Annotated in this window: 54 protein-coding genes and 1 pseudogene (1 of these 55 cut by a window edge); 22 read left to right on the top strand and 33 right to left on the bottom strand. The window is 62.4% G+C overall.

Annotation, left to right across the window (positions count from 1 at the left end):
* Positions 1–199 carry the 5' portion of an MFS transporter gene (locus AC07OV_RS02005; protein ID WP_176995847.1) on the bottom strand. The gene continues 1,013 nt to the left of window position 1, outside the view, so the window shows 199 of its 1,212 coding nt (coding positions 1–199); it begins with the start codon at positions 197–199; its stop codon lies off the left edge, out of view.
* 98 nt (positions 200–297) lie between these two features.
* Here AC07OV_RS02005 and AC07OV_RS02000 point away from each other — a divergent pair, with 98 nt between their 5' ends.
* Positions 298–1,119: an AraC family transcriptional regulator gene (locus AC07OV_RS02000; protein ID WP_176995848.1), complete on the top strand. Its 822-nt coding sequence runs from the start codon at positions 298–300 to the stop codon at positions 1,117–1,119.
* A gap of 3 nt (positions 1,120–1,122) precedes the next feature.
* Here AC07OV_RS02000 and AC07OV_RS01995 read toward each other — a convergent pair whose 3' ends face one another.
* Positions 1,123–1,626 (bottom strand): GAF domain-containing protein, encoded by a 504-nt coding sequence (locus AC07OV_RS01995; RefSeq protein WP_494995996.1) that lies wholly within the window; start codon positions 1,624–1,626, stop codon positions 1,123–1,125.
* Positions 1,627–1,764: 138 nt separating this feature from the next.
* Positions 1,765–3,267 carry a glycine betaine/L-proline transporter ProP gene (proP, locus tag AC07OV_RS01990; RefSeq protein ID WP_495091389.1) on the bottom strand — a complete coding sequence of 501 codons (1,503 nt, stop codon included), beginning with the start codon at positions 3,265–3,267 and terminating at the stop codon, positions 1,765–1,767.
* A 277-nt stretch (positions 3,268–3,544) separates the two neighbouring features.
* Here proP and AC07OV_RS01985 point away from each other — a divergent pair, with 277 nt between their 5' ends.
* Together AC07OV_RS01985 and AC07OV_RS01980 are read left to right on the top strand one after the other, a co-directional pair.
* Positions 3,545–4,075 (top strand): GNAT family N-acetyltransferase, encoded by a 531-nt coding sequence (locus AC07OV_RS01985; RefSeq protein ID WP_495091388.1) that lies wholly within the window; start codon positions 3,545–3,547, stop codon positions 4,073–4,075.
* Between the two features lie 143 nt (positions 4,076–4,218).
* Positions 4,219–5,622, top strand: coding sequence for an MFS transporter (locus AC07OV_RS01980; RefSeq protein WP_495091387.1), 1,404 nt, complete (start codon positions 4,219–4,221; stop codon positions 5,620–5,622).
* Between the two features lie 37 nt (positions 5,623–5,659).
* On the opposite strand, the gene AC07OV_RS01975 is transcribed toward AC07OV_RS01980, so the two are convergent.
* The 3 genes from AC07OV_RS01975 to AC07OV_RS01965 all read right to left on the bottom strand — a co-directional run bounded on the left by AC07OV_RS01975 (position 5,660) and on the right by AC07OV_RS01965 (position 8,359).
* Positions 5,660–6,580, bottom strand: a complete 921-nt coding sequence (locus AC07OV_RS01975; protein ID WP_495091386.1) for a bifunctional helix-turn-helix transcriptional regulator/GNAT family N-acetyltransferase — start codon at positions 6,578–6,580, stop codon at positions 5,660–5,662.
* 70 nt (positions 6,581–6,650) lie between these two features.
* Positions 6,651–7,943 carry a PQQ-dependent sugar dehydrogenase gene (locus AC07OV_RS01970; RefSeq protein WP_495091385.1) on the bottom strand — a complete coding sequence of 431 codons (1,293 nt, stop codon included), beginning with the start codon at positions 7,941–7,943 and terminating at the stop codon, positions 6,651–6,653.
* Positions 7,940–8,359: a DUF2231 domain-containing protein gene (locus AC07OV_RS01965; RefSeq protein WP_494996019.1), complete on the bottom strand. Its 420-nt coding sequence runs from the start codon at positions 8,357–8,359 to the stop codon at positions 7,940–7,942. The genes AC07OV_RS01970 and AC07OV_RS01965 overlap by 4 nt, the downstream gene beginning before the upstream one ends.
* Positions 8,360–8,526: 167 nt before the next feature.
* Here AC07OV_RS01965 and AC07OV_RS01960 point away from each other — a divergent pair, with 167 nt between their 5' ends.
* The gene (locus AC07OV_RS01960) at positions 8,527–9,555 is read left to right on the top strand and encodes a UV damage endonuclease UvsE (protein ID WP_495091384.1); all 1,029 of its coding nucleotides are present in this window, start codon (positions 8,527–8,529) and stop codon (positions 9,553–9,555) included.
* 6 nt (positions 9,556–9,561) lie between these two features.
* Here AC07OV_RS01960 and AC07OV_RS01955 read toward each other — a convergent pair whose 3' ends face one another.
* Entirely contained in the window at positions 9,562–10,512 is a 951-nt protein-coding gene (locus tag AC07OV_RS01955) for a SphA family protein (RefSeq protein ID WP_495091383.1), read from the bottom strand.
* Positions 10,513–10,658: 146 nt separating this feature from the next.
* Here AC07OV_RS01955 and AC07OV_RS01950 point away from each other — a divergent pair, with 146 nt between their 5' ends.
* The 5 genes from AC07OV_RS01950 (at position 10,659) to AC07OV_RS01930 (ending at position 15,007) form a co-directional block, all read left to right on the top strand.
* Positions 10,659–11,138: a P-loop nucleotide/nucleoside kinase family protein gene (locus AC07OV_RS01950; RefSeq protein WP_495091382.1), complete on the top strand. Its 480-nt coding sequence runs from the start codon at positions 10,659–10,661 to the stop codon at positions 11,136–11,138.
* On the top strand, positions 11,135–11,911 hold the full coding sequence (locus AC07OV_RS01945; protein ID WP_495091381.1) for a nucleotidyltransferase domain-containing protein: 777 nt from the start codon (positions 11,135–11,137) through the stop codon (positions 11,909–11,911). The genes AC07OV_RS01950 and AC07OV_RS01945 overlap by 4 nt, the downstream gene beginning before the upstream one ends.
* Before the next feature lie 55 nt (positions 11,912–11,966).
* Positions 11,967–12,869 carry a LysR family transcriptional regulator gene (locus AC07OV_RS01940; RefSeq protein ID WP_495091380.1) on the top strand — a complete coding sequence of 301 codons (903 nt, stop codon included), beginning with the start codon at positions 11,967–11,969 and terminating at the stop codon, positions 12,867–12,869.
* Between the two features lie 79 nt (positions 12,870–12,948).
* Entirely contained in the window at positions 12,949–13,791 is an 843-nt protein-coding gene (locus AC07OV_RS01935) for an alpha/beta fold hydrolase (RefSeq protein WP_495091379.1), read from the top strand.
* A 28-nt stretch (positions 13,792–13,819) separates the two neighbouring features.
* Complete coding sequence (locus tag AC07OV_RS01930; protein WP_495091378.1) at positions 13,820–15,007, top strand: sensor histidine kinase; 1,188 nt, start codon at positions 13,820–13,822, stop codon at positions 15,005–15,007.
* Between the two features lie 3 nt (positions 15,008–15,010).
* Here AC07OV_RS01930 and AC07OV_RS01925 read toward each other — a convergent pair whose 3' ends face one another.
* Positions 15,011–15,778 (bottom strand): methyl-accepting chemotaxis protein, encoded by a 768-nt coding sequence (locus tag AC07OV_RS01925; protein ID WP_495091490.1) that lies wholly within the window; start codon positions 15,776–15,778, stop codon positions 15,011–15,013.
* Between the two features lie 87 nt (positions 15,779–15,865).
* A pseudogene (locus tag AC07OV_RS01920) lies at positions 15,866–16,870 on the bottom strand (cache domain-containing protein); the annotation flags it as partial.
* Between AC07OV_RS01920 and AC07OV_RS01915 the strand changes: the two are divergent.
* Positions 16,869–17,093: a hypothetical protein gene (locus AC07OV_RS01915; protein WP_495091377.1), complete on the top strand. Its 225-nt coding sequence runs from the start codon at positions 16,869–16,871 to the stop codon at positions 17,091–17,093. The pseudogene AC07OV_RS01920 and the gene AC07OV_RS01915 overlap by 2 nt on opposite strands.
* Positions 17,094–17,100: 7 nt before the next feature.
* Here the strand turns inward: AC07OV_RS01915 and AC07OV_RS01910 are convergent, their stop codons facing one another.
* Both AC07OV_RS01910 and AC07OV_RS01905 read right to left on the bottom strand, forming a co-directional pair.
* Positions 17,101–18,033, bottom strand: a complete 933-nt coding sequence (locus AC07OV_RS01910; RefSeq protein ID WP_495091376.1) for a DMT family transporter — start codon at positions 18,031–18,033, stop codon at positions 17,101–17,103.
* Between the two features lie 136 nt (positions 18,034–18,169).
* Positions 18,170–18,583, bottom strand: a complete 414-nt coding sequence (locus AC07OV_RS01905) for a MarR family winged helix-turn-helix transcriptional regulator (RefSeq protein ID WP_218172602.1) — start codon at positions 18,581–18,583, stop codon at positions 18,170–18,172.
* 133 nt (positions 18,584–18,716) lie between these two features.
* Here AC07OV_RS01905 and AC07OV_RS01900 point away from each other — a divergent pair, with 133 nt between their 5' ends.
* Positions 18,717–20,222 (top strand): FAD-dependent oxidoreductase, encoded by a 1,506-nt coding sequence (locus AC07OV_RS01900; protein ID WP_495091375.1) that lies wholly within the window; start codon positions 18,717–18,719, stop codon positions 20,220–20,222.
* Here AC07OV_RS01900 and AC07OV_RS01895 read toward each other — a convergent pair.
* From AC07OV_RS01895 to AC07OV_RS01840, 12 genes are all read right to left on the bottom strand, one after another.
* Entirely contained in the window at positions 20,200–20,688 is a 489-nt protein-coding gene (locus AC07OV_RS01895) for an Lrp/AsnC family transcriptional regulator (protein WP_495091374.1), read from the bottom strand. The genes AC07OV_RS01900 and AC07OV_RS01895 overlap by 23 nt on opposite strands.
* 160 nt (positions 20,689–20,848) lie before the next feature.
* Complete coding sequence (locus AC07OV_RS01890; protein WP_495091373.1) at positions 20,849–22,234, bottom strand: aspartate aminotransferase family protein; 1,386 nt, start codon at positions 22,232–22,234, stop codon at positions 20,849–20,851.
* Entirely contained in the window at positions 22,231–23,718 is a 1,488-nt protein-coding gene (locus AC07OV_RS01885; RefSeq protein WP_495091372.1) for an NAD-dependent succinate-semialdehyde dehydrogenase, read from the bottom strand. Before AC07OV_RS01885 ends, AC07OV_RS01890 begins: the two co-directional genes overlap by 4 nt.
* Positions 23,719–23,952: 234 nt before the next feature.
* Complete coding sequence (proX, locus tag AC07OV_RS01880) at positions 23,953–24,978, bottom strand: glycine betaine/L-proline ABC transporter substrate-binding protein ProX (RefSeq protein WP_495091371.1); 1,026 nt, start codon at positions 24,976–24,978, stop codon at positions 23,953–23,955.
* Between the two features lie 69 nt (positions 24,979–25,047).
* Positions 25,048–25,944: an ABC transporter permease gene (locus AC07OV_RS01875; protein ID WP_176995868.1), complete on the bottom strand. Its 897-nt coding sequence runs from the start codon at positions 25,942–25,944 to the stop codon at positions 25,048–25,050.
* Positions 25,937–27,133 (bottom strand): quaternary amine ABC transporter ATP-binding protein, encoded by a 1,197-nt coding sequence (locus AC07OV_RS01870; RefSeq protein WP_495091370.1) that lies wholly within the window; start codon positions 27,131–27,133, stop codon positions 25,937–25,939. The genes AC07OV_RS01875 and AC07OV_RS01870 overlap by 8 nt, the downstream gene beginning before the upstream one ends.
* A 175-nt stretch (positions 27,134–27,308) precedes the next feature.
* Entirely contained in the window at positions 27,309–27,704 is a 396-nt protein-coding gene (locus tag AC07OV_RS01865) for a carboxymuconolactone decarboxylase family protein (protein ID WP_495091369.1), read from the bottom strand.
* Positions 27,697–28,509: an alpha/beta fold hydrolase gene (locus tag AC07OV_RS01860; RefSeq protein WP_495091368.1), complete on the bottom strand. Its 813-nt coding sequence runs from the start codon at positions 28,507–28,509 to the stop codon at positions 27,697–27,699. The genes AC07OV_RS01865 and AC07OV_RS01860 overlap by 8 nt, the downstream gene beginning before the upstream one ends.
* 3 nt (positions 28,510–28,512) lie before the next feature.
* A complete protein-coding gene (locus AC07OV_RS01855; RefSeq protein ID WP_494995975.1) occupies positions 28,513–29,589 on the bottom strand; it encodes an LLM class flavin-dependent oxidoreductase in 1,077 nt (358 codons plus the stop codon).
* A gap of 18 nt (positions 29,590–29,607) precedes the next feature.
* On the bottom strand, positions 29,608–31,119 hold the full coding sequence (locus AC07OV_RS01850) for an aldehyde dehydrogenase (RefSeq protein WP_495091367.1): 1,512 nt from the start codon (positions 31,117–31,119) through the stop codon (positions 29,608–29,610).
* A 22-nt stretch (positions 31,120–31,141) separates the two neighbouring features.
* Entirely contained in the window at positions 31,142–32,080 is a 939-nt protein-coding gene (locus AC07OV_RS01845) for a flavin reductase family protein (protein WP_495091366.1), read from the bottom strand.
* A gap of 113 nt (positions 32,081–32,193) precedes the next feature.
* Complete coding sequence (locus AC07OV_RS01840; RefSeq protein WP_259171571.1) at positions 32,194–32,793, bottom strand: amino acid synthesis family protein; 600 nt, start codon at positions 32,791–32,793, stop codon at positions 32,194–32,196.
* Between the two features lie 188 nt (positions 32,794–32,981).
* On the opposite strand from AC07OV_RS01840, the gene AC07OV_RS01835 reads away from it, so the two are divergent.
* Positions 32,982–34,742 (top strand): helix-turn-helix domain-containing protein, encoded by a 1,761-nt coding sequence (locus AC07OV_RS01835; RefSeq protein ID WP_495091365.1) that lies wholly within the window; start codon positions 32,982–32,984, stop codon positions 34,740–34,742.
* Here AC07OV_RS01835 and ggt read toward each other — a convergent pair.
* Positions 34,739–36,400, bottom strand: a complete 1,662-nt coding sequence (gene ggt, locus AC07OV_RS01830; RefSeq protein WP_495091364.1) for a gamma-glutamyltransferase — start codon at positions 36,398–36,400, stop codon at positions 34,739–34,741. The two genes, AC07OV_RS01835 and ggt, sit on opposite strands and share 4 nt — an antisense overlap.
* Positions 36,401–36,460: 60 nt before the next feature.
* Entirely contained in the window at positions 36,461–37,363 is a 903-nt protein-coding gene (locus AC07OV_RS01825) for an NmrA family NAD(P)-binding protein (RefSeq protein WP_494995970.1), read from the bottom strand.
* Positions 37,364–37,471: 108 nt separating this feature from the next.
* On the opposite strand from AC07OV_RS01825, the gene AC07OV_RS01820 reads away from it, so the two are divergent.
* Both AC07OV_RS01820 and AC07OV_RS01815 read left to right on the top strand, forming a co-directional pair.
* A complete protein-coding gene (locus tag AC07OV_RS01820; RefSeq protein WP_495091363.1) occupies positions 37,472–38,422 on the top strand; it encodes a LysR family transcriptional regulator in 951 nt (316 codons plus the stop codon).
* On the top strand, positions 38,419–39,210 hold the full coding sequence (locus AC07OV_RS01815; RefSeq protein ID WP_494995968.1) for an AraC family ligand binding domain-containing protein: 792 nt from the start codon (positions 38,419–38,421) through the stop codon (positions 39,208–39,210). The genes AC07OV_RS01820 and AC07OV_RS01815 overlap by 4 nt, the downstream gene beginning before the upstream one ends.
* A gap of 4 nt (positions 39,211–39,214) precedes the next feature.
* Here AC07OV_RS01815 and AC07OV_RS01810 read toward each other — a convergent pair whose 3' ends face one another.
* Both AC07OV_RS01810 and AC07OV_RS01805 read right to left on the bottom strand, forming a co-directional pair.
* Positions 39,215–39,844, bottom strand: a complete 630-nt coding sequence (locus tag AC07OV_RS01810; RefSeq protein ID WP_494995967.1) for an aspartate/glutamate racemase family protein — start codon at positions 39,842–39,844, stop codon at positions 39,215–39,217.
* A gap of 29 nt (positions 39,845–39,873) precedes the next feature.
* Positions 39,874–41,226, bottom strand: coding sequence for a PBS lyase (locus AC07OV_RS01805; RefSeq protein WP_494995966.1), 1,353 nt, complete (start codon positions 41,224–41,226; stop codon positions 39,874–39,876).
* A gap of 122 nt (positions 41,227–41,348) precedes the next feature.
* On the opposite strand from AC07OV_RS01805, the gene AC07OV_RS01800 reads away from it, so the two are divergent.
* The gene (locus AC07OV_RS01800) at positions 41,349–41,804 is read left to right on the top strand and encodes an HIT family protein (RefSeq protein WP_494995965.1); all 456 of its coding nucleotides are present in this window, start codon (positions 41,349–41,351) and stop codon (positions 41,802–41,804) included.
* Positions 41,801–42,232: a bleomycin resistance protein gene (locus tag AC07OV_RS01795; protein ID WP_495091362.1), complete on the top strand. Its 432-nt coding sequence runs from the start codon at positions 41,801–41,803 to the stop codon at positions 42,230–42,232. Before AC07OV_RS01800 ends, AC07OV_RS01795 begins: the two co-directional genes overlap by 4 nt.
* Positions 42,233–42,253: 21 nt before the next feature.
* On the opposite strand, the gene AC07OV_RS01790 is transcribed toward AC07OV_RS01795, so the two are convergent.
* On the bottom strand, positions 42,254–42,808 hold the full coding sequence (locus AC07OV_RS01790; protein WP_495091361.1) for a cysteine hydrolase family protein: 555 nt from the start codon (positions 42,806–42,808) through the stop codon (positions 42,254–42,256).
* Positions 42,809–42,936: 128 nt separating this feature from the next.
* Between AC07OV_RS01790 and AC07OV_RS01785 the strand changes: the two genes are divergently transcribed.
* Together AC07OV_RS01785 and AC07OV_RS01780 are read left to right on the top strand one after the other, a co-directional pair.
* Positions 42,937–44,331 carry an XAC2610-related protein gene (locus tag AC07OV_RS01785; protein WP_495091360.1) on the top strand — a complete coding sequence of 465 codons (1,395 nt, stop codon included), beginning with the start codon at positions 42,937–42,939 and terminating at the stop codon, positions 44,329–44,331.
* 11 nt (positions 44,332–44,342) lie between these two features.
* Entirely contained in the window at positions 44,343–44,879 is a 537-nt protein-coding gene (locus AC07OV_RS01780; protein WP_494995960.1) for a GNAT family N-acetyltransferase, read from the top strand.
* Positions 44,880–44,902: 23 nt separating this feature from the next.
* Here AC07OV_RS01780 and AC07OV_RS01775 read toward each other — a convergent pair whose 3' ends face one another.
* The 4 genes from AC07OV_RS01775 to AC07OV_RS01760 form a co-directional block, all read right to left on the bottom strand.
* Positions 44,903–45,775 (bottom strand): S1 family serine peptidase, encoded by an 873-nt coding sequence (locus AC07OV_RS01775; RefSeq protein ID WP_495091359.1) that lies wholly within the window; start codon positions 45,773–45,775, stop codon positions 44,903–44,905.
* A complete protein-coding gene (locus tag AC07OV_RS01770; RefSeq protein ID WP_495091358.1) occupies positions 45,775–47,220 on the bottom strand; it encodes a hypothetical protein in 1,446 nt (481 codons plus the stop codon). Before AC07OV_RS01770 ends, AC07OV_RS01775 begins: the two co-directional genes overlap by 1 nt.
* Positions 47,221–47,349: 129 nt before the next feature.
* Positions 47,350–48,651 carry an NAD(P)/FAD-dependent oxidoreductase gene (locus tag AC07OV_RS01765; protein ID WP_495091357.1) on the bottom strand — a complete coding sequence of 434 codons (1,302 nt, stop codon included), beginning with the start codon at positions 48,649–48,651 and terminating at the stop codon, positions 47,350–47,352.
* 343 nt (positions 48,652–48,994) lie between these two features.
* Positions 48,995–49,627 carry a TetR/AcrR family transcriptional regulator gene (locus AC07OV_RS01760; protein ID WP_494995956.1) on the bottom strand — a complete coding sequence of 211 codons (633 nt, stop codon included), beginning with the start codon at positions 49,625–49,627 and terminating at the stop codon, positions 48,995–48,997.
* 111 nt (positions 49,628–49,738) lie between these two features.
* On the opposite strand from AC07OV_RS01760, the gene AC07OV_RS01755 reads away from it, so the two are divergent.
* Genes AC07OV_RS01755 through AC07OV_RS01745 form a run of 3 tightly spaced genes read left to right on the top strand, consistent with a single transcriptional unit; the run spans position 49,739 to position 52,475 of the window.
* Entirely contained in the window at positions 49,739–50,395 is a 657-nt protein-coding gene (locus tag AC07OV_RS01755; protein ID WP_495091356.1) for an O-methyltransferase, read from the top strand.
* 15 nt (positions 50,396–50,410) lie between these two features.
* Positions 50,411–51,277, top strand: a complete 867-nt coding sequence (locus AC07OV_RS01750; RefSeq protein ID WP_495091355.1) for an SDR family oxidoreductase — start codon at positions 50,411–50,413, stop codon at positions 51,275–51,277.
* Positions 51,278–51,290: 13 nt separating this feature from the next.
* Positions 51,291–52,475: an arabinose transporter gene (locus tag AC07OV_RS01745; RefSeq protein ID WP_495091354.1), complete on the top strand. Its 1,185-nt coding sequence runs from the start codon at positions 51,291–51,293 to the stop codon at positions 52,473–52,475.
* Here AC07OV_RS01745 and AC07OV_RS01740 read toward each other — a convergent pair.
* On the bottom strand, positions 52,462–53,082 hold the full coding sequence (locus tag AC07OV_RS01740; protein ID WP_494995952.1) for a LysE family translocator: 621 nt from the start codon (positions 53,080–53,082) through the stop codon (positions 52,462–52,464). The genes AC07OV_RS01745 and AC07OV_RS01740 overlap by 14 nt on opposite strands.
* 133 nt (positions 53,083–53,215) lie before the next feature.
* Between AC07OV_RS01740 and AC07OV_RS01735 the strand changes: the two genes are divergently transcribed.
* Positions 53,216–55,414 (top strand): OsmC domain/YcaO domain-containing protein, encoded by a 2,199-nt coding sequence (locus tag AC07OV_RS01735; protein WP_495091353.1) that lies wholly within the window; start codon positions 53,216–53,218, stop codon positions 55,412–55,414.
* Positions 55,415–55,831: the final 417 nt, after the last annotated feature.

Genomic DNA, 55,831 nt, shown 5'->3' with positions numbered 1-55,831 from the left:
AGGTCAGGGTGATCAGGCCCACCTGGGTGAATGTCAGGCCGTAGTTGGCCTTGAGCATCGGGTAGATCGACGGCAGCACCGCCTGGATCAGGTCATTGATCAAGTGCGCCAGGGCGCAGGCGCCGAGGATGCGCATGACCAAGGGGCTGGCTTGGGGTGTCGTGGTTGCGGCGGCGGGTGACGCAGTGAGGGTCGACATGCGGGCATTCCATACAAGGCAGCTAATCAAAGGCGGCGACTGCTTACGGTCGCCATCCGTTACAAAATGATTCGGCGTTCATGCTAGATTCGTCAGGAATGCCTGTCTCGCGTAATTCGGGCGACAACCATCGCAAAAAGGGCGAAATGATCAAACCACTCAACGAATTCCTCCAGGAAATCAACGAAGGCGATTGGGCTGTCATCAGTTCCGCCACGGACTACCCGGAAAACTGGGTGATCCCCGACCACAGCCATGAGAAGCACCAACTGCTCTACGCCATCGAAGGCGTGATGGTGGTGTACTCGGCGTTGAACCAGTGGACGGTGCCGCCCAACCGTGGCATCTGGATGCCGGCCGGGCAAGTGCATTCCCTGCGTTGCGTAGGCACGTTGAAGATGCGCAGCGTGTTTGTGCGCCCGGATCGCTTCCCGAACATGCCGGGCGAGCCGAAGACGGTAAGCATCTCGCCGCTGCTGAGCGAGCTGATCAAGGCCTCGGTGAGCTTGAAGCCGCCGTACGCCGAGGACTCGCGGGACGCACGGATCATGCACCTGATCCTCGATGAACTCGCGATGTTGCCAGCCTTGCCGCTGTCCTTGCCGCAACCTGCGGACCCGCGTCTGCAGCGTATCTGCGTGGCGTTGCAGGAAGAGCCGGGCGACGCCTCCACGGTGGCGCACTGGAGCGAGCGCCTGAACCTGGACCAGAAAACCATCCAGCGCCTGTTCCGCAAGGAAACCGGCATGACCTTTGGCCAATGGCGCCAACAGGCCAGGTTGCTGCTGGCACTGGAGCGCATTGCGGTGGGGGAAAAGGTGATCGATATCGCCCTGGAGCTGGGCTACGAAAGCCCCAGCGCGTTTACCAGCATGTTCAAGAAACAGTTTGGCAAGACGCCGAGCCATTTCTTCCGCTAGCGCCTAGCGGCCGTCCGCCAGGTTGGCGAAGAAAATGCAGCCCACCAGCCGTGCGAACAGGCTCAGGGTTTCCGGCAGGTTGGGGTCGTCAAACAGCATCGCCCGCGAGTCCAGGGCGCACAGTGCGCCGTACAACCGGCCATCGGGCAGGAAGATCGGCGCCCCGGCGTAGCTTTCGATTTCAAATTGCTTGACCACCGGGCGCGTGGCAAAGCGTCCGTTCTTGCTGATCTCGGGGATAAACAGGGCTTGGGGATTGATGCAGAACTCACTGCACAGGGTGGTTTCCAGGTCGAGTACGTCGTGCACGTTGATGCCCATTTGCATCGGGTCGTAGACCGAGCACACCACCCATTCCAGGTCGGTGAACTTGGCGATCCCGGCAAAGCGCATCCCGGTCAGGCGGGTGACCAGGTGAAGAATATTGGTGGTGGCTTCGATTTCGGCGATGGCGGCGCGTTCGTCGGCGCTGAGTAACGCGTGTGCTGCGGTGACGCTTGGAACCATGCGGAATACTCCAGGGAGAACGGTCGGGCAACCTTCGTAATGAACGGGCTTGGCCCGCGCCGGCGTCAACGAGACCGTTAACTGCGGTGGCCGGGTTGACGCGGGCGCGGGGCAAGCCCGCTCACTACAAGTTATGGGTCAGTTGATGCGGGGGTGCTGTTGCACCAGGTTCTGGCGCTTGGCTTCCAGCGCGGCAATTTCGGCATCGATGTCTTCGATCTTCTGCTCGATGTTGTCGTGGTGCTCTTGCAGCAACTCCTTGGCTTCTTCCATGTCCGAGGCGGCCGGTGCGGCGCCGCGCAGGGGGCGGTTGGCGGTTTCCTTCATGGTCAGGCCGGTGATCAGGCCGACCACCGCAAACACCATCAGGTAGTAGGCCGGCATGTACAGGTCATTGGTGCTTTCCACCAGCCAGGCCACGGCCGTGGGCGTCAGGCCGGCGATCAGCACCGAGACGTTGAACGCACTGGCCAGCGCGCTGTAGCGGATGTGGGTAGGGAACATCGCCGGCAGCGTCGAGGCCATCACGCCGATGAAGAAGTTCAACACCACGGCCAGGATCAGCAAACCTGCGAAGATCAGGCCGATCTTGCCACTGGTGATCAGCATGAACGCCGGAATGGACAGCACCAACAGGCCAATGCTGCCGCCGATGATGAAAGGTTTGCGACCGATTTTGTCGCTGACAAACCCAATGAACGGCTGCACGAACAGCATGCCCACCATGATCGCGATGATGATCAGCACGCCGCTGTTTTCTTTGTAGTGCAGGTTGTGCGACAGGTAGCTCGGCATGTAGGTGAGCAGCATGTAGTACGTCACGTTGGTGGCCGCGACGATCCCGATGCAGGTCAGCAGGCTGCGCCAGTGCTTGGTGGCGACTTCCTTGAAGGACACTTTGGGGCCGTGAGTCAGGCCTTGGCGGTCGCCTGTTTCGAGCTTGTCCATGTGTTGCTGGAACGCCGGGGTTTCTTCCAGCGCGTGACGCAGGTACAGGCCGATGATGCCCAGGGGCAGGGCGAGGAAGAACGGCAGGCGCCAGCCCCAGGCTTCGAACTGCTCGTCGCCCAGCACGCTGGAGATCAACACCACCACGCCTGCGCCAAGCACGAAACCGGCGATGGAACCGAAGTCCAGCCAGCTGCCGAGGAACCCGCGCTTGCGGTCCGGGGCGTATTCGGCGACGAAGATCGACGCGCCGGTGTATTCGCCGCCCACCGAGAAACCCTGGGCCATTTTGCACAGCAGCAACAGGATCGGTGCCCAGATGCCGATGCTGTCATAGCCGGGGATCAGGCCGATGGCAAAGGTGCTCAGGGACATGATCACAATGGTGGCGGCGAGTACCTTTTGCCGCCCGTATTTATCGCCCAGGGCGCCGAAGAACAGGCCCCCCAGCGGGCGGATCAGGAAGGGCACGGAGAAGGTCGCCAGTGCGGCGATCATCTGTACGCTGGGCGACGCGTCCGGGAAGAACACCTTGCCCAGTACGTAGGCGACGAACCCGTAGACGCCGAAGTCGAACCATTCCATGGCGTTACCCAGCGCGGCGGCGGTGATCGCCTTGCGCACTTTGGTATCGTCGACAATCGTGATGTCTTTCAATCCGATGGGTTTGACGCTTTTCTTACGTAATTTCATGCGGGACACTCTAAAACAGAACAGGGGAGGTGCCATCGTGGCGATGGCACCGCTCTGTCAGTTCAGATACAAGCCGACACGAAAAAATTCACCGCTAATTTGTTTTTTTGCTTTCGGGCGCAAGGTTTGCCGTGTCTGGGGTGGATGGCCTACGAAGGTTTGTAGTGAGCGGGCTTGCCCCGCGCCAGCGTCAACCCGGCCACCGCAGTTAAGCGGGCAAATCGCGATTTCAGCGCCGCCGGCGCGGGGCAAGCCCGCTCACTACAGGAATATTCGTATGGCTACAGCTGTTGCACGACTGATCTACCGCCAGCCACAACCGAGTGAAGTGCAGCGATTGTTCGCGATCTTCGGTGATCCGCGCACCAACCAGTTCAACCCCGCCGGACCGATGGCCAGCCTGGAAGTTGCACAACGCCTGCTCGATCACTGGCTCCAGCAGTGGGCCACCGACGGCTATGGCTGGTGGGCGATTGCGCGCAGAGAAGCGCCGGATCACCTCATCGGCTTTGGGGGTGTCGCGCCACTCGATTACCTGACCGACCGACGTATCAACCTCGGGTACCGCTTTGCAGTGGAAGCCTGGGGGCAGGGCTACGCCACCGAGTTGGGCCGAGATGGGCTGGCGCTGGCATTTGAAACACTCGGCCTGCCTGAAGTCTTCGGCCTGGTGCGGCCAGACCACGCCGCGTCAATCCGCGTGCTGGAAAAGATCGGCATGCAGCCCTATGGCCTGCTCGACGACGTACCCGGCAAGGCGCCCAGCCGGGTTTTTCATATTTGTCGTCCTACAACTGATTTTGCCTGACATTTCACATCGCCGCGTAATACCTGAATAACAGCGATCTTTCAGATTGACAGCCTGTAGGAGGCCCGATATAAAAGTCACAGTTGTACGACGACATATGACGTTATGTATGTCTTACCTAACAAAAATAAAAAAGTGATGCCATGAACTTGAACGAGCCCATCAACGCCCAGCGCGTTGGCCAAGCTGTAGGCAACTATCGCTGGACCATCTGCGCGATGTTGTTCTTCGCGACCACCGTCAACTACCTCGACCGGCAGGTGCTCAGCCTGCTGGCGCCGCAGTTGTCGACGCAATTTGGCTGGAGCAACACCGACTACGCCAACATCGCGGCGGTGTTCCAGTTTGTCTATGCCATCTCCATGCTGTTTGCCGGGCGCTTTGTCGACAAGATCGGCACCAAGGCGGCCTATATCGTGGCCATTGGTATCTGGTCCACGGGCGCCATCATGCATGCGTTCGCGGTGCCGATGGGCGAGGGCGTCGCGGCGATCAGCGGGGCCATCGGGCTGGCGGTGATTCCGGTGTCGATTGCCGGCTTCATGCTCTCCCGCGCGGTGCTGGCGATTGGCGAGGCGGGTAACTTCCCGATTGCGATCAAGGCCACCGCCGAATACTTCCCCAAGAAAGAACGCTCCCTGGCCACCGGCATTTTCAACTCCGGTGCCAACGTGGGCGCGATTCTGGCGCCCATCTGTGTGCCATTGATCGCCGGCCTGTGGGGCTGGGAAGCGGCGTTTATCGTGATCGGCGCCCTGGGCTTTGTGTGGGTGGCGGTGTGGATCGGCCTCTACCAGAAGCCCGAAGAGCAAAAGCGCCTGTCGGCCGCTGAACTGGCCTACATCCGCAGTGACCAGACCGTACAGCCGTTTACCCCGGCACCGGCGGGCACGGTCGAGAAGAAAGTCTCGTGGTTCAAGCTGCTGACCTACCGCCAGACCTGGGCGTTTGCCTTTGGCAAGTTCATGACCGACGGCGTGTGGTGGTTCTTCCTGTTCTGGCTGCCCACCTACCTGTCGGCGCAGTACGGCATGAAAGGCGCCGACATCGTGATGCCCCTGGCCGTGCTGTACAGCATGACCATGGTCGGCAGTATCGGCGGCGGCTGGTTCCCCAGCTACTTCATGGCACGTGGCGATGCCCCGTATGACGGCCGCATGAAAGCCATGCTGGTGATCGCGCTGTTCCCGCTGGTGGTGTTGCTGGCGCAGCCGTTCGGTTACCTCAGCTTCTGGGTGCCGGTATTGCTGATCGGCGTGGGCGCTTCAGCGCACCAGGCGTGGTCGTGCAACATCTTCACCACCGTGTCCGACATGTTCCCGCAAAAAACCGTGGCCTCGGTGGTGGGTATCGGCGGCATGGCCGGTGGGCTGGGCGGTGTGGTGATGACCAAGATCGGCGGTTGGGTTTTCGATTACTACAAGTCCATCAACGACATCCACACCGGCTACATGATCATGTTCGCGATCTGCGCACTGGCGTACCTGGTAGCCTGGAGCGTGATGAAAGCGCTGGTGCCACGCCACAAGGAAATCACCGACCTGTAAGGCGAGACGTCCCGCGCCGCAACGGCGCGGGACGGCTTCACAGGTCGCGGGCCCAGGTCTGGCTGACCAGGGATTTGCCGAAGGTGTCCAGCGTTTCTTCCTCGACCAACGCGAACCCGGCGTTCTGATAGAGCTTGCGGGCAGTGGCGAGGATGTCCACGGTCCACAACTGCATGCGCTGGTAACCCACCTGCTGGGCAAAACGCACACACTCATCCACCAGCCGTTGGCCGATCCCCATGCCTCGCGCACTGGCGTCCACGTAGAGCATGCGCAGCTGGGCGGTGTTGTCGTCGTGGCGAATCACAAACACCGACCCCACCACTTCACCGTCCTTTTCCGCGATCCAGCAACGCTCGCACGTCGGATCAAACGCCCTCAAGTACTTGGCGACAGTCTCCGCCACCAGCGCTTCGAACTCCCAATTCCAGCCATATTCACGGGCATACAGCGCGGTCTGTTGCTGCACCACTGTACCCATGTCGCCAGATTGTGGATCGCGCAGCAGGTAGCCTGGCGCCGTACCTTGCAGCAGGGCCTGGATGCGTTTCATGGCCTCGGTGAGTTGCCGCTGTTGTGTCTCGGGCAGGCTGTCGAGCAGGGCGATGACTTCGCTCTGGGTTTGCTGTTCCAGGGGCGCGAGCACCGCATGGCCGTGGTCGCTGAGGTGCAGTTGCAGTGCGCGGGCGTCGGTGGTGGAGCGGACTTTTTCGATCAGGCCTTTCTTTTCCAGGCCGCTGGTCAACCGGCTCAGGTAACCCGCGTCGAGGCTGAGCATCTGGCACAGGTCTGCACTGGTCAGGTCGCCCCGGGTCGACAGCTCGTACATCACGCGGATTTCAGTCAGGGAAAAGTCGCTTTGCAGCAGGTGTTCCTGCAGCACACCGATCTGGTGGGTATAGAAGCGGTTGAAGCCGCGCACGATGCCGGCGCGTTCGACAAGCAGGGGGGTAGACATAGCGGAATGCTCGAATGGTTGCCTGAAGCAATTATATTGTTGCTTCAGGCAACCATGTCAAACACTTTGCTTATTGGATGCGGGTTACCCGCCAAAGGGTATTGGCCAGGTCATCGGCGATGATCAGCGCACCTTTCGGGTCCACCGTCACGCCAACCGGCCGCCCACGGGTCTTGCCGTCTTCACCGCGAAAACCGGTGGCAAAGTCGATCGGCTCACCGGATGGCTTGCCATTGCTGAAGGGCACGAAAATCACTTTGTAGCCCACCGGGTTGTCGCGGTTCCAACTGCCGTGCTCTCCGACGAACACGCCGTCGGCGAATTTCTCGCCCATTTGCGGGATGGAAAAGTCCACGCCCAGCGCTGCCACGTGGGAACCCAGGCTGTAATCCGGCTTGATCGCGGCGGCGACCTTGGCCGGGTTTTGTGGCTGGGCGCGCGGGTCGACGTTCTGGCCCCAGTAACTGTAGGGCCAGCCGTAGAACGCGCCTTCACGCACCGAGGTCAGGTAGTCCGGCACCAGGTCCGGGCCCAGCTCGTCGCGTTCGTTGACCACCGTCCACAGTTGTCCGGTGTCCGGTTGAATGGTCAGCGCCGTCGGGTTGCGCAGGCCGGTGGCGTAAGGCTTGTGCGCGCCGGTGGCGGCGTCGATCTGCCAGACCATTGCGCGGTCGATCTCCACCTCCATGCCACGCTCGGTGACGTTGCTGTTGGAGCCGATCCCCACATAAAGCTGGCTGCCGTCCGCGCTCACCGCCAGGGACTTGGTCCAGTGGTGGTTGATCTGCGCCGGCAGGTCGGTGACGGTGGTGGGAGGGCCTGCGGCCTTGGTCTGACCGTCGGCGTAATCGAAACTGACCAGGGCATCCTGGTTGGCCACGTAGAGTTTGCCGTTGGCATACGCCAGGCCATACGGGGCGTTGAGGTTGTCGGCGAAGACGGTCCTGAGTTCGTACGTACCATCACCGTCGGCATCGCGCAGCAGGGTCAGGCGGTTACCGCCCTTGACCTTGGTGTTGCCCTCGGCCTTGATCACGCTGGCGATCACATCCTTGGGCTTGAGCTTGGCCGCACTGCCGCCACGGCCTTCGGCGACGAGTATATCGCCATTGGGCAGCACCAGGGTCTGGCGCGGGATGGCGAGGTCGGTGGCGATGGCGGTGACGCGGTAGCCTTCGGGCACGGTGGGTTTCTGCTCGCCCCAGGGCGTGGGTTGGGCAATCTTCATGCTGGGCAACAGGCTGCTTTGCTGTTCCGGCAACTTCGGGTCGGGGCCGCGGGCCTGGGTCTTGTCGCCTTCGCCGCCGCAGGCGCTCAACAACAGGGCGGCGCTCAACAGCGTCAGGGTGCTGGACGTCTTCATTTGACACCTCCCGAACGCAAGCCGGTCCAGGTCGCTGCCAAGGCCAGCAACAAAACGATGGCCGACAGTATCAAGCCGCCCGGCATCGAGCCGTAGGCGTCCTTGGCGTGCTGGAAGGCATTGACCAGCCCCAGTACCCAGGTGGCCAACAGCAGCAGGACGTAACGCGTGGGTTGCCCGGCCTTGGGCCTGGCACGAAGCAGGTTGACCAGCGCGAATAAAAACGCGAAGCCTGCGAACACCAACGCGCCGGCGATCAGCCAGGACGCGAAGTTGGCCCATTGAATCTGGTAGGTCTGGGTGTAGGCAATGTCGCTGAGCAAGGCGCCCAGAAACAGCGGCACGGTGCCGGCGAGTAAGGTCGCATGCAGCGGCCCGGGTGCGTATCGGTAGATGGGGAGGGTAGTCATGGTGATGGCGGCTCCTTGTTGTACAACGCCCCTGGACGGGGCAGCGCATAGGAAGTGAGCGCACCACGCGTGAGAAAGTTCAGCGCGAAACGTTTCGAAATAGTGTGAACCCTCTACGGTGGCCTGGGCCTAAGGCCGTATCATTGCGAACTTTTCTTCTGCCAGGCGCCTCCATGACCCATCCTCGCATCGGCTTTCCCTGCCAATACAAGCACCCCGAACGCCTGCTGTCGGCCAGTGCCTTGAAGTTGATTGAAGGGCCGTTCAACCCTCGCAGCACGACCTTGCGCTGGATGGACAGCGTCACGCCGCAAGTGGCCCGCGAAAAACTGGTCGAGGTGGTCACGCACAACCTGCAAGCCCAATTGCACCTGCTGGCTTACGTGGCCGGGTTGCCGCCGATGTTGCGCATGCTGCGCCTGAGCAGCGACCTGCTGCCGTTCTACAGCCACCCGAAAGTGGCGGATGTGTATAAAGACCCGGCGATCGAGCGGCAACTGGTCGAAGGGTTCGCCGCCATCGGCGACCTGGTGCGCGCTTCGGATATCCGCTTGTCATTCCACCCCGGCCAATATTGCGTGCTGGGCTCGGAAAACCCCGGCGTGGTGGAAAACAGCCTGGCCGAATTCGAATACCACGCCGACATGATCCGCATGATGGGTTACGGCCGCCAGTTCCAGGACCTCAAGTGCAACGTGCACATTGCCGGCCGCCTGGGTGTGGAGGGCACCCGGGCGGTGTGGCCGCGTTTGTCCGAGGTGGCGCGCAACTGCATCACCTTCGAGAACGACGAGAAGACCTACGGCCTCGACCACTGCCTGCAAGTCGCCGACCTGGCGCCGGTGGTGCTGGACATCCACCATTGCTGGATCAATGAAAACGAGTACATCGACCCCCATTCGCCCCGGGTGGCCCAAGTGATCGACAGCTGGCGCGGCGTGCGCCCAACGATGCATTACTCCCAGCCCCAGGAGAGCCTGCAGGCACTGGGCTTTGATGCCGAGCACAAGCTGGAAATGGAGGCGCTGCTGAAGGTGGTCTCCAAGCGCGACCTGTACGGCCACAGCGACCAGATGTGGAACCGCTGGACCAACGATTACGCACTGCAGTTTCTCGACCGCTTCGACATCATGCTGGAGGCCAAGGACAAGAACGTGGCGGCGCTGGCGTTCTACGAACACTGGCAGCGCCGCACCGCGTAGAACCGGTTACTGTTTGCCATTCAAGGGAATCACCAGCGACACCCACATGTTCCAGCCCTCGGGGCGGTTCTTGGCGTCGAACTCGTAATAGCCCTTGATGTTGGCGTACCACAGTCCTTCGCCCACCTTGAAGAAGTGCCCGGCCTGGGGGCCGATCCCGGCGACCCGCGACTTGAAGTCCCCCAGCACCGCGCCGCTGCCGCTGTCCCCGGTGACTTGTTCGAAGTAGTAGCCCACCAGCCCGACCAGGGTTTGCGAGGTGAGGAAGTGCGAGGCGCTCAGGTCGATATGGGCGTCAATGCCGTTCTGGTAGTCGGTGTCGTTGTTCTTCCAGTTGTAGGTCATGCCGGCGACCGCAGAAAATTCGTTGGTCTTGTCGAAGTAGGTGTAGCCACCCCCGGCATCCAGGGCCGCGTGACCCAGGCCGATGTTCACCAGGCGGTTGGGGTCGTAGGCGCCAATGGGGATGTTGCCCATGGAGTAGGCCATGAAGTTGTGCACGCCGTGGTTCCACTTCAGGGTGCCGAGCAGGTAGAGGTCGCTGCCGCCCTTGAGGCTGTCATTCGTGCCACCGGAGAAGGAGCGGCCACGCGGGCCGGTGATGGTCGCATCCACGCTGGCTTCGGAGCGTGCCATCGCCGCTATCGCAGAAATGGCGGCCTGGGCGCCGCCGAGCACCGGCGTGGCGAAGGTGTAGGTGGGGCTGGCGAACAGCAGATCGGCCTTGGCATCCAGCCCCACCACCGTGCGCCCGCCACGCGGCACCACGGCATTTTTGTTGTCACTGGCGTTCACGTGGTAGTAGATCAGCGGCAGGCTCCAGCCCGGGGTGACGGGGGCGGCAGCCAGTGCGCCGAACTGCCCTGGTACCCAGAAACTCAGGCCGCCATCGTCGGCCTGTGTCAGGGCGATGGGTAGCAGGGCGAGTACGCCCAATACGCTCGTCTTTGTGGTCATAGGACTTCCTATCCAAAAGGCCATGTTGTGCGTGCGGTTGGGGCTGTGCTCCCCACGGCTGCTTGAGCATAGTCCAAGGATTGAAGGGCGTTGCGCCCGTGCGCGTTGGCGGGCATGCTCCCTGGCCAGATAGAAGGAGCCTCTCCATGCCCACCCTGCACCTGCTCTGCGGCAAGATCGCCTCGGGCAAATCCACCCTGGCCAAACACCTTGCCGCCGAGCATGCGGCGGTTGTACTCAGCGAAGACCATTGGCTCGCCAAACTCTACCCAGGCGAAATCCTGTCGATTGCCGACTATCTCAACCGCGCCCAACGCATTCGCGGGGTGTTGGGGCCGCTGGTGATCAACCTGTTGCAATCGGGCGTCAACGTGGTGCTGGATTTTCCCGCCAACACCCTGGCCAATCGCGAATGGCTGCTGGGCCTGGCGCAAGCGGCCCAGGCGCCGCACTGCCTGCACTACCTTGAACTGGACGACGCCACCTGCCGCGCCCGGCTGCATGCGCGCAATGCCGGCGGTGAGCACGACTTTGCCGCCACCGACGCCGAGTTTGACCTGATTACCCGTCACTTCTGCGTGCCCACTGAGGCAGAAGGGTTGGTGATCGAGGTGCATCACCCATGAGTGCCATGCACCCTGCAGGTGTCGACGCGGACGGTTTTATCCTCACCGTGGGCGATGGCCCGGTCCAGCCTGAATTCGAACCGTTGATGGCGGACGTCTGCCACAGCCTTTCCCAGCCCGAAGTAGGGCTGCACAGCCTCTATCTTTACGGCAGCGTCGCACGGGGCGAGGCCAGCCCTGGGGTGTCCGACCTGGACCTGACTCTGGTATTGAACGAGCCACCCGACGCCCACGCGTTGGAGCTACTGGAACGCATTCGAGAGACGCTGGAACAACGGCACCCGGAAGTCATCAAGATCGACTTCGATATTGGCCACCGCACCGAGGTGCTGGCACCCGAGCAGAACAACCGCTGGGGCTACTGGCTCAAGCACGGTTGCCGCTGTGTCTGGGGCGATGACCTTGCGCCGCACTTTGAACTGTTCCGACCGTCGCGGGACATTGCGCAGGCGCTCAACGGGGACTTCCAACAGATCTTGGCGGCGTATCGCGAGCGCATTGATCTGGCCAGTGACGCACCGGAGCGTCTGCGCCTGCAGCGTGAGGCGTCGCGCAAGCTGATCCGCTCGACGCAAACACTGCGCGAGCATGACGCGCCAGGCTGGCCGCGCACGCTGGAAGAGCACGTCGGTGGGTTCGTCCAGCAGTACCCCACGATGCGCGTTCAGGTGGCGTACTTTTTGTTCGAAGCCAGAAACCCCAGCGCCGAGCGCGACGCGTTCTTGAGTCGTCTGGATACCTTTGTGGCCTGGATGGTTTCACAACAGGGATAGATAGGTATATTGGCGTTCAACTTAACGTTGCATACGCCAAGCCTATGGACCTTTGATGATCAACTTCCGCCTGATTCGCCACCTCTGGCTATTCCTCGCCGTTGCCGAAGAACAGAACTTCGGCCGCGCCGCCAAGCGCCTGGGCATGTCCCAGCCACCGTTGAGCGAGCAGATCCAGGTGCTGGAGCAGGCGCTCAAGGTCACCCTGTTCGAGCGTTCGCGGCGTGGCGCCAAGCTCACACCGGTGGGCGCGGCGATCCTGCCCGCCGTGCGCAAATTCGCCGAGCAACTGGAGCGCCTGGAGCTGGCGGTGGAGGAGGCGGTGGCGGGGCAGTCGGGCATGTTGACCATCGGCGCGATCTCCACGGCGATGTTTGATGTGCTGCCGGGCCTGATCGATCGGCTCAAGCAGCAATATCCGCACCTCACCGTCTCTGTGCGCGAGATCGACAGCGTCGAGGCGGTGCCGGCCCTGGAAGCGGGGGACATCGACCTGGCGTTCGCCCGCCTGGACGGTGACCTGGGCCCGGCCGTGCAGTCGTTGCCCTTGCTGGAAGACCGCCTGATGGTGGCGCTGCCCAGCGATCATCCGTTGGCCGCCCGCACGCGCATCAGCCTGTCGAGCCTGGCCTCCGAGCCACTGGTGATGTTCTCGCGCAAGGTCAGCCCGGTGTACTTCGATAACCTGATCGCCACCTGCCGCGCCAGTGGGTTTTCGCCACGGGTGTTGCATGAAGTGCGTTCGGTGGCGTCGCAAATCGCGTTTGTCAGTTGCGGTCAGGGCATTGCGTTGGTGCCGGCGTCGTTGAAGAAGCTCGCACCGGACAACGTGGTGCTGCGGGCGTTGACGCAAAAACTCCATGTGGTGACCACCGCTGTGGCCTGGAACAGCGAGCGGCCCAACCCGTTGGTGACGGAAGTGGTTGCGCAGTTCCAGGCTCATACGATTGGCGTATGAATACGTTCCGGAATCCGTTATTTACACGCCGCTCAAATCCCCTGACAGTGGCGGCTTTTCTGTTCCGGGAGCCCCTGTCATGTCGTTCGTCCACACCCACCTGCCGCTGACGGTAGACGGCGTCTCGCTGAACATTGCCGCGCTGCATCGCACCGGCGAACGTGCGCCCATCCTGTTTTTGCACGGCTTCGGGTCCACCAAGGAAGACTACGCCGATATCGTCCTGCACCCGGCCTTCGACGGGCATCCCTTCATCGCTTACGACGCGCCCGGCTGTGGCGAAAGCGAATGTGCCGACCTGTCGAAGATCTGCATTCCTTTCTTGCTGGAAACGGCGGTGCAGGTGCTGGAGCACTTCGCGATCGAGCGCTTCCACCTGGTGGGCCACTCCATGGGCGGCTTGACCGCGTTGATGTTGGCGCACCGCTTCCACGGCCGGGTGCTGAGCTTTACCGATATCGAAGGCAACATCGCCCCCGAAGACTGCTTTCTCAGCCGCCAGATTGTCGACTTTCCCGCAGACGATCCCGAGGTGTTTTTCAATGCGTTTATCGAACGCACCCGCCAGGCGCCGGCCTATGCCAGCGCCCTCTATTCGGCGAGCCTGCGCCACAAGGTGCGGGCGGGGGCGGTGCGCGGGATCTTCCAGTCGATGGTCGAGCTGTCTGACCATGGCGACCTGATGGGCAAGTTCCTCGGGCTGCCTTGCCCGACGATGTTCATGTACGGCGAGCAAAACGCCTCGCTGTCCTACCTGCCGCACATCCAGGCCCACGGCGTGCGCTTGGCGCCGATTGCGCAGTGCGGGCATTTCCCGATGTATTCCAACCCGATTGCCATGTGGCAGCAGATCGCGCAATTCCAGGGGCACGCGGATGCTGTTCATCAGGCCGCAGCCCGCGCTGAAGGGATCTCTGTATGATTCTGTGATCATTGAATGAGGACAGCCCATGGACACCACTTCGACACGCCAGGGGCAATCTCCTCAGTGGTCACGCCTGCTGTCAGCCCAGCGCCAGGCGCTGGAAATGGCCATCGCGCGCAAAGGCCTGGATGAGTTGCTGGGGTTCCTGGCACGCGCCGGCAGCGAACACCTGGGTGGGCGCTCTGCGGTATTTCTGGTCGACGACTCCCGTGAAACCCTGCTGTACAGCACGTCTTCCGGACTGGACGCCGGCTACATCAACGCCATCCATGGCTTCGAGATTGGCCCTCACTCGCCGTCCTGCGGCACGGCGGCGTACAGCGGCGAGATGGTGGTGGTCGGTGATGTTGCGGCAGACCCGCTGTGGGCACCGTTTCTCGACCTGGCCCACGCGCATGGCATTGCCGCCTGCTGGTCCAAACCGCTCAAGGACGCCCAGGGTGTGGTGCTTGGCACCTATGCCATCTATCACACCCAACCGCGCCTGCCTGATGCAGAAGACCTGGAGGCCATCGACCTGCTGGCCCACACCGCCGCGCTAATGGTCGAGCGCTCGGTGGCGGACGCCACGCTGCAAAATACCCTCAAGGCGTTGCAGCGCAGCGAACTGGCGACTCGTGAGCTGAGCCATCGCGTCATGAACACTTTCCATGTGTTCGAAGGCCTGCTCTCGGCCAAAGTGCGCTCCATGCTCCACCCCGAAGCCAAGGCCGCAACCGCCGAAGCGCTGGAGCGAATTCGCGCCATGTCGCTGGTGCATCAGAAACTGTTTTCCCTGACCCAGAACAGCGAGGTCGACCTGGACGCGTCCAGCTTCATGGACAGCCTGGTCAACGACTTGGGCCAGGCGTTCGCCAGTGACAAGAACCTGCGGTTGATCATGTCCAAGGAGGTCGGCATCACGTTGTCGGCCGAGCGTTGCGCCGCCCTGGGCTTGTTGGCGGTGGAGTTGGTACTCAATGCCATCAAGCATGCGTTTGAGGACGGGCAGGCCGGTACCATCACCGTGACCCTGCACCGTGACGAGGAGTCGGTGGTGTTTTCGGTACGTGACAACGGCAAAGGGTTGCCCGAGGCCGCCCTGGTGCCCAAGCAAAAACGCCTGGGCACGCGGTTGATCCATTCTTTTGTGGCCGACCTCAAGGCCGATTTCCACGTCCAGAACCTGGCGAAGGGCGCCGAATTTTCGGTGCGCTTCCCCTGTTCTGCGTAACCTTTAGGACTTGAAGCGACCCACCAACCCATTCAGCTCCGCCGACAGGTCAGCCAGCCGCCCCGAATCGTCCTGGGCCGAGTTGGCCAGGCTTTCCACCAAGCGCGCTTCGTCGTAGATCTGCTGGATATGCCGATTGATCTCTTCGGCCACGCTGTGCTGTTCCTCGGCGGCGGCAGAAATCTGCAGGTTCTGGTCGCGGATCTCATTGACCGACAGCTGGATGCCTTCAAAGCTGTCCCGTGCGTTTTCGATGGACGACACACTGGCGCGGGACAGGTCCAGGCAACTGCTCATCTTCTGGGTGACTTCCTCGGTTTTGCTGCCCAGGGTGCCGAGCAACTGCTCGATCTCGCCGGTGGAGTCGGAGGTGCGCTTGGCTAACGCACGCACCTCGTCGGCCACCACCGCAAATCCCCGGCCCTGGTCGCCGGCACGGGCGGCTTCGATGGCCGCGTTGAGCGCCAACAGGTTGGTCTGTTCGGCGATGGAGCGGATGGTGCCGAGGATCTGGTTGATGCTGCGGCTGCCGGCTTCCAGCTCGACCATGGCCTGGGACGATTCGGTCAGGCGCCGGCCCAGGCGGTTGACGTTGTCGGTGGTCACTTCAATCTGCTGCTTGCCTTCGGCCACTCGGCGATGGCCGTTCTCGGCCGACTCCGCCGCGCCGCTGCACGAGCGCGCCACTTCGTTGGCAGTGGCCACCATCTCGTTGAACGCGGTGGACACCAGTTCCACCGCCTCACGCTGGCGCCCGGCCGCTTCGTTCATGTTGTGCGCCACTTCGCTGTTGACCTTGGACGCGTCCTGCAAGTTGGTCGACGCCGCGCCGATGTGCTGGATCAACTGGCGGATCGCCGCGAGGAACTTGTTGAACCAGCCCGCCAGCTCGGCGGTTTCGTCCTTGCCCTGCACGTGCAGCTCGTGGCGCAAGTCACCTTCGCCCTGGGCGATCGATTGCAAGCCGGTGCTCACCTGGCCGATGGGCTTGACGATCACCTTGGAAAACGCCGCCGCAATCAGCCCGAAGATCAGCACCAGCACCGCGACGATGACCGTGGTGATATAGGTCATGCGCGTGGCGGCGGCCATCACTTCGTTGTATTCGATCAGGCCCACATACCGCCAGCCCAGGCCCGGCGACGTCCAGACGTTGGCCATGTAGCGCACCCCGTCGATCACCACTTCGGTAGAGCCCTGGGGCGTTTCGGCCAGGTGCGCATACGGCGCGCCGAGGTCTTTGAGCGGCTTGAAGTTGTGCGCGGCATTGCGCGGGTCCACCAGCACCACGCCGTCTTCGATCAGCATCACGTAACCGCTTTCGCCCAGCTTGATGCTCTTGAGCAACTCGGTGAGGTTTTTCAGCGACACGCTCACCACGAACACGCCCTTGGGTTTGCCGGCGTTATCCAGCAAGGCGCGGGCGGTACCCACCAGGGCCACGTCGTCTTTGTCGTAGTAGTAAGCAGGGGTGCGCACGGTCTTGCCGGGGCTGGCCATGGCGGCCTTGTACCAGGGGCGGGTGCGCGGGTCGTACTTGGCCAGTTGTGGGTCATCCGGCCACTTGGCGTAGGTGCCGTCCTCCAGGCCGATGGACAAAATGGCGGCTGACGGGTGGGTGGCACCAAACCGTGCGAACTGGTCGATGACCTGCTGTGCCTGGGCGGGCATTGGCTGGCTGGCCGCGTTGGCCGGCTGGTAATCCTTTAACGTGTTCACGGAAGTGTATACAGGATCGGCGGACATTTGATCGACGTTCTGCAGTGTGCCATCAAAGAACTGCCGGATGTTGCCATCGATCTGGCGTATTTCACGGGTGCTGCCATCAATGAATTGTTCGACCGCCTGGGTCCGTGTGTTCATGACGGAGATCACCGCCACCAGGCTGACCGGGATAAAAGCGACAGATACGAAAGCAAGTACCAGCTTATTTTTTATTTTCATCGAGACGACCATCAACGGGGAGGGCGGCCAAATCGTCGACTCCGGGCGAGGGGCGGCGATTTGCTATCACTGTCTGTTTCGGCTCGATGCAGGGAAATCTTTAGCGATATTTTGTGTACAACAACAATACGTTTTGTCCTGAATATTTTTCAGGTTGATAACCGCACGACAGGTTTGTCCGCGCGCAACACATCATGCCCGCTGACCACCACAATGCCGACCAATACCAGGAGCGAGCCGAGCACGAACGTCGACTCCAGCGGCTCACTCAACAGCCATACACCGAACGCCACACCAAACAACGGGGTGAGGAACGACAGCACGCCCAATCGCGACCCCAAGTAGCGGCCCAGCAGCCAGAACCACACGAGCAGGCTCAGGAACGAGAACACCACGGTCTGGAATGCCAGGCTGGCAAACGCGATGCCGGAGAGGTGGAAGCGGGTTTGCCCGGTGACCAGCGCCACCAGCCCGAGGATGATGCAAGCGCCGGCCAGTTGGTAGAACAGCGTCAGGGGGGCCGGCGCATCGGTCAGCCTGGAGCAGCGAATACTCAAGGTGGTCGCGCCCCAGGCGATGGCGCCGAGCACGCCCAGTGCATCACCCATCCGCTGCGGTGTGACCCAGCCATCGCCCGGCTTTCCCGGCGTATAAAAGGCAATGGCGATACCGACAAAGGCGATCAGAATGCCCATCCATTGCAGACGGCTCAGGCGCTCACTGGCAAATCGAAAGTGCAGGCCGATGGCGGCGAATATAGGCGCGGTGTAGAGGAAAATCACCATGTGCGCAGCCGAGGTGTAGCCCAGTCCCACCGACACCGCGATGTATTCGATGGCGAACAAAACCCCGACCATCACGCCGCCTCGCCAGGTCTGCCAGTGGCACTGCTCGCGGTAGCGGCGCAAGGTCAACATGAGGCCCACCATCACGGCGGCAACACCGGAACGCAGGGCGATTTGCAGCATCGGCGAGACATCCTCGGCGGCCACTTTGATCGCCACTTGCTGAAGCCCCCAGATGGCACACACGCCGATCATCATCACGGCGGCTTTTTTATCCAGCGTCTGGCGAATGTCCACGGTACGACTCCTCTGACTCAATGGCGTCAGTCTGGGGGTGTCGTAGTAGTGGGATATAGCGCAAATCCGACAAGCGATAGCGAGGAATCGTCATTCGTTTCGTGGCCCGAATCACGGCGTTGTCACTTACATCGGATCAGCGCAGGTCCTGGGTGGCACGTACAGAATCGTCCTTGATGTCCTCGGCGAACTTGCGCATCAAGCGCACCAGGTTGTCAAAGTCGCCTTCGTCCCAAGTGGAAAAGATCGACACGCCAATGCGTTCGCGCGCGGCGTCAACGCGGTCGGTCATGACTTTGCCTTTTTCGGTTATCACCGACTCGCGCAGGCGGCGGTCGAGCGCGCTTGCCTGGCGCTGGATCAAGTCGAGGCTCTCCAGCTTGGTCACTTGCCGGCTGACCGTGGTGTAGTCGCGACCGACGCGGTCGGCCAGTTCGACCACGCCGATAGGGCCCAGCCGTTCCACCAGCACCAGCAGTGGAAACAGCGCGCGGTCCAGGGAAATTCCGGCCTCGCGCACCATCGCCTCATCGCGCTGGGGACGGTTCATCACCCCCACGATCTCAACCAACGACCCATGCAAATCACGCAGCTGAGCGCTTATATGTGCGTTTTGCACGCTTTTTCTTGACACTGGTTTTCTCCATCTTAATATGTGCATATTGCACATATAGGTGATCATTATGAACGAGCAATGCGCGGTCGATGTTCTGATTTGTGGTGCCGGTGCGGCCGGCTTGACCTTGGCGATAGACCTGGCCAGGCGCGGCATCCGCTTTCGCCTCATCGAGAAAAACCACCAGCCTTTCCACGGTTCCCGTGGCAAAGGCATTCAGCCCCGGTCGCAGGAAATCTTCGAAGACCTCGGCGTACTCGACCGCCTGTTCGCCATGGGTGGAGTCTATCCGACTGAGCGTCGCTACCGCGACGACGGCAGCCACATCGACGCCCATTCCATCGAACACAGCGCCGCGACCGCGGCTGAGCCTTATCAGCAACCGCTGATGGTGCCGCAATTCCTGACCGAACAGGTGCTGCGCGAGCGGTTGCTCGAACTGGGCCACTGCCCAGAGTTTGGTTGTGAGCTAACGGGGTTTGAGCAAGACGCGGACGGCGTGACACTGCAGCTCAAGGGGCGCGCAGGCCCGCAAACGCTGCGTGCACGCTGGCTGGTGGGGGCCGACGGAGGGCGCAGCTTTGTGCGCCAGGCCTTGAATATCGGCTTCCCGGGCAAGACCCTCGGCGTGCGTGCGCTGGTGGCGGATGTGCAGTTGTCCGGCCTGTCGTCGGCGTATTGGCACCGTTTCGGCGAGGGAGATCTGCAACGTCAGGTTGCCATTTGCCCGCTGGCCGGTACGCAGCTGTTCCAGATTCAAGGGCCGATTGCGCTGGACGCCGAGGTGGACCTCAGTGCTGAAGGCTTGACGGCGCTGGTGGCCCAGCGCACCGGGCGCGATGATATTCAGGTGCACGCGGTGTCCTGGGCATCGGCCTACAGCATGAATGCGCGGCTGGCCGATCAGTACCGTGTCGGCCAGGTGTTTCTGGTCGGGGACGCCGCGCACATCCATCCGCCGACCGGCGGCCAGGGGCTCAACACCAGCGTGCAGGATGCCTACAACCTCGGCTGGAAACTGGCGGCGGTGGTCAACGGCGCACCTGAGGCGTTGCTCGACAGCTATGAAGAAGAACGCCGGCCGGTGGCGGCCTCGGTACTGGGCTTATCCACCCAACTGCTCGATAACCTGCAACGCGGCGACGTACGCAGGGGCCGGGAAGTGCATCAACTGGACATTGGTTACCCCCATTCCTCGCTGGCAGCGGGTCGGGTTGACCGCGCCGGTGCGCGTGCGCCGGATGCACGGCTGCGAGGCGCCGCAGGCCAATCGCTACGCCTGTTTGATCTCTACGCCGGCCCGCATTGGACGCTGCTGTGTGTGGCCGGCACGCCCGCCGCCGTGGCACCAAGGCCAGGGCTGCGTATCCACCACGTTGGCCTGCAAGGGGACGTGATTGATGACCAAGGGCAGATTCAACACGCCTACGGGCTGGCCGCAGGGGATCGGGTGCTGGTGCGCCCGGATGGCTATATCGGCGCGATCTTTTCGTCCGATGAGGGGGCGGGGTTGGAAGGCTACTTGTTGCAAGTCGGCCTGCCGAGTGTGATCAGTCCTGAGCTGTCGCGTTGACGGCTTGAGCCGGTAGCGCCCCCGGCGTCTTGATGGTCTTGGTCACGATGTAGGTGAAGTAGCGCTCGATGGCCAGGTCTTCCAGCAGCAATTGGTCGATGAAACGTTGGTACGCGTCGATGTCGGCGGCGCGAATCATCGCGATGTAGTCCACGCCGCCGCCCGTGGCGTAGCAGAACTCCACCTCCGGTGCGTCGCCCATGCGGTGTTCGAAGCGGCGCATGTCCTGGGCGGTGTGACGGGCCAGGGTGATTTCCACCAGCAACTGCTGGCTCTTGAACACCTGGTTCCAATCGATCACCGCACGATAGCCTTTGACCAGGCCCGCGTTCTCCAGCTTGCGCACCCGCTCCCAGGCCGGCGTGACCGACAGGTTGATCGCCTCGGCCAGGCTGGACTTGGTGATGCGCCCATCCTCGGAAAGGATGCGCAGGATGTTCAGGTCATAACGGTCAAGCTTGTGCATCTAGGAAAAACTCCACAGGCCATAGAATGACGGCGCCCTCACGGCCATCGCCGGCAAGCCGGCTCCTACACGGATTCCGCATGTCGCCAGCCCCTGTAGGAGCTGGCTTGCCAGCGATGGCCGTCAACGATAGCGCATACCTGCCAGGTGTACGCCTTATTCAGCCGAGGATTTCCCCCGCCACCTGGTCAATCGCGCCCTTGGTAATGTCGACGATCAGGTCCGCGTCTTCCCGCGTCAGGATCAACGGTGGGGCAAAGCCAAGGATGTCGCCATGGGGCATGGCCCGCGCAATCATGCCGCGTTCCAGGCAGGCCGCCGAGACTTTCGGGCCGACTTTCAGCGCGGCATCGAACGGCGTGCGCTGTTCGCGATTGGCCATGAACTCCACGGCGGCGAGCATGCCGTCGCCGCGCACTTCGCCCACCAGCGGGTGGCCTTCGAGGGTTTCGCGCAGGCGGCGGTTGAGGTACGCGCCCACGTGCTCGGCATTTTCGGTGAGGTTTTCGCGCTCCAGGATATCGAGGTTGGCCAGCGCCGCCGCGGCGCAGATTGGATGCCCCGAATACGTCCAGCCGTGGCCCATGGCGCCGTCGGTGGTGGAGGCTTTTTCGATCACGTCCCACACTTTTTCGCCAATGATCACCGCCGACAACGGTGCATACGCGCTGGTCAGGCCCTTGGCTGTGGTGATCAGGTCCGGGCGCATGCCGTAGCGCTGGCTGCCCATCTTCGAGCCCAGGCGGCCAAACGCACAGACCACTTCATCGGCAATCAACAGCACGTCATATTTGTTCAGCACCGCCTGGATCGCCGCCCAGTAACCGGCCGGAGGCACCACGATGCCGCCGGTGCCCATCACCGGTTCACCGATGAAGGCCGCCACGGTGTCCGGGCCTTCGGCAAGGATCATCTTTTCCAGCTCATCGGCGCAGTAACGCACAAACGCGGTTTCATCCATGCCCGCCGGGGCCTTGCGGTACCAGTGCGGGCACACCGTGTGCTGGATGCCTTGCTCTGGCAAGTCAAAGTGCTGATGGAAGGCGGCAAGGCCCGTGAGGCTGCCGGTCATGATGCCCGAGCCGTGGTAGCCACGGTCGCGGGAGATGATTTTCTTCTTCTGCGGACGGCCCAGTACGTTGTTGTAATAGCGCACCAGCTTGATCTGGGTTTCGTTGGCGTCGGAGCCCGACAGGCCGTAGTACACCTTCTTCATGCCCTCTGGCGCCCAATCCATGATGCGACTCGACAGCTCGATAATCGCCTCCGTCGAGTGGCCGACGTAGGTGTGGTAGTACGCCAGCTCCTTGGCCTGCTTATAGATCGCGTCCGCCACTTCGGTACGGCCATAGCCGATGTTCACGCAATACAGCCCGGCAAACGCGTCGATGAAGTCACGCCCTTCATGGTCACGGATGCGGATGCCCGACGCGCTCTGGATGATGCGGCCTTTGAGCGCGCCGCTGGCATGGTCATGGGCGTGGGTGGACGGGTGCATGAAGTGCGCGCGGTCCTGTGCGAACAGGTGTTCGAGTTCGTGGTTCATAGCGAGTCTCCTTTGAATTGTCCTTGGTGGTGCAGGCAAAAGTATTTGGTTTCGACAAAGGCCTCGAAGCCCTCGGTGCCGCCTTCGCGGCCCAGGCCCGAGGCTTTCATGCCGCCGAACGGAATCGGGTGGCCAGTGAACTTCACGCCGTTGACCGCGACCATGGCGTGGTCGAGGCGACGGATCAGCGGGTAGATCAGGTCCAGGCGGTTGGAACAAATGTAGGCGGCCAGGCCGTACTCGGTGTCGTTGGCCAGGGCGATCGCCTGCTCCAGACTGTCGAAGGGCATTACCCCGGCAATCGGCGCAAAATTTTCTTCGCGGTAGATGCGCATCTCGGGCGTGACATCCGCCAACACCGTGGGCTGGTAGAACAAACCGCCCAGTGCATGGGCTTCACCGCCCACCAGGCGTTGCGCACCCCGTTGCAAGGCGTCTTCCACCCGTGCGGCGGTCACATCGAACGCGGCCTGATGCATCAACGGGCCAACGTCCACGGCGTGCTCTTCGCCGCCCACCATCGCAGGGCCCACGCGCAGTTCGCGCACGGCGGCGGCAAAGCGCTTGAGGAAAGCGGGGTAGATCGAACGGTCGACGAGGATCCGGTTGGCGGCGCAGCAGTCCTGGCCGGATGTCTGGAACTTGGCCTCGACGGCGACCTTCACCGCCAGGCCCAGGTCGGCGTCGGCACACACAATGAACGGCGCATTACCGCCCAGTTCCAGGGCGACCTTCTTCACATCCTGGGCGGCCGCTTGCAGTACCAATTTGCCCACGCGGGTCGAGCCGGTGAAGCTCACCGAACGCACGCGGCTGTCTTGCACCAGGGTTTGCATGGCCATCTGCGGCTCGCCCAGTACCACGTTGAACACTCCGGCCGGTAAGCCGGCTTCCTCGGCGAGTTGCGCCAGGGCAAAGGCCGAGTAGGGCGTTTCATGGGCCGGCTTGACCACTACCGTGCAACCCGCTGCCAGGGCGGCAGCGGCTTTGCGCGTGATCATCGCCGAGGGGAAGTTCCACGGCGTCAGCAAGGCGCACACACCCACCGGTTCCTTGAGCGTGCCCAGGTGCGCACCGGGAATATGGCTGGGGATGTTCTGCCCATACAGGCGCCGCGCTTCGTCGGCAAACCAGGGGATGAAGCTGGCGGCATAGGCGATTTCGCCCCGGGACTCGGCCAGGGATTTGCCTTGCTCCTGGCTCAGGATGCGGGCCAGGTCTTCCTGGTGTTCCAGGATCAAACTGGCCCAACGCTTGAGGACGGTTGCGCGGGCGTCCAGGCTCTGTTCGCGCCAGGCCGGGAAGGCGCGATGCGCGGCCTCCACGGCGGCAGTAATCTGCGCTTGTTCGAGCATCGGCACATGGCCGATCACGTCCTGGGTCGCCGGGTTGTACACGGCGAGGGTGCTGGCGCTGTCACTGTGGACCCAATGGCCGTCGACATAGCACAGCGCCTTGAACAGCAGTGGGTGTTTGTAAGTCATGGTGGTGGCTCCCAATCGTCTGAGTGCAGTCATGTTAGGGCAGGGCGGCGCAAGAAAAGGCGGGTTTGGCGGGGGTGGGGCAGTGGGTTTTTTCTGATTGCAGGTGCCATTTCCGGTGATTTCTGTGGGAGCCGGGCTTGCCCGCGATGCAGGCGCCTCGGTGCAACTGCTAAACCGAGGTGATGCCATCGCGGGCAAGCCCGGCTCCCACAGGAGAACGGATTACATGCCGGGTTATTTGGCGGCTTTTGCGGTGGCGACCCAGCCGTCGAAGGTGGCTTTGTTTTCACTCATCCAGTCATCCGCCAGCTTGCGAATGTTGCGTTCGCTGGAGCCGTCCTGGCTGATGGTTTTTTCCCAGTAGCTCCAGGTCGACTGCGGGAACGTCATTTGTTCCACCAGCGCCTTCACCGCCGGGTTGGCCGCGATGAATTGCTTGTTGCCGATGGCGTACCAGTTCCACGCGGCCATCGCCATGCGGCACGGGTCGGCGCCGCCTGCACACCCTTCCACGCCGGGGGTGAGGGCGCTGGTGGTGCTCGGCACGTTGCCGGGCAATGCATCAAACGGCGTCGGCAACCACACCACGTCCTTGCCGGGGACCATGGTGTTGGTCATCCACGACGGTGCCCAGGCGTAGAAAAACACCGGTTCGCCGCGCTTGAGGCGCGCAACGTTTTCGAACATCAGCGCTTCATACTTGCCGCGCACCGGGTTCACCGTGGCCTTGAGGCCGAATTTGTCGAGCTGGTAATCCACCACATCGCCACAGCCCCAACCCGGGTCGCAGCTGATCAGGTCAGCCTTGCCGTTCTTGCCAAACAGCGCGGCGATCTTCGGGTCTTTCAACTGCTCAAGGCTGGTGATGTGGTACGCGTCGGCGGTTTTCTTGTCGATCATGTAGCCGTTGTAGCCGGCGCCGGTGATGGAGCCGCCGCCGACCACTTCGGTGCGGTCCTTGACCTTGTCGAAGCTGGGTTGCAGCTGCGGCAGGGTCACGTCCATCGACAGGTCCAGATCACCCTGGGCGGCGGCCGGGAAGAACAGCGTGGTGTTGACGGTACTCAGCTTGCTCCCATAGCCGAGGCGCTTGGCGGCCTCGATGGCGATCTTGGTGATGACGTAGTTGCCACCGGTACTTTCCGACTGCACGAAGCGGATGGTCTTGCCGGTGCCGGGCAGGTCTTCGGCCATGACCGAAGTGCTCCCCAGGTACAGCACGGCTGCAAATCCGAGCAAGGCGTTGAATGGACGCATCATGATTTCCTCTTTGTTTTTCTCGTTATGGTTAAGGGATGGCAGTCAAAAAACGACGTTCATGATTTCTTGTTATGCGCTGACCGCCCGCAGGGTGAACAGCCGCTTGAACAGCGATTTGCGCTTGCCCGGCGTGGGCTGCGCGAGGTTCTGGGTGATGCGGTCGAGCATCATCGCCAGCAGCACAATGGCGATTCCGCCGACCGCCGCGCGGCCTACGTCCATGCGTCCCAGGCCTTGCAGCACCACCAGGCCGAGGCCTTCGGCGCCGATCATGGCGACAACGACGGACATCACCATGGCGGTGAGCACCGTCTGGTTGAGGCCGCCCAGGATGGTCGGCACGGCCAGGGGCAACTGGATCTCCCAGAGCAACTGCTTGCGGTCGGCGCCAAAGGCCAGGCCGGCTTCCACCAGTTCGGTTTCGACCATGCGGATACCCAGGTAGGTAAAGCGGATCAGCGGCGGGCACGCCGAGATCACCACCGCCACTTCACCCGAGACGGTGCCCACGCCAAACAGCATCACCACTGGCACCAGGTACACGAAGGTCGGCGTGGTTTGCATGATGTCGAGGATCGGCCGCATCACCGCCCACACCCGCTCACTGCGCGCGCACCAGATCCCCACCGGGATACCCACCACCATGCAGATCACAATCGCGGTGGTGATCAACGACAGGGTGGTCATGGCTTCGTCCCACACGCCCAAGGCGGCGATCACCACCAGCGCGGCGGCACTGAAAATGGCCACGCCCAGGGTGGCGGCGCGGTAGGCGATGAGGAACATCAGCACCACCATCACCGGGAACGGAATGGCGTGGATCAGCGTGTCGCTGAAGCCCAGCAAGTGTTCTACCGGCCAGCGGATGGCCTGGAAGATCGGGCGCAGGTGGATGCCGATCCACTCCACGCCGCCGCTGATCCATTGGTCCACGGGAAAAACAGCGAGGTCTTCTGACTTAAGCATGATGTGCAACCTCCGAAACGGCAGGGCGAGGGGGCGGGACGCTGGCGATGCAATCGAGGATATGGGCGCTGTTCAAGGTGCCGATAAACACCCCGTCGGCATCGGCGACCGCCACCGGGTGGCCCGGTTTGAGCAGGCGCGCCACTTCCACCAGCTTGGCGCTGGCCGGCACGCTGACGAACTGCGGCGACAGGCGCTGCAAGGTATCACCGCCTGCGCCTACCGCCAGCAACGCGCCGGCATCCAGAACGCCTACGGCTTTGCCGGCCGCATTGAGTACAAAGGCATGGGCGCTGTCATTGCCGACCACGCGGGTGTCGCCCTGTACCAGCAGGGTGCTGGCCGACTGCATGATCGAGCGCGCATCGAACAGCCGCGAGCGGTCCACTTCCCGGGTAAACCCGGCCACATAATCGCTGCCCGGGTCGGCGACGATTTCCTGGGGCGTGCCTTCGCGGACCACTTGGCCGTCGGCCATGATCGCGATGCGCGTGCCCAGCTTCAGGGCTTCCTGGAAGTCGTGGGTGATGAACAGGATGGTTTTCTTCAACGTGCGCTGCAGGCGCAGCAACTCGTCCTGCATCTCGGTGCGGATCAGCGGGTCGAGGGCGCTGAACGCCTCGTCCATGATCAACACGTCGGCGTCGGTGGTCAGCGCCCGGGCCAACCCTACGCGCTGGCGCATGCCGCCCGACAGCTCGTGAGGGTGGTGGTCGGCCCACTTGGCCAAGCCAACCACCCCGAGCACTTCCAGGGCACGCTTGCGCCGTTCGGCAAGGGGCACGCCGCGCAGCTTGAGGCCGAACTCGGTGTTCTCGATCACGGTCTTGTTCGGCAGCAGCGCGAAGTGCTGGAACACCATGGAAATCCGCGTGCGGCGCACGTCGCGCAACTCGTTTTCGTTGAGGGTGACCAGGTCCCGGCCGTCCAGCAGGATCTTGCCCGCCGTCGGCTCATTGAGGCGGTTGATGCACCGCGCCAGGGTGGATTTGCCCGAGCCGGACAAGCCCATGATCATGTAGATCGCGCCGCTGGGGATCGACAGCGACACGTTGTTGAGGCCGACCACCGTGGCGGTCTCCGCCAGGATCCGGTCTTTGCTGGCGCCAGCGGTCAAGAGCTGCATGGCTCGGTCGGGCGCCGAAGAGAACACCTTATACAGGTTCTCGATCTTTAGTCGTTCGCTCACCAATTGCCTCCAATTGTTGTTTTGCTATCTGCGGAAATTTCATCAAGAGAAATTTTTGGGCTACTGGCAGTCAAAGGTCCGTCGGTGGTGCAGTCGCAAGGGGCAACGCAAAAATTTCTTGTTGTTCGACAAAGCAGTTACAGCATGAGCGTGTGGCGGGTGCAAGGGGTGGGCGTCAGCCGGTAGGCGATTCCATCGGGGCCATGCCTTCCCGGGCCTTGCGCGCCACGCGGAAGGCTTCGACGCCCGCCGGAATGCCGCAATACACCGCGATTTGCACCAGGGCTGCGCGCAATTCCTCATCGGTCAAACCGTTGCGCAGGGCACCGCAAAAATGCACGCCGAACTCCTCCATGCGCCCCAGCGCCGCGAGCATGCCCAGGTTGAGCAGGCTGCGTTGCTTGAGGTCCAGGGCGTCGTCGGTCCAGACCATGCCCCAGCAATATTCATTCAACACGTCCTGGAACGGCCGCGAGAATTCGTCGGCCCGGCCCAGGGCCTGGTCGACGTAGGCGTCCCCCAGCACTTGGCGGCGTACGCGTTCGCCACCGGCCTGCAATGACTTATCCATGGTGAGTCTCCGAATCGGTTAAAAAGTCGCGCATCAGCGTCGCCACTTGCTGCGGTGCCTCTATCAGGATGCAGTGGCGCAGCCCCGGCAGAATCCGCAGGGTCGAGCCCTGGATTTGCGCGTGCATGTACGTCGCCATGCGCGGGTTGGAGCCGAGGTCATCGGCGCCGGTGGCAATGAGTGTCGGGCAGCGGATCAGCCCCAGTTGCTCGCCGAAATCCGATTCGGCGAGCACCCGGTACGCCGCGGCGTAACACCCCGGGTCATTGGCGGCATTCAATTGCCGCAAGCGCAGCACGACATCCGGGTTCTGTGCCTGGAACGCCTCGGTCAACCAACGCGCCAACGAGGCTTCGTAATGCGCCACAGGCTCACCGGCTTGCAGCGCGACCAGGCGTGCTTTAACCCGCTCGCGTTCTTCGGCATTACGCCCGGCCACGGTCGACAACAGCACCAGCCGGCGTACCCGCTCAGGATGGGTCAGCACCAGCCGCTGGGCGATCAGGCCCCCCAGCGAAAACCCCGCCAGGTCGAATCGCCCAAAACCCACGTGTTCGGCCAGCGCCAGGGTTTCACCGACCAGATGGTCGATTTCATAACGCCCTGGTGTGCGCGACGACTGCCCATGGCCGCGCAGGTCGAAGGTCAGTACCGTGAAGTCGTCCTTCAAGCCCTGCACCACCTCGGCCCAGGCGTCCAGGCTGGAACCCACGCCGTGGATGCACACCAGCGGCCGAGGCCCGTGCCCATCGAGTCGGTAGTTGAGCGTGACATTCGCCACGCTGAGTTGTTGTGCGTCGCCCATGGCTTACCCCGTAACCGTTTCGCGGCGTTTGGCGCGCTCGCGCTCGGCGAACACCGGCATCACCTCGTCGATGAACAGGCGCAGGGTCTGCTTCTGCAATTCGAACGGCAGGTTGAAGGTCAGGCCCAGGCAATATTGATCGACGCCGGCCGCTTCATAGTCGAGCAGCTTGGCGATGATTTCGTCCGGGGTGCCGAACATCAGGTTGCGGCGGATGTTGTCCGGGTTGTAGTTCTCCTTGCCGCGCACCGCCTCAAACGGCACCGGCTCGGGGAAACCGTTGTGCACGGTGCCGACGTTCTGCATCAGGTTTTCGAACGCACGGCCAAAGTCCATGCTGTGTTGCACCGGCACTTGCCAGTCTTCCGGGTTGGCGTAGACGCAGGTGCGCCGCTGCATCATGAAGCGCGGGCGCGGCACGTGCGGGTTGTCGGCCACGGCCTTGTTGAATTTTTCGCCCAGCACGGCAATTTCCGCCGCGGGCAAGGAGAGCGGGGTGGAGAGAATGTTCGCGCCGATGCCCACCGCCCAGTCGAAGGTGCCCGGGTCACGTGCCGCCACCCAGATGCGCGGGTGGTCCTTTTGCAAGGGTTTGGGCACCGCAGCGGTCAGCGGGAATTTCCAGTAATGGCCGTCGTGGGCGTAGTCGCCGGCCCAGAGTTTCTGCACCGCCGGCACCAGTTCCTTCATGTAGCCGACGCCTTCCTGCTGTTGCAGGCCAGGGGTCATGCGGTCGAATTCGTACTGGTAGGAACCCCGGGCGATGCCGAACTCCAGGCGGCCTTTGGTCAAGTGATCGCACAGCGCCGCTTCACCGGCCAGGCGGATCGGGTGCCAGTAGGCGGCCGCGATGGTCGCGGTGCCCAGGCGGATGCGCTCGGTGTGCTGGCCGAGCCAGGTCAGGGTCTGGAACGGGTTGGGTGCGATGGTGCATTCCAGGGTGTGGTGCTCGGACGTCCACAGGGTTTCAAAGCCGCCTTCGTCGGCGATCTTCGCCAGCTCCAGCAGGTTGGCCATGACGGTCTGCATCGGCACGTCCGGGGAGAAACGTTCCATGCTCAGGGATACGGCAAATTTCATGTGTGGCTCCTTGAATAATCAGCGCAGGCGAATCACGAACGGGTCCTGCATCTCGCCGGAGTAGTCGATGATCACGTTCTTGGCGCGGGAGAACTCGCGCATCACATCAAAGCCGCCGCGTCGCCCGTAGCCGCTCTGTTTGAAGCCGCCGTTGGCCGACATGTAGGCCGAACTGCGGTAGGTGTTGATCCACACCGTGCCGGCGTCGATGCGGTTGGCAAAGCGCAGGGCGCGGTCGATGTTCTGGGTCCAGATGCCCGAGGCCAGGCCGTAGGAGGTGTCGTTGGCCAGGCTGATCATCTGTTCTTCGGAACTGAACGGCATCACGCCCACCACCGGCCCGAACAGCTCGTCGCGCATGAACGGCATGTCGTTGCTGGCGTTGGCCATCACCGTCGGTTCGAAGTACCAGCCTTCGCTCAGATGCGCCGCGCTCGGGCGTTTACCACCGATGGCGGCCTGGGCGCCTTGCTGCAGGCCGCTGGCGATATAGCCTTCGATTTTTTGCAGTTGGGCCTGCAGTGCAAGCGGGCCAATGTCGGTGTTCGCTTCCATGGGGTGGCCCACGGTGATTTTTTGCGTGCGCGCCACCAGTGCTTCTACAAATTGGTCATAGATCGAGGCTTCGACAAAACAACGTGAACCGGCCACGCAGCTTTGCCCGGCCGCGGCGAAAATCCCCGAGACCACGCCGTTGACGGCTTTCTCGATGTCGACGTCGGCGAACACCACGTGGGGCGACTTGCCGCCCAACTCCATCTGGCACGGCACCAGGTTGTTCGCCGCGTTGCCGGCAATGCGGCGGCCGGTGTCGGTGCTGCCGGTAAACACGTACTTGGCGATGTCCGGGTGGCGGGTCAAGGCATCGCCGGTGATCGCGCCGTTGCCGGTGACCACGTTGACCACGCCGGCCGGGAAGCCCGCCTGGATGATCAGTTCGGCCAGGGCCAGGGTGGACGCGCTGGCATGTTCCGACGGTTTGATCACCACGGTATTGCCGATCGCCAGGCACGGCGCCAGGGTGCCGGTGAGCAGCATCAGTGGCGAGTTCCACGGCGTGATCATGCCGACCACGCCCAGGGGCTCGCGGCTGCTGTAGTTGAGCTGGTTGAGCTTGTTCACCGGGATCACTTCGCCTTGCAGCTTGTCGGCCATGCCGGCGAAGTAGGTGTAGGCGTCGGGCAGGGCGCTCATTTGCGCGCTCATCTCGCGCAGCAGCTTGCCGTTGTCGCGGGTTTCCAGCAGGGCCAGTTCCTCGGCGTGTTCGGCCACCAGTTGCGCCAGGCGATAGAGCAGCTTGCCCCGTGCGGTGGGCGTGATGTCGCGCCACTGCGGGTCGTGGAAGGCGCGCTTGGCCGATGCCACCGCGCGGGCGACATCGCTGGCGTCGCCCTGGGCGAACTGGTACCAGGCCTGGCCGGTGGTGGGGTCGAAGCTGTCGACATAGGTGCCGCTGGCCGGTTCGGCGAAGCGGCCGTCGATAAACAGGTTGAGACGATTGCCCTCAAGGGCGCTGACCGTGGTTTTCATGCAAGTGTCCTGTGTGTGCGGATCAAAGCGGGGCGTTTTCGAGCATCGCGATGCGCCCGCTGGCGGCGGAGCCGGTGTAGATACCGAATTGCTGGTTCTCGCGTTCGCGGGCATAGCGCCGCACCACCGAGCGCAGTTCGTTGACCGGCATCAGGTCGATGGGCAGGTCGTCCAGCGGGAAGAAGCGCAGGGTGTCGGGCAGTTCGGCCTCCAGCCCGCCAAGTTGGGCGCGATAGATCAAGAAGCCCGGGTCGGTGTCATCCACATCGAACACCGAATACAAGAAGGTCGATTCCAGCTCCACCGGCAGGGCACTGCTGCCGGCGTCGATAAAGCCCTTGCGCTTGCCCGCCACGGGCAGGGTCCAGCCGCCCTTGCCGTCAGCGCGGAACAGAATCGCGCCGTCGGTTTCGATCAGGTAGCCGATGATCATCTTGTGCGAGTCCAGCCAGCTGGCTGGCAGCGGGTCCTGGATATTCGCGTAACGCCCACGGCAGAAGCACAGGGGCAACTTGGGGCTGGTGCCGAAGGCGCGCACTTGGCCGATCAGCACCAGGTGGTCGCCGGCGTCGATGCGCTGGTGCACGCTACAGTCGAACCAGGTCAGGCTGTCGGTGAGGATGGGCGCACCGGTGTGCACGGTGTCGTGGTTGACGGTGTGGAACTTGTCCGGCGACTTGGAGGCGAAGGTGCCGGAGACATCCACTTGCCCTTCATGCAGCAAGTTGACGGCAAAGTGTTCGCTGGCCGCAAACGCGCCATGGCTGGCGGCGGATTTCCCGACGCACACCAGCAGCAGCGGCGGGTCGAGGGAAACCGAGGTAAACGAATTGGCGGTCATGCCCCGAGGGTTACCGTCGGCGTCATGGGTGGTGATCACGGTCACGCCGGTTACAAAGGTGCCGAAGGCCTGGCGCAAGGCGCCCGGGTCGACGGCTGCAACGTTGTCGGTACTCGGCATCGGAGTGCTCCTGTTGTTGGGGTGTCAAGCAAGCCTACGGGCGGTTTCAACCCCAGGCTTGCGACGATCACGGGTAATACCCTGGAAAGTTTTGCGCGGTTTCAGCGCAGGGCTCAGTCCTTGGGCTGCTCGGCTTCCATCTCCGCCATGTCCTGATAACGGTCGGCAATGCGTGGGTGGGCGCGAGAACCGTCCGAGGCACCAATGGCGATCAGCACTTCATCCGGCCCCGGGGCATCGGCCACCTGGAAGTTGGCGGTGAGGAAGTGCGAGCGCTTGCCGGTTTCGCTCTTGTGCACCATTGGCAAGGCGAGCAGGGCGCCCGGGGCGTTGCGGGTGTTGGTGAAGCTCAGGTAGGCGGTGCCTTCCACGGCTTCGCGGAACAGGTTGCCAAAGCGCAGGGTGTGGATCAGGCCCGAGGCGTGCTCGATCTCACCGTTGACGCCCACAGCGGCGGCCTTGCCGAAGGCTTCGACTTTGCCACCCGGCATCAGCGCAATCAGGCGGCGGGTCATTTCGTGGCCCAGGCCGGGCGCCAGGCGCAGGATCTCGGGGCGCAGGTTTTCGACGAAGCCTTGGCCGGCCCAGGGGTTTTTCAAGATGGCGGCCACCACGATCAGCGTGATGGGTTTGCCGGCGTCCTTGCCCCCTTCGATAAAGGTTTCTTCGATGAAGGTGCAGTATTTCCTGACGCCCAGATTGTCCAGATTCATGATGAGGTGTCGCCCTTGTGGCTGTTGGTTTGACCCAAGGCTATGGGCAAAGGCAAAACCCGTCTTCCTCCGTTTCGGCGCATAAAAACAGTGGACATTGCTACGAAGTGGAGCAAGTATCAGGCGGGCCGGGCAGGCACCTTGGCTGCCATGTTCCACCCGTTCAGGTGAGCGCCTTGAATCGAGAAATGCAGATACTGTCGCTGCGCGACGTGGCCAGCCAGATCAACTCCGGCGGCGACTTGCAGTCGATGCTGCACCAGTTGGTGTACGCCAGCTGCCGCCATACCCACTGGACCATGAGTTCGATCATGGCCATCGACATGGAGGCGGGGTTCGGCCATGTGATCGCCCGTCACGACCCCACCCTGGTACAGCGCCCGCTGGTGGACAGTTGGGAGCTGTCCTCCAGCCCGGTGATGACCGCGTTGCAGCGCAACGAACCAGTGTTTATCCGCGACGTGCGTGATTGCGAGTACCCGGGCTATCGCCGCGAATCGGTGGAGCGCGACTACCGCACGGTGATGGTGATGCCGATGAACTGCACCGACTTTGACGGCCGGCCCATGGTGCTCAGCGTGATTTCCCGCACCTTGATGGACGTGTCCGAAGAAGACCGGGTGTTCCTCGGCATGATCATCCACCTGGGCGCCATCGCCGTGGAACGCCAGCGTCAGCTGGAAGCCGAACGCCGCGCTGCCGAACGCATGCAGCAGGCGCTGCATGTGCACACCTCGATGCTGGAGCACGTGCTGGGCGGTGGTTCGGTGGGGTCGCTGTCGCTGATGGTCGGCAACCAGTTGCCCAACCCGGTGATCGCCGTGGACTTCACCGCCAACCAGGTGGTGGCGGGGCGCTCACCGGACACCGCGCTGTTCGACGACAGCAGCTGGCAGGCGGCTGCGGCCGGTGTGCTCAGTGTGCAGATCACCAAGACCGCCCAGGACAGCCTGCGCAGTGCCCTGCGTAACACCGTCAACCTGTTTCTCGATGACGGCCAGCGCCAGTTCACCCTGCGGGCACAGATCGAACCGCTGATGGTCGACCATGAGCTGGTGGGTGCGCTGGTGTTGTTCCCGGTGGCGGCGCCGGTCAATGAACTGGATTTGCTGATGCTCGAAAGCGCCAAGTTCGCCCTCAGCGTGCAGATGATGCGCAGCTTTATCCGCTTCCGTTTCGAGACCCGCACCCAGACCGAACTGTTGTTCGAAGTGCTCGAAGGCCGCTGGCGCGATGCCGACGACATCCAGCAACGGGCCCAGCGCCTGGGCATCCAGTTCAACCAGGCGCAGCAGATGATCATCATCGACTACGGCGCCAAGGCCCGCGAAGCCAAGAACCTGCACCACAACGTCGCGCGCATCCTGGTTCGCGCGTCGATCCCGGCCACGGTCATCAGTGTCGATAACGGCCTGGTGTGCCTGGTGCCCGCCGAAGGCGAAAAGGGCCGCGAACGCCGCACCAAGGTCAAGCGCCAGATCGCCGAAGACCTGGCCCACTACCTGGGCGGCGAGCCGCTCCTGCTGGCCAGCGGCGTCTGCCACGCCCTCACCGATTACCCCGGCGCCTGGGAACGGTGCCGCCGCCTGATCGACATCGCCCGCTCGTTTGGCCGCAGCGGGCCGATCTCTGACCAGGACTTCGGGCCCATCCCGATCTTCGTGGCTGCGGTGGGCGGCGAAGACATCCGCACCTTCGTCAACGAGAGCGTCGGCGCCATGCTGGAGCACGACCGCAAGCACCAGACGCCGTACCTGGAAACCCTCACCGCCTACTTGCGCGAAAGCTGCCGCAGCCAGGCCTGCGCCGACGCGATGGGCGTGCACGTGACCACGCTGCGTTACCGCCTGGCGCGTATCCAGGAGTTGTTCGGTATTGATGTGGAGACGCCGGAGCGCCGGTTTGCCACGGAGCTGGCGATCCATTTGCAGCGGGTGATCGACAGTTAAGGCCGTACCACCAACCCCACGCCACGGCCCCGTGGGTCCGAAGCGGTCTGCACGGTGCGGCCGTTGACCTGGATCGCCTGGATATCGCCCATCAACCAGCCCTGGTCCTTGAGCACGTAGCCCATGCGCTGCAGTTGCTGGGCAACCTCGCCGGTCAGCGGCGCATACGCGTCATAGAAGAGCGTGTCCTTGGGCAGCAATTGGTGATGCACGCGCTGCGCGGCCACGGCTTTGTCCAGCGGCAGGTGGAAATCGTAGACGTTATTCAGCACCTGGAAGATCGACGTAAAGATGCGCGAACCGCCTGGCGTGCCCAGCACCAGGCTGACCTTGCCGTCACGGGTAACGATGCTCGGGCTCATGGAGGAGAGCATGCGCTTGCCCGGGGCGATGGCGTTGGCATCGTTGCCGACCACGCCGAAGGCATTGGCGACGCCTGGTTTGGCGCTGAAGTCGTCCATCTCGTCATTGAGCAGGAAGCCCGCACCCTTGACCACCACGCCACTGCCGAAGTCCCAGTTCAGGGTGTAGGTGTTGCTGACGGCGTTGCCCTCGGCATCGATGATCGAGAAGTGCGTGGTCTGGTGGGACTCAAGGCCGGGGCGCACCTGCTCGGTGGGCGAGAGGGCGTCCGGGTTGATCTGGGCCGCGCGCTGCACGATGTAGGCCGGGTCAGTCAGGCGCTGCGCGGGCACCTCGGAAAAGTCCGGGTCGCCGAGGTAGTCGGCGCGGTCGGCAAACACGCGCTTTTCGATCTCTGCCAGCAGGTGCAGGTAACGCGCAGAGTTGAGTGGCACGCCTGCAAAATCCGCTTTGCGCTGTTCCTTCATGCCCAGCAACTGGGCCAGCGCGATGCCGCCGGAACTGGGCAAAGGCGCGGTGTACAGGCGGTTGCCTTGCCAGTCGATGCCCATGGGATCGCGCCACAGGGCGCGGTAGTCCGCCAGGTCTTGATGGGTGATCAGGCCACCGTCACGCTGCATCTGTGCCACCAGCAGGTCGGCGGTCTGGCCTTTGTAGAATTCATCCGGGCCGTTAGCGGCGATGCGTTGCAGGGTCTTGGCCAGCTCCGGCTGCCGAAAGGTGGCCCCCGGTTTCATCGCGCCGAAATAGTCGCCAAAGTTGGTTTTGCCGTTGAACAGGGCAATCGCGTTCTGACGGTACTGGAACTGTTGTCCGGCCACCTTGAAGCCCTGGTTGGCGTAGCCGATGGCCGGTTTCACCAGTTCGCGCCAGGGCAGCTTGCCGAAGCGTCGATGGGCTTCCCACAACCCCATCACCGTGCCGGGCACGCCGGCGGCGCGGGCGCCGATCAGGCTGAGGTTTTCGATGACTTCGCCGTTGGCGTCCAGGTACAGGGTCTTGGTCGCGGCCTTGGGGGCCGTTTCCCGGTAGTCGAGGAAGTAGGGCTTGCCGTGCATGTAGAGGGTCATGAAACCGCCCCCGCCGATGTTGCCGGCCTCGGGGTAGGTGACGGCCAGGGTAAAGGCGGTGGCAATCGCTGCGTCCACCGCATTGCCTCCGGCCTTGAGCACCTGGGCGGCGACCTGTGCACCATATTCGTCGGGCGCCGCGACGGCGCCTCCTTCCAGTGGCGCGGCCAGAGCGTGGTTGAGTGTGAGGGCCAGGGTAAAGGTGGTTGAGGCAAGAAAGCGCATGGCGGGGTCCATTTTCTTATTGTTGGAAAAGCCGGCTCCCGCACCCGGGAGCCCGGGCGGTCAAGCGAACAGGTGTCTGTTGGCGAGCAGGTAGTCACGCAAAGTCGTGGTGGCACGGCCGGTCAGTTGCTGCACGGTGTCGGTCACCGGCACGTCCTTGTAGGCCTCGACTTCGTGACGGTAATAGGTCATGACCGGCTCGAAATAGTCGCCGAGGATTTCGCGCAAGGTGCTGTCACTGTCGACGTAGGTCACGGTCTCGCCGATCACTTCGCTGAGCAATGCGCTGATTTGGCGGTAGTCGAGGCGCTCGGTGCCGGTGATCAGGTAATCCTGGCCCACGTGCTCTGCGGCAGGGTCGGCGATGATGCGCGCAGCGACGGCGGCGATGTCCAGTTCCGACAGGTGCAGGCGTGGTGCATCGCTCACGGACGGCATGATGAACTGGCGTTTGGTTTTTACGTCGTTGGCCACGAACCACGGCAGGTTGAACATGATCCAGCACGCCGCGTTGATGTAGGTCACCGGCAAGCGGCTGGCGTCGAGCAATGGCTTGGCCAGGGTATGCAGGTTGGCGCCGCAGCGGGTCGCGAGAAACTCCGGCGCCAGGTCTTGCGCGGTGAGCCCGGGCGGAATTGCGATGAAGCGAATCACCTGGGACGTGCCGCCCGCGCGCTTGATGGCGTTGATGATGTTGGGGGTGACTTGCAGTTCATCGGTGACAAAATCCGGGGTCACGATAAACACCTTGTCGGTGCCTTCGACGGCTTTTAGCAGGCTGGCCGGGTCATACCAGTCGGCCTGCACGGCCTGCGCCGCGGGGAAGGCCGCTTGCAGTTTGGCCACGCCTGCGGGGCGGCTGCTGGCCAGGCGCAAGCGCATGTCAGGGAAGTGGTCGGTGAGTGCGCGCGCCGTCGCGGTGCCCAGGTTGCCTGTGGCGCCGAGTATCAATACGTGGGTCATGTGCTGGCCTTTGCTCCGTGAGGTTCTTCGAGGCGGGCCAATCTATCAGCGGCATTGACTCATGATTAGACGGTATGATGGGAATGGACCTATAACCCAGAGGTATCAATGGTGCTCGACGGCGTGAATGACCTGATAGCCTTCCTGACCGTCGCCCGCGAGCGCAGCTTTACCAAAGCGGCTGCGCAAATGGGCGTGTCGCAGCCGGCGCTCAGCCGTACCTTGCGCAAGCTGGAGGCGCGCCTGGGCGTGCAATTGCTCACGCGCAGCACCCGCAGTGTGGCGCCCACCGATGCGGGCGAACGCTTGCTCGAAAGCCTCGGTCCGCATTTCGATGGCATCGAAGCGGGCCTGGCCGAGCTGTCGGAACTGAGTGGCAAACCGGCCGGCAGCCTGCGTATTACCTCGCTGGAGCATGCTTCTGCCACACTGCTGACGCCCGCGGTGTGTGGGTTGATGCAGGACTACCCGCAGATCAGCGTGGAAATCAGCGACGACTACGCCATGGTGGACATCGTTGCCGAGCGCTTCGACGCCGGTGTTCGTTGGGGGGAATCAGTGGCCAAGGACATGATCAGCGTGCGTATCGGCCCGGACTTTCCCATGGCCGTGGTGGGCTCGCCGGCCTACTTCGAGCGCCGTCCCAAGCCCCTGACGCCCCATGACCTGGTGGCGCATACCGGGATCAACTTGCGCTTGCCGACTTCGGGTGGGTTGTGGAGTTGGCCGTTCAGGAAAGGCAAACGTGAACTCAAGGTACGCCCCGAAGGGCAGGTGGTGGGCAACAGTGTGGAGCTGATCCTGGATTTCGCCCTGGGCGGTATCGGCCTGGCGCATCTGCCTGAGGACGTCGTCGCCGAATCCGTTGCCCAGGGCAAGCTGGTGCGGGTGTTGGAGGACTGGTGCACGACGGTCACCGGCTATCACTTGTATTATCCCAGCCGCCGACAGCTGAAGCCGGCGTTTCGTTTGCTGCTCGAGCGCTTGCGTGACCAAGCTGCGCAAACAGGGATGGCCCATACTGAGCGCGTCAACGCCGCCCGGAAGCCTCGCCCATGAACTCGCCAGCCGAACACCTGATCCTCGCGCCGTTCACCGACGAGTTGCCCACGCCGATCTACTTCCGTGCAGCACGCATGCCCGCGTCGGCGGCGTACCCGTGGCATCGCCATCCGTGGGGTGAGTTCGTGTATTCGTTCAGTGGCGTCATGGAACTCAAGCTCGACGGCGTGCATTTCATCGCGCCGCCGCAATATGGCGTGTGGCTGCCACCGAACGTGGAGCACAACGCGATGAATCATCAGGAGGCCTGCCACTGCTCACTCTACATCGCGCCGGCCTTGTGCGAGCGCCTGCCCCAGGAGGCCTGCGCGCTGACCATCACCCCACTGATCCGCGAATTGCTCGAAGAGCTTCACGCGGCACCGCCCGGGCCGGTACAGACGGACGAGGAGGGCCGGTTGTTGACGGTGTTGCTCGACCGTTTGAACCGTACCTCGCGGGTGGGCAGCTACCTGCCAGGGTCCACCGACCCGGTGCTGGCGCCGATTCTCGAAGCCCTGGAGCAGAACCCGGCGGACGGTCGTTCGCTGGCGCAATGGGCGCAGCTGGTCAATGCCACCGAGCGCACGCTGTTGCGGCGTTGCCAGCGGGATTTGGGCATGTCGTTGGCACAGTGGAAGCAGCGGTTGAAGGTCACGGCGTCGCTGGTCAGGCTCAAGGCGGGCGACTCGGTAGAGGCGGTGGCTTTCGATCTGGGCTACAGCAGCTCATCGGCGTTCATCAGTATGTTCCGCAAGCTCACCGGGGAAACGCCGGATGAGTATCGGCGTAAGCGGTTGAGCTGATGCCTCAACCTTCGATCGCTTTTAAAGCCGCCTTCAGACTGGTCATTGCGCTCGTCAGTGGTGGCGGGCCTGCGACGACACGGCTGGCGGCTTCACCCATTGACGCCTGCCCCAGCGCAACGACTGACGCCCCATCAACGTAGGCGCGGTCGGCCGCTTTTGCGATAGCCGACAGGTAACCTTCGTTATCACCCGCTTTGAACAATGCCCATGCCCCGGGGACGAGCCTTACGTCGATAGCTGCATTCGTTTGCAGTGCTGCTGTGTGGAACACGTTTGAGGTGGGCTCAAGGGTCGTGCTAACGGCGCATAGCACCACGACTTTTCCCGCTGTCTGAACCGCAGCGGTTGCCAAGGCCTCGTCCGTGCGCACAATCGGCACTCGTACGCTTGTGGGTACGTCATCAACGGCAGGGCCCAGCGTCGAGCAGGTCAGCAGCACGACGTCAGCGTTTTCAGAGAGCACCACCAGCGCTGCAACGGTTGACCGGCTGATGTCCTCGGTCAAGCCACCGGCCAATTCGGCGGCGGTTAACAAGTCGGCACGCACTTCGTGGCGCAGGCTATCGGGCGTAACGCCCAGCGCTTCGGCGGCTGCGGCAAAGACGGCGATGTTACTGGTGGCGGTGTGCATACACGCTATGCGCATAGGAATGGGACCCTTCAGGTAATACGGGCGAGGTGGTCACGGTTGATCAGGCCGTCCTTGGCCAAGGTATGTAGCGTGTTCACCAGCGCGCCGCGCTCGGCCTTGGAGGTGACCGGGTCGACTACTGCGTACTGGCGGTTAATCCACTCATTCACTTGGCGTAGCCAATAAGCCTGAACCACCGGTTCTGATTCCATTCGCTTGAGCAGGTAGGCCGCTTGCTGCCAGGTCGGGAACAGCTGAAGGATTGCTTCGCGCCGAGGCGTCGGTAAGGGGTGCCAGTCACTATCAAGTAGTGCGCTCAACTCGACGCTGATGCTGGCCCAAGGGCACGTGTTGAGTTGAGCAATCGACAGGTTGAATACCTTGGACGAAGGATCCTCAAGCGCCGCAAACAGGGCGGATAGCGAGCTGCCGCGCAGCAGGCGGATTGCGGCTTGTCGTACCGTGGCGTAGGGGGAGCCTAGCGCGTTCGTGCGCCAACTCTCGGGCATCTCGGCATCCAGCTCAAAGGCCAGCCCCATCAGGCCCAGCCAGTCGCGCTTTGTGTCCGGCATGTGTTCAGTCAATCGTAGATTCAACACCTCAAGGGCGTCGATACCGTGGCGAGGAGCTGCCCAACGCGCGAGGCTGCGAATCGCAGGGGAGGCGTCCAGCAGCGCACGACGCAGTACCGGTTGCGGGTCGGCAAGCACAGGCAGCAACGCGTTCAGCACACAGACACGAACTTTGGCACCCGGTCGGGACAGCGCCTCCAACAACAGCGGCGACGCTATTTCAGCGGGTAACGTCTTGCAGGCAGATAGGGCCTGCAATCGAACCGTCAATTCCCTATGGGCGAGAGCGGCCCTCAAGAGCGTCTCGGGTTCAGCGGTTTTCTCCAGTAGCAGCGCGAACAGATAACGCGCTGCCTTGCCCTGCCGCGAAAGAAAATGTGCGTAGACCTGAGCGTAGACATCAGGTGATTGCAGGACCCGACGAATTGCGCTGAGGGACGGGCCGTGATCAACCCGTTGGCGAGCGGCCAAGGCCATGATCGGTTCCAGCACGTACAGCAGAGCGGTGACCTGCGCCGAACACAGGTAGCGTTCCAGCCCGGCTGCGGCAAGGTCCCTGATCTGTGGAACCCAATCATTCAGTCGCTCAGTCAATGCCGCCAACGCTTGGGGAGAAGATTGAGTGCACAGTTCCCGTACTGCGACCTCTCGAATAAAGCCGTTGTGATGGCGGCTGAGTTCTACCCAATTCCCCATTTTTTCGGCGTTCGCGAGCACCTCCGATGCTTCGTTAAGCCGCTGACTTGCCCAGAAAGATGAAGGCACTTCGCGGTTCTTGAGCCTTGTCAGCCAGTCCTGAGGAGTACTCACGCTCAATCCTTTGTCGGTGGAGTGTGTCGGTACTTTACCTGATGATCGAACCGGCTACACGGGGCCTCTCGGGCTCAAATAGGGATAATATGGCGTCGATACTTTTACCCTCAAGGACGACCATGCCCCTGATCACGGAACGTGTAGCACTGGCCCGCGACGGCGCCAACAATAAAGTCATCTGCCGCATGGCCTCCGGCTGGGCGGTGATGGGAGATGTGCAGTTCCTGCCGGGTTACTGCCTGCTGCTGCCAGACCCGGTAGTAACCAGCCTGAATGACCTGGATCCCGAAGCCCGTGCCGTCTACCTTCTCGACATGGCCCGCCTGGGCGACGCAGTGCTGCAAGCCACTGGCGCGCTGCGCATGAACTACGAGATTTTGGGCAACTCCGAGCCGGAGTTGCACTGCCACCTGTTTCCTCGCTACGCCGATGAGCCGGATGACAAACGCAAGATGCCCGTGTGGTTCTACGACTGGAAAACCGCCACGCCCTATGCCGAAGAACAGCACGGTGAGTTGCGCGAGAAGATCGCGCGGTTGTTGAACCTCACGGGTGGTGTTGGAGCAAACGCATGATGCAAAGAAACAGATTGGTGCCCGAGCTGATGGTGACCGACCTGGGTAAAAGCCTGGACTTCTGGGTGTCTTGCCTGGGTTTTACGGTGGCTTACCAGCGGCTGGAAGAGGGCTTTGCCTACCTCGACCTGGACGGTGCCCAAGTGATGCTCGAACAGGTCGATCCCCTCGCCAATCAGTGGCAGACCGGTGAGTTGCAACGCCCATTCGGACGCGGCTTGAACCTGCAGATTGATGTGACGACGGTAGAACCGGTGCTTCAACGCTTGGAGCAGGCGGCGTATCCGCTGTTCAAAGCGTGCGCAGATGTCTGGTACCGAGCGGGTGAGGTAGAGGTCGGGCAGCGCGAGTTTTTGGTGCAGGACCCGGATGGGTATCTGGTGCGGTTGGTGGAGCGGCTGGGTGAAAGAGGCTGTAGCGCTCCCTGACTCAGCAGCTCCATAAGCCTATCAACCGAGGATTTCAGCTGTGCCCATCACCCTGGCGTAATCCATCGCCAGGTTACTCAGCGACAACGCATGCACATCTTCCGCAGGCCAGACCCGCCCGGACAGATCAGTCTGATCAAACGTATAGCAAGCATCCGCCGCCACCGTCACCTCAAAGCCCAGGTTGCCGCCTGAACGTGCCGTCGACTCCACCGAGTTGTTGGTGATGACGCCCACGATCACCACCTTCTGGATCGAGCGCGTGCGCAACCAGCGTTCAAGGCCGGTGGCGGCGAACGCATCCGGGACGTTTTTTTCAACGACGTGCTCGTGGGCGAGCGGCTGCAACGCCTGCTGGAATTCGCAGCCGGGTTGGCCGGGCCAGAACACCGAGCCTGGGGTGCGCGAGATATGGCGGATGTGCACGATCGGGCGCTGGGCCTGGCGCCATGCCGTCAGCAAGGCCTGCATGTGTTGTTCGGCGTCGGGGTTATTGCGGCGACCGAGGCCAGGGCGGTTCATGCCTTGTTGCATGTCGATGATCAGCAATGCGGTGTTTGCGTCTAACGGTGCCATGGCCTGTCCTTGTGCGTGCGAGCTGCAAAACATATCAGCCATCGCGTGAGCCTACACAGTGATTTGTTCGAAACCCTCGCCCGTTTGCCTTTACACTGCGGCCCCGAATTTCAGCAAGGATGCTTTGGATGCGCGCGTTACTGCTCGGTATGTGGGTGTTGATGGCCGGTACCGCCCAGGTGTTGGCCGAACCCCGTTCGTTTTCGGTCATTGACCCCAGCGGTCACTACTTGGTTGAAGTGTTGTTTGCGGAGCTACCGCCAGAGCGCGAACAACTGGCACCGGCACTCATCACCGTGCGCGACAAAGCCAGCCTGGACATCTTGCAGCAATTGCGGACCCCGGCCGGCAGGGTGCCGCTGGATCGCAACGGCAAAACCGAGGATTGGCACTTAGTCGGCGAGTACGGCCTGTTGTACTTCGGCGACTTCAACTTCGACGGTCGCCAGGACGTCGCCATCAACAACGGCAGGGGCCCGGATGGCGAGTTGCAGCCCAATTACGATGTTTACCTGCAAGATCCTTCGGCACCGCACTGGGTACTCAATCGCCCGTTGACCGACCTCGCCAATGAAACCAGCGGCGGGATGTTCACAGTCAATCCCAAGGACGGCATTATCCATTCGCAAACCGACCGCGGCTGTTGCTGGACGCGCTCCGGCCAGTGGCAGATGCGCGACGGCCAGTTGCTCCGGCTGGGTTTTTACACTCAGGAAGAAGTCCCGCCCACCGAGTTCGGTGAAAATTCCAGTATGCCGCGCGGCTACATGCTGCGAACCACCGGGGAGTGGAAAGACGGCCAATGGCAAGAAACCCCACGGCTCGAAGGCCCGGTCAACGAAGATGCGCGCAGGCTGGTCGGCACGCTGGATGGCAAGATCCCCGTCGAACTCTGGTATCAGGACCAGGGCGCGGTGGTGATCGGGCAATTGCGCTACACGAAGAGTGGCAACGGCCAGTCGATCCTGTTGATTGGTTCGCGTGAAGACTATGCCGATGAACCCTTCCTGAACCTGCACGAATACACCGATGAAGGTCGGCAGACCGGCATTTGGCGGATCTCCAAGGACTACGGCGGTACCTGGGTCAGCGGCACCAAAGGAGACACGCGGGAGTTGGCGATCTATTTGCACGACGAGTACCAGGAGCCCGATTACGACAAGTTCGACGAGGTCGCGCGTGACCAACGCAACGGCCATTACCAGATGCGCCAGGACTTCCTCGACCGTGACGGCGACCTCGACATCACTGTCCTGCCCGAGCGCAACGCCGAAGGCCGGGAAGTGGCTCAGATTACGCTGACGCTAAAAGACGCCGGCACGGAAAACGTCATCGTCACCACGCAGTACACCCAGGCGATGGAAACCGAAAACCTGATCATCGTGCCCGAACCTTTGGCGCCCCAGCGTAACGGCCCTTATCACATTCAACTGGTGAAAAATTTCGCGGTGATCGAGCATAACTCGGCGCCGGACAACCCGGCTTATTTCACCGGGATGTACCGCAAACAGCCTGCGCAGTAGAGGAGGACTTCATGCTTGCACACATTCGACCGGCTCAACGCGATGACGCGCCTTTCCTGCCGGGTGTGGAACATTCCGCTGCCCAGGTATTCCGTGAGATCGAAGGCTTGGCGTGGTTGGCAGATACCGTCACCCTGAGCGTAGAGCGCCATCAACAATTGATTGCCTTGTCGACATGCTGGGTGGTCGTCGATGCACAGGGCGCGCCGCAGGGTTTCCTGAGTGCAGAGCGCCAGGGTGACGCTTTGCATATCGTTGAAGTGTCGGTCGCACAGGCGGTGCAAGGTCAAGGATGGGGGCGCAAGCTGGTTGAAGTTGCGATGGAGCACGCGCGATCAAACGGGCTGGATTCGGTAACGCTGACGACATTCAAGCACGTGCCGTGGAACGCGCCGTTCTACTGCCGCCTGGGGTTTGAACCGGCAACGAACCCGCACCTGGCAGAGATGCTGACGGCCGAATATGCCCACGGTTTTGAGCGGGGCAGCCGCTGCGCCATGGCGTGGCGGGTCTGCCCCGGAGAACGGCCGTCAGCAACGCGGGCTTAATGCAGCGGTGAGGTCCTTGATCATCAACACAATCTGGCCTCTATATCATCGGCGGTGCATTTAAATACTGTCTGTGACGTTATCCAGTCTTTGTAGTCAGCGACCCGCGCATACACCCCGGGAAACTCCTTCTGCCCACAGCCTCGGCCAAAGCCGACGATGCCCAGCTGCGTGGCCTGGCCGTCTTTTGAGCGAATAAACAACGGCCCGCCACTGTCGCCTCTGCAGCTGTCGTGAACACCGTCGCCGGCACACACTGTTTTATCAGGAAGGGCTTCTTTGTAGGCTTTGCTGCAGGTAATGAAGTCGACGATCCGAATAGGTGCTTCCATCAAGTCCACTGAACGCGTACCGAATTCAGTAAAGCCCCACCCGGATATCAATGCGGGAGCGTTAGGTTTCAGGGGAATTTCAGATTCAGCCGCGTCAGCCAACTTCACTGTTTGCTGTGCGATCGACTGGTTCAGTTTGATGAGCGCCACATCCCCGCGTCTGGATTTGCAGTCCCAGTTTGGCGCGAATATCACCTTTTCAGCCGACTCCAGTTGAACACGCTTGCCCAGGGAGACGCTGCCATGGGCCACATAGAAATCGATTTTGCCAACAGCCCGGGTACAGGTGGTCGGATTAAAAAAACAATGGGCGGCGGTCAACACCCACTGCCCGCCAATCAATGTTCCGCCACAAAACAACCCCTCTACATGGGGCAGCGAGCGATACACCAAGGCCACCTGCCACAGGCTGTTGTTCGTTTGGGCTTCGGTTCCCTTGTAGACATCCGGTTTGGGTGTGGAGAGCGGACTTGGCCCATTGGGCACGAGGGGGCCAGCCCAACTGGTGGAGCCCATCAAGAGTGTCAGCAGGATCAGGGTGGCCAACCCATTACGCCGGCTCATTACTGAAGCTCCGGATAGGGCAGTGGCAGGTTCGCCGTTCGATACGCATCGTTTGCGGCGATTTTGGCCTTGATCAGCGAGGCGCGTGATTGGGTGACAACCGATGGTGCAGGCGTGGGCTCTTCAGCAAGCAGCTCGGCAAGTTGCTGCTCGGATTGCGTGACCGTCAGGTCGGCGAGGATCACAGCGCGATGTGCGGTCCGCTTGGCTGCGTCCTCGGCGTCTTCTGCTGCTTGCCGCTGTGCCGGAATGATCTGCTGCGTGGCGGCTTTGGCAATGTCGCCTTTGGCCGCTCCTAACGCGTCGCCCAGAAATGCTGCGAACTTGTTGCCTTGTCTCGATTCGACAATCGAGGCATTCATCTGCATGTAGCCGAACCGGGCCTTCGCCTGTACGGGCCGTTCAACGTCATCGCCGCAGGTTGAGTGAGAAGGGCAAACTGAGTCTGCCCAGCCCTTCAACGCCTGGGGCGATTGTGTGGCGAGTATCGCCTTGTCGACTTCACTGCGTGCCAATGTGCTGGCGTAGGCACACTGAGGGTCGGAGATGGGGCTCTTCGGGTTGGCCTTGTTGTAGGCCTGCATGTCTTTGCACAGCTTATCGATCTTCGACTGGATGGCTTTTGAGGCCAATGGGTTTGACGGCAGATCGGGGCGTGGTTGGGGAGGGTTTGCCAAGCTGTCCTGCACGGATTTGGCCAGGACATACGGGGCCAGGAATGCCTCTTGCTTGGCCTGCGCTTTTTTACCGGATTCTGGCAATGGCGGCAGTGGCAATGGTGCGCTTGTCTTGCCCGCAAGCAGCCAGCTATTCGCACCTTCATTGAGCTTTTCCGTAATGTTCTCGAATGTGAAGAGCGTCGACGCGAATGGCTTGTCACCTCCGGGCGTGGCGAGGGATAGCGCGATGTTGAAATCGCGGTGCTTGGGCGACCAGAAGGATGACCCTTCGAAGGTGCCGACCTCAAGGCTGTAGGGGACCAGTTGGAAGTAGGGCTCGCCCTTGAGTGACTGGACCTTTGCCTGATAAATCAGTACGTAGTCCTTCAGTTCGCCAATGGCTTGGCTGCCTGGAGGGGACTTCTCTGCAAATGCGCCCCTGGCCACAATCAGGCAACCATGCTCTGGCGAGATACTTAGATCAGCATCTTTGCTGACAGCATAAGGCTGGCTCAATACCTGACCGCTTGAGCGTGCCAGCTCGGCGCGTTCACCCGCCTGTTTCAGCGCTGTGGCTGCCGAGTCAACGGCCCCTTCGACCAGCTTGGGGACAAGCGCCACCGCGATCGCCCCAAGGAAGAGGCTGCGGTTGTCCTCGGTGAGCGATGGGTTGGCAATACACGTGTCGCTCCACACCACTCGAGTCTCAAGCTGTCGATTCACGGCGCAGCCGCTGATCAGCAGCCCGCAGAACAGTACGCTCGTCACTAACGTAAGTTTTTTCACAGTCGTTCACCTGATTTCAACGTTCCATTATTGAAATCCGCCCTGGCGAATCGGCGCATGAATCCGAACGGCTGCCCGCAGATCTGTGTTCAGCGTAGTGGCACTTTGGCAGAGTGCAAGCCAGCGCTGTCAGCGCAGCTTTTCGAGCATCTGGTAGTACCACATCCCCGCGGCCAGCATCGGGTTGCCGAACACATCCCCCAGCGGCACCTTGATGTGCTTGCACCCGGCAAAGGTGTCGAACTTGGCCAGGGTGCCGGTCAAGGCCTCGGCCATGATCTCGCCCATGATATGGCTGGTGGCGATGCCATGCCCCGAGTAGCCCTGGCAGTACCAGACGTTGTCCGACAGCTTGCCCAATTGCGGGATGCGGTTCATCACGATGCCCATGGCGCAGCTCCATTGGAACTCGATGTCCACGCCTTTGAGGGTCGGGAAGGTGCGCTCGATGCAGGGCCGCAGTTCGGCGGCGATGTCCCGTGAGTCGCGTCCGGAATAGTTGGCGCCACCGCCGAAGAGCAATCGCCCGTCGCCGGTGAGCCGGTAGTAGTCGAGCACGAAGCGACAATCGTAGACCGCGAGGTCATAGGGGTTGAGGGTGCGTGCCAGCGCGCCCAACGGCGCGGTGGTGACGATGCCGCCCATGGCCGGAAAGATCTTGCCCTTGAGTTGGCCGGGTTCGAGCTTGTGATAGACGTCGCCGGCCAGCAGCACCTGGCGCGCATCAATACGACCTTGGGCGGTAATCACGGCAGGGCGATCGCCGTGCACGATCTGCAGTACCTCGGAATTCTCGAAAATCAACGCCCCCAGGCTGTGGGCCGCACGGGCTTCGCCCAGGCACAGGTTGAGCGGGTGCAGGTGCAGGTTGCGGGTGTTTTTCAGGGCGCCCAGGTACAGCTCGCTGTCCAGGTGTTCGCGCACGCCGGCCCTGTCGAGCAGGATGACCTGATCGCCCATGCCACGCCGCTGGGCTTCGTCATGAAACGCGCGCAATTCGTGCAGGTGCGAGGGCTTCATGGCCGCGTGCAGGTGGCCGTGCTTGAGGTCGCAGGCAATTGCGTACTTGTTGACGCGTTGCTCGATGATTTGATGGCCGCGCCAGCGCAGGTGCCAGATGAAGTCGTCGACTTCATCGCCGAGGCGCTTGCGCATCTGTTGGCGCATGGCCTCGTCGCCCGACAGGCTGCCGGTGACTTGCCCGCCGTTGCGCCCGCTGGCGCCCCAGCCGATGCGATGCGTTTCCACAATCGCGACCTTGAGCCCGCGCTCGGCCAGTTCGACGGCGCTGGCGACGCCAGTGAAACCACCGCCGATGATCACCACGTCGACACTGACCTGGCCTTGCAAGGTCGGATATTGGGTGAGGTCATTGAGGCTGGCGGTGTAATAGGAAGCGCTGCGCTCGGCAGTACGTAGGGCGGCGGGCATGGGGTGATCCTTCTGATAAATGAATGCCGGTGGGCAGGTTCGACTTGATCAGAGGAGGGCGTCGGGCGGACGTGCATGGCGGCAATGCCACAGCGCCCAGAAGGCCAGGATGATATGGAACAACGGGTTTTCGCAGGGACGCGCCTGCGCCTTCGGCAGCGAAGCGGACAGGTGGCAACGGAGGGGGCGCAAGAGCGAAATCATGGTCGCCGATGCTCCCAAAGCGCGCAGGCACGTTCAATCAGGGTTTGTGAACCTTCAGGTATGGTTTTGTTAAACAATCCCCACCGCTCAACTGAAACCCGTGACGGCATGCGGCGTGCAGTTGACCTACAAGCGCGCTTTATTGTGTGTTGAGCGCGGTCAGGTAGGCGCTGAACATGTCGGCCATGCCGCCGGCGTAAACCGCGATGGCCTCGGGTGTGCGCGGGGTTGAGGAGAAGTCCTTGCCCGCGCAACTGAGGGTCGACTGGATCAAATCGTGGGCCAGCTGGCGGGTCGCGTCTGATGCGTCGGGGAGCAGCTCCAGCATGAAATCGCGGAATATCTGACGCCCGGCCTCGCGAACTTCCAACGCTTCGGGGGCGTTGCGATACAGCGGCGCCGCGTCATCCAGCGCGCCGCGCATCAGCGCTTCCTCGCACTCAGAATGAATGAAGGCCTGCACCAGGGTGCGCAAGCGCTGCAACGGCGCGACCTGCCGGTCTTCCAGAATCTGGCGCAGCATGAGGGTGGTCTGCTGCCACTCATCGCTCTGCAAGCGAAACAGAATCGCGGCCTTGTTGGGGAAATACTGATACACCGAACCCACACTCACACCGGCCTTCTCGGCGACCCGCGCCGTGGTGAAGCGGGTGGCCCCTTCCTTGGCCAAAACCTGAATAGCCGCCTCCAGGATCGCCGCCACCAACTCGGTGGAACGAGCCTGCTGCGGCTGTTTGCGCGAGGAAATACGCGCGGTTTGGCGGGTGGTCATGGGCGGCTCCAAGGCGTGGGGGAACGCGAATAGCGAATGCGACGAATCACTCGCATACTTTTAATGCGACGAATTAGTCGCATCTTAGTCCAGACCTCACGGAAATCAATGATGAATACCCTGACGACTGCGCCACTGGCGCCCCTGATTGAACGTCTCTACGCCCAGGCAGAGGCCGCCACCAGCCCGGACCTGGCCAACGTGCCCGATGCGGAACGCAACCGCCTGATGCACAGCAAAACCGAATACCTGGCGCTTTACACCTTGCTCAAGGACTTGTGGCTGCCGGTCTCGCGGGACACCGGCACGCTGCTCTACATGCTTGCGCGCAGTACCCAGGCGCGGGCCATTGTGGAGTTCGGTACCTCGTTCGGCTTGTCTACGCTGTTCCTGGCCGCCGCCCTGCGTGACAACGGTGGCGGCGTATTGATCGGCAGCGAATTCGAGCCGTCGAAGATCGCCTTGGCGCGTGAGCATTTCACCGAAGGCGGTGTGAGCGACCTGATCGAAATCCGCGAAGGCGATGCGCTGGTGACCCTGGCCTCCGGCCTGCCGCCGTCGGTGGACTTGCTGCTGCTCGACGGCGCCAAGGCGCTGTACGGCGACGTGCTTGGCCTGGTGGAAAAACACCTGCGCCCGGGCGCCCTGGTGGTGGCCGACAACACCAACTATTGCCCGGAATACCTGGCGCACGTGCGCTCGCCGCACAACGGTTACCTGTCGGTGCCGTTTGCCGATGACATCGAGCTGTCCATTCGTTTGGGTTAATTGAGGAGTCACCCTATGCACGTATTTGTCACAGGTGCCACCGGCTGGGTCGGCTCCGAAGTGGTCAAGGACCTGATCGGGGCCGGCCATCTGGTTTCCGGACTGGCCCGCAGCGATGACAAGGCCAAAACCCTTGCGGCAACCGGCGCGAAGGTACTGCGCGCGTCCCTGGATGACCTGGATGCAATTCGCCGCGCGGCCTGGACCGCGGACGCGGTGATCCATACCGCGTTCAATCATGACTTTTCGCGGTTTGTCGAAAATTGCGAGCAGGACCGCCGGGTGATCGAGGCCCTGGACAGTGTCTTGAGAGGTTCGGACACGCCGCTGCTGGTCACCTCGGGGTTGTCCGGGCTGACCCGTGGCGCCACCGAGTCGGACCTGCCCAACGGTGCGTCGCCGCGCAAATCCGAATTCGCCGCCAGGGCGTTGGCCGAGCGCGGTGTGCGCGCCGCCACCGTGCGCTTGGCGCCGTCGGTGCATGGGCTGGGTGACCACGGCTTCCTGCCAATCCTGATTCGCCTGGCGCGGGAGACCGGCGTGTCGGCCTACCTCGATGAGGGGCTCAACTGCTGGTCTGGCGTGTATCGCACCGATGCGGCGCGGGTCTATCGCCTGGCGCTGGAGGAGGGCGTGACCCAGGCCGCGTATCACGCGGTGGCGGACGAGGCCGTGCCGTTCAAAGCCATTGCCGAGGTCATCGGGCGTCGCCTGGGCGTGCCGGTGGCGTCGCGGCCGCGTGAACATTTTGGCTGGTTTGCCAACATGGCCGGCGCCGAGATGGCGGTGTCCAGCACGCAGACCCGGGATCGCCTGGGGTGGGCGCCGACAGGTCCGGACCTGCTGAGCGACTTGGATCAAGCGGGCTATTTCAGTCTCTGACAGGAGCGTTCCCATGACACAACACGGTACGTCTTCGGTGCTGTTGAAACTGCTGCCGATCACCCTGGCGGTGTTCGTCGCGTTCCTGATTATCGGTATGCAGTTGCCCGTGCTGCCGTTGCACCTGAACCACACCCTGGGCATGAGCACCTTGGTGGTGGGCGTGGTGGTCGGTGCGCAGTTTGCCGCTGCGCTGCTGTCGCGGGCCTGGGCCGGCAACTTTGCCGATATGCGCGGGGCCAAGCGCGCAATGCTGATCGGCATGCTGGTGGCGGCCAGCTCAGGGCTGTTGTACCTGGCGTCGCTGGGGTTCGTGGAAACCCCGGCGCTGTCGGTGTGGGTCTTGCTGGCCGGGCGTGTGGTGCTGGCCCTGGGTGAAAGCCTGATCATCACCGGTTCCATGGGGTGGGGCATGGGCCTGGTGGGGCCGCAGAACGCCGGCAAGGTCATGGCCTGGATCGGCATCGCCATCTACGCAGCATTTGCGCTGGGGGCGCCTTTGGGCGTGGCGCTCAACGCCCAATGGGGCTTCAGTGGCGTGTGTGTGGCTACGCTGATCCTGCCGCTGTTTGCGCTGACCATCGTCGCCGGGGCCAAGGGCGTTGCGCCCACCAGCCAGCGGCGCACGTCGTTCTACACTGTGCTGGGTGCGGTCTGGCTACCCGGGTTGGGGCTGGCGTTTTCGAGTATCGGGTTTGGTGTGATCACCGCCTTTATCGCGCTGTTGTTTGCCGCCAAGGACTGGGGCAATGCCTCATTCGCCTTCACCGCCTTTGGCTTGGCGTTCATCGGTGCGCGGCTGTTCTTCGGGCACTTGCCGGACAAGCTGGGCGGCGCCAAGGTGGCGCTGGTCTGCGTGCTGATCGAAGCGGTTGGGCAATTGCTGATCTGGGGCGCTGGCTCGCCGGTGATGGCGTACGTGGGGGCGGCCTTGACCGGCTTCGGCTATTCGTTGGCCTTCCCCGGGTTTGGTGTGGAAGCGATCAAGCGAGCGCCACCGCAAACCCGTGGTCTGGCCATGGGCGCCTACGTGGCGTTCCTGGACATCGCACTGGGCATCAGCAGCCCATTGGCCGGTGCCCTGGCGGGGTCGGCGGGGGTGGCATCGGTGTACCTCGCCGGTGCCGTGGCGGTGATGCTGGCGGTGGCGGTGGCAGGGTCGCTGCTGGTCAAGAAGCCTGCGCTCAGCGCTTGCTGAACGCCAGGCGCGCCGCGAACAGCACAAAGATCATTCCCGTGGTGCGGTCCATCCAGCGAATGACACTTTCACGGCGCAGGAAGCCGGACAGTGGCCGCGTGGCGCCAATCAATACCAGCGACCACACAAGGCCCAGCACCACATGGATGCTGACCAGGCCGAAGGTCCAGGCGATCAGCGAATGGCCCTGGGGGATGAACTGCGGCAGGAACGACACGTAGAAGATCCCCACCTTGGGGTTCAGCACGTTGCCCAACATGCCCTTGAGGAACCAGTTGCTGCTCGGCTGGCCGTTAGTCTCAACCGACGATAGTGAACGGCGTGGCCGCAACAACATGTTCAAGCCCAGCCAGGCCAGGTAGGCCGCGCCGCAGTATTTCAATACGTTGAAGGCCAGCTCCGACACGGCGATCAACGCGCCCAGGCCAAAGGCAACCGCCGCGCCCCAGAGCAGGCAGCCGGCATTGATCCCCAGGGTGGCCTGCAGCGCCTGGCGCTTGCCTTCCACCGTGGCGGTGCGCAACACCAGGGCGGTGTCGAGCCCCGGGGTGAGGGTCAGCAGGGTGGCGGCGAAGGTGAAGGCGAGGAGGTTATCGGCAATGGACATGGAACGCTGGCCTCAAGGGGGATGGGGCACACGTTAACCGATCGGCAGCCAACGCGGAAAACCCCGGGACTTCCCGGCAAAAAACTTCATAATAGCGGCCATTTTGTTTAGCCCGTTATTCTGGTGTGCCCGCATGGAAATTAAGGTCAACTTTCTCGACAACCTACGACTTGAAGCCAAGTTCGACGATTTCACGGTGATTGCCGACCAGCCGATCCGCTACAAAGGCAACGGTTCGGCCCCGGGCCCGTTCGATTATTTCCTGGCGTCGTCGGCGTTGTGTGCGGCGTACTTTGTGAAGCTGTACTGCCAGACGCGCAACATCCCCACCGAGAATATCCGCCTGTCGCAGAACAACATCGTCGACCCGGAAAACCGCTACAACCAGATCTTCAAGATCCAGGTCGAGCTGCCGGCCGACATCTCCGACAAGGACCGCCAGGGCATCCTGCGTTCCATCGACCGTTGCACCGTGAAGAAAGTCGTGCAGGCCGGCCCCGAGTTCGTGATCGAGGAAGTGGAAAACCTCGACGCCGATGCCCAGGCCTTGCTGATGCCCAACTCGACCTCCGACGGCGGCACCTACATTGCGGGCAAGGACCTGCCGCTGGAGCAGACCATCGCCAACATGTCCGGCATTCTGGCGGGCCTGGGCATGAAGATCGAAATCGCCTCGTGGCGCAATATCGTGCCTAACGTGTGGTCGCTGCACATTCGCGACGCGCATTCGCCGATGTGTTTCACCAACGGCAAGGGCGCCACCAAGGAAGGCGCACTGGCGTCGGCCCTGGGCGAGTTCATCGAGCGGCTCAACTGCAACTTCTTCTACAACGACCAGTTCTGGGGCGAGGAACTGGCCAACGCGCCGTTCGTGCATTACCCGGATGAGCGCTGGTTCCAGCCGGGCCCCAACGACGAGCTGCCCAGCGAAATTCTCGATGCCTACTGCCGCAAGGTCTACGACCGCGAGGGCGAATTGCGCGGCTCGCACCTGTTCGATACCAATTCGGGCAATGAGGAGCGCGGCATTGTCTCGCTGCCCTTCGTGCGCCAGTCCGATGGTGAAGTGGTGTACTTCCCGTCCAACCTGATCGAAAACCTCTACCTCAGCAACGGCATGAGCGCTGGCAACACCCTGGCCGAAGCGCAGGTGCAGTGCCTGTCGGAGATTTTCGAGCGGGCGGTGAAGCGCGAAATCATCGAAGGTGAATTTGCCTTGCCGGACGTGCCGGCCGAGGTGTTGGCCAAGTACCCGGGCATCCTGGCCGGCATCCAGGGCCTGGAAGCGCAAGGGTTCCCGGTGCTGGTCAAGGATGCGTCCCTGGGCGGTGAGTTCCCGGTGATGTGCGTGACCCTGATGAACCCGCGCACCGGTGGCGTGTTTGCCTCGTTTGGCGCGCACCCAAGCCTGGAAGTGGCGCTGGAGCGCAGCCTCACTGAGCTGCTGCAAGGCCGCAGCTTCGAAGGCCTGAACGACTTGCCGGCGCCGACCTTCGAAGCCCAGGCGGTGACCGAACCGAACAACTTTGTTGAGCACTTCATCGACTCCAGCGGTGTGGTGTCCTGGCGCTTCTTCAGTGCCCAGTCGGACTACGAATTTGTCGAGTGGGACTTCACCGGCCAAGGCGAAGACTCCAACGTGCAGGAAGCCGCGACCTTGTTCGGCATCCTCGAAGGCATGGGCAAGGAGTCGTACATGGCCGTGTACGAACACCTCGGCGCCACCGCCTGCCGCATCCTCGTGCCGGATTACTCGGAAATCTACCCGGTGGACGACCTGATCTGGGACAACACCAACAAGGCGCTGTTTTTCCGGGCGGACATCCTCAACCTGCACAGCCTCGACGAGGAAGAACTGCACGCGTTGGTCGAGCGCCTGATCGAAAGCGAGCTGGACGACTACACCGACATCACCACCCTGATCGGCATCGAGTTCGACGACAACACCGCGTGGGGGCAGTTGACCATCCTGGAGTTGAAGTTGCTGATCTTCCTCGCCCTCAAGCAATACGAAGAGGCCAAGGAGTGCGTGGAGATGTTCCTGCAGTACAACGACAACACCGCAGAACGTGGCCTGTTTTACCAGGCGATGAACGCCGTGCTGGAGATGAAACTGGACGACGACCTGGAACTGGCTGACTACGAAGCCAACTTCCGCCGCATGTTTGGTAACGAGCGGATGGACGCGGTGATTGGCTCGGTCACCGGCGACGTGCGCTTCTACGGCCTGACGCCGACCAGCCTGAAGCTCGAAGGCCTGGACCGCCATCAGCGTCTGATCGAGAGCTACAAGAAGCTGCACGCCGCACGGGCCAACATCACCTCGGCCTGACACAAGGTCACCTGGGGGAGCAGCCTCGCTTGCGCGAGGCTGCGAAGGCGGTGGGTCAGGTGAAATCACAGTTGACAGTGCCGCCGCTATCGCAGGCAAGCCAGCTCCCACAGTTGACCGAGTACACCCACTGACCTGCACTCACTGTAGGAGCCGGCTTGCCGGCGATCGCGATCCATCAGCCGGCAGAGTTGCAAGCTGACCCACCGCCATCGCTGGCAAGCCAGCTCCTACAGTTGACCGAGTACACCCGCTGACCTGCACTCACTGTAGGAGCCGGCTTGCCGGCGATAGCGGTCCATCAGCCGGCAGAGTTGCAGCTGACCCACCGCCACCGCTGGCAAGCCAGCTCCCACAGTTGACCGAGTACACCCACTGACCTGCACTCACTGTAGGAGCCGGCTTGCCGGCGATCGC

Source organism: Pseudomonas sp. GW821-FHT09A09 (assembly GCF_059418405.1).
This window is presented reverse-complemented; position numbering and strand designations above follow the sequence as displayed.

Excerpts from the sequence above, each read along its gene's own strand:
- proP (WP_495091389.1), bottom strand. The coding sequence starts at position 3,267 with ATGAAATTACGTAAGAAAAGCGTCAAACCCATCGGATTGAAAGACATC.
- AC07OV_RS01800 (WP_494995965.1), top strand. The coding sequence starts at position 41,349 with ATGCCCCTGATCACGGAACGTGTAGCACTGGCCCGCGACGGCGCCAAC.
- AC07OV_RS01925 (WP_495091490.1), bottom strand. The coding sequence starts at position 15,778 with ATGAACGAAGCGGCCGGGCGCCAGCGTGAGGCGGTGGAACTGGTGTCC.
- AC07OV_RS01735 (WP_495091353.1), top strand. The coding sequence starts at position 53,216 with ATGGAAATTAAGGTCAACTTTCTCGACAACCTACGACTTGAAGCCAAG.
- AC07OV_RS01895 (WP_495091374.1), bottom strand. The coding sequence starts at position 20,688 with ATGCACAAGCTTGACCGTTATGACCTGAACATCCTGCGCATCCTTTCC.
- AC07OV_RS01885 (WP_495091372.1), bottom strand. The coding sequence starts at position 23,718 with ATGACTTACAAACACCCACTGCTGTTCAAGGCGCTGTGCTATGTCGAC.
- AC07OV_RS01795 (WP_495091362.1), top strand. The coding sequence starts at position 41,801 with ATGATGCAAAGAAACAGATTGGTGCCCGAGCTGATGGTGACCGACCTG.
- AC07OV_RS01890 (WP_495091373.1), bottom strand. The coding sequence starts at position 22,234 with ATGAACCACGAACTCGAACACCTGTTCGCACAGGACCGCGCGCACTTC.
- AC07OV_RS01960 (WP_495091384.1), top strand. The coding sequence starts at position 8,527 with ATGACCCATCCTCGCATCGGCTTTCCCTGCCAATACAAGCACCCCGAA.
- AC07OV_RS01970 (WP_495091385.1), bottom strand. The coding sequence starts at position 7,943 with ATGAAGACGTCCAGCACCCTGACGCTGTTGAGCGCCGCCCTGTTGTTG.
- AC07OV_RS01900 (WP_495091375.1), top strand. The coding sequence starts at position 18,717 with ATGAACGAGCAATGCGCGGTCGATGTTCTGATTTGTGGTGCCGGTGCG.
- AC07OV_RS01935 (WP_495091379.1), top strand. The coding sequence starts at position 12,949 with ATGTCGTTCGTCCACACCCACCTGCCGCTGACGGTAGACGGCGTCTCG.
- AC07OV_RS01930 (WP_495091378.1), top strand. The coding sequence starts at position 13,820 with ATGGACACCACTTCGACACGCCAGGGGCAATCTCCTCAGTGGTCACGC.
- AC07OV_RS01905 (WP_218172602.1), bottom strand. The coding sequence starts at position 18,583 with ATGAACCGTCCCCAGCGCGATGAGGCGATGGTGCGCGAGGCCGGAATT.
- AC07OV_RS02000 (WP_176995848.1), top strand. The coding sequence starts at position 298 with ATGCCTGTCTCGCGTAATTCGGGCGACAACCATCGCAAAAAGGGCGAA.
- AC07OV_RS01985 (WP_495091388.1), top strand. The coding sequence starts at position 3,545 with ATGGCTACAGCTGTTGCACGACTGATCTACCGCCAGCCACAACCGAGT.
- AC07OV_RS01875 (WP_176995868.1), bottom strand. The coding sequence starts at position 25,944 with ATGCTTAAGTCAGAAGACCTCGCTGTTTTTCCCGTGGACCAATGGATC.
- AC07OV_RS01915 (WP_495091377.1), top strand. The coding sequence starts at position 16,869 with ATGACGGAGATCACCGCCACCAGGCTGACCGGGATAAAAGCGACAGAT.
- AC07OV_RS01750 (WP_495091355.1), top strand. The coding sequence starts at position 50,411 with ATGCACGTATTTGTCACAGGTGCCACCGGCTGGGTCGGCTCCGAAGTG.
- ggt (WP_495091364.1), bottom strand. The coding sequence starts at position 36,400 with ATGCGCTTTCTTGCCTCAACCACCTTTACCCTGGCCCTCACACTCAAC.
- AC07OV_RS01765 (WP_495091357.1), bottom strand. The coding sequence starts at position 48,651 with ATGCCCGCCGCCCTACGTACTGCCGAGCGCAGCGCTTCCTATTACACC.
- AC07OV_RS01940 (WP_495091380.1), top strand. The coding sequence starts at position 11,967 with ATGATCAACTTCCGCCTGATTCGCCACCTCTGGCTATTCCTCGCCGTT.
- AC07OV_RS01745 (WP_495091354.1), top strand. The coding sequence starts at position 51,291 with ATGACACAACACGGTACGTCTTCGGTGCTGTTGAAACTGCTGCCGATC.
- AC07OV_RS01995 (WP_494995996.1), bottom strand. The coding sequence starts at position 1,626 with ATGGTTCCAAGCGTCACCGCAGCACACGCGTTACTCAGCGCCGACGAA.
- AC07OV_RS01980 (WP_495091387.1), top strand. The coding sequence starts at position 4,219 with ATGAACTTGAACGAGCCCATCAACGCCCAGCGCGTTGGCCAAGCTGTA.
- AC07OV_RS01950 (WP_495091382.1), top strand. The coding sequence starts at position 10,659 with ATGCCCACCCTGCACCTGCTCTGCGGCAAGATCGCCTCGGGCAAATCC.
- AC07OV_RS01815 (WP_494995968.1), top strand. The coding sequence starts at position 38,419 with ATGAACTCGCCAGCCGAACACCTGATCCTCGCGCCGTTCACCGACGAG.
- proX (WP_495091371.1), bottom strand. The coding sequence starts at position 24,978 with ATGATGCGTCCATTCAACGCCTTGCTCGGATTTGCAGCCGTGCTGTAC.
- AC07OV_RS01785 (WP_495091360.1), top strand. The coding sequence starts at position 42,937 with ATGCGCGCGTTACTGCTCGGTATGTGGGTGTTGATGGCCGGTACCGCC.
- AC07OV_RS01850 (WP_495091367.1), bottom strand. The coding sequence starts at position 31,119 with ATGAAAACCACGGTCAGCGCCCTTGAGGGCAATCGTCTCAACCTGTTT.
- AC07OV_RS01840 (WP_259171571.1), bottom strand. The coding sequence starts at position 32,793 with ATGAATCTGGACAATCTGGGCGTCAGGAAATACTGCACCTTCATCGAA.
- AC07OV_RS01955 (WP_495091383.1), bottom strand. The coding sequence starts at position 10,512 with ATGACCACAAAGACGAGCGTATTGGGCGTACTCGCCCTGCTACCCATC.
- AC07OV_RS01820 (WP_495091363.1), top strand. The coding sequence starts at position 37,472 with ATGGTGCTCGACGGCGTGAATGACCTGATAGCCTTCCTGACCGTCGCC.
- AC07OV_RS01780 (WP_494995960.1), top strand. The coding sequence starts at position 44,343 with ATGCTTGCACACATTCGACCGGCTCAACGCGATGACGCGCCTTTCCTG.
- AC07OV_RS01865 (WP_495091369.1), bottom strand. The coding sequence starts at position 27,704 with ATGGATAAGTCATTGCAGGCCGGTGGCGAACGCGTACGCCGCCAAGTG.
- AC07OV_RS01845 (WP_495091366.1), bottom strand. The coding sequence starts at position 32,080 with ATGCCGAGTACCGACAACGTTGCAGCCGTCGACCCGGGCGCCTTGCGC.
- AC07OV_RS01810 (WP_494995967.1), bottom strand. The coding sequence starts at position 39,844 with ATGCACACCGCCACCAGTAACATCGCCGTCTTTGCCGCAGCCGCCGAA.
- AC07OV_RS01975 (WP_495091386.1), bottom strand. The coding sequence starts at position 6,580 with ATGTCTACCCCCCTGCTTGTCGAACGCGCCGGCATCGTGCGCGGCTTC.
- AC07OV_RS01855 (WP_494995975.1), bottom strand. The coding sequence starts at position 29,589 with ATGAAATTTGCCGTATCCCTGAGCATGGAACGTTTCTCCCCGGACGTG.
- AC07OV_RS01755 (WP_495091356.1), top strand. The coding sequence starts at position 49,739 with ATGAATACCCTGACGACTGCGCCACTGGCGCCCCTGATTGAACGTCTC.
- AC07OV_RS01945 (WP_495091381.1), top strand. The coding sequence starts at position 11,135 with ATGAGTGCCATGCACCCTGCAGGTGTCGACGCGGACGGTTTTATCCTC.
- AC07OV_RS01835 (WP_495091365.1), top strand. The coding sequence starts at position 32,982 with ATGCAGATACTGTCGCTGCGCGACGTGGCCAGCCAGATCAACTCCGGC.
- AC07OV_RS01790 (WP_495091361.1), bottom strand. The coding sequence starts at position 42,808 with ATGGCACCGTTAGACGCAAACACCGCATTGCTGATCATCGACATGCAA.
- AC07OV_RS01775 (WP_495091359.1), bottom strand. The coding sequence starts at position 45,775 with ATGAGCCGGCGTAATGGGTTGGCCACCCTGATCCTGCTGACACTCTTG.
- AC07OV_RS01860 (WP_495091368.1), bottom strand. The coding sequence starts at position 28,509 with ATGGGCGACGCACAACAACTCAGCGTGGCGAATGTCACGCTCAACTAC.
- AC07OV_RS01825 (WP_494995970.1), bottom strand. The coding sequence starts at position 37,363 with ATGACCCACGTATTGATACTCGGCGCCACAGGCAACCTGGGCACCGCG.
- AC07OV_RS01740 (WP_494995952.1), bottom strand. The coding sequence starts at position 53,082 with ATGTCCATTGCCGATAACCTCCTCGCCTTCACCTTCGCCGCCACCCTG.
- AC07OV_RS01760 (WP_494995956.1), bottom strand. The coding sequence starts at position 49,627 with ATGACCACCCGCCAAACCGCGCGTATTTCCTCGCGCAAACAGCCGCAG.